The sequence below is a fragment of the Nocardia sp. NPDC058519 genome, from assembly GCF_042719755.1.
In the GTDB taxonomy this organism is placed as follows: domain Bacteria; phylum Actinomycetota; class Actinomycetes; order Mycobacteriales; family Mycobacteriaceae; genus Nocardia.
The window spans coordinates 1-56,105 of the sequence record NZ_JBHXNK010000025.1 but is presented as its reverse complement, the minus strand read 5'-3'; the positions used below and the strand labels follow the sequence as shown (position 1 = coordinate 56,105).

At 67.6% G+C, this 56,105-nt stretch carries 55 protein-coding genes (1 of these 55 running past the window's edge); 16 read left to right on the top strand and 39 right to left on the bottom strand.

What is annotated here, in order from left to right; translation table 11 throughout:
• The 5 genes from tatC to ACFWPK_RS25170 all read right to left on the bottom strand — a co-directional run.
• Positions 1-354, bottom strand: partial view of a twin-arginine translocase subunit TatC gene (gene tatC, locus ACFWPK_RS25190; RefSeq protein WP_378919692.1) — the beginning only. The gene continues 600 nt to the left of window position 1, outside the view; only the first 354 of its 954 coding nucleotides appear in the window; its start codon is at positions 352-354; the stop codon falls past the left edge of the window.
• A gap of 97 nt (positions 355-451) precedes the next feature.
• The gene (gene tatA / locus ACFWPK_RS25185) at positions 452-724 is read right to left on the bottom strand and encodes a Sec-independent protein translocase subunit TatA (protein ID WP_378919690.1); all 273 of its coding nucleotides are present in this window, start codon (positions 722-724) and stop codon (positions 452-454) included.
• 92 nt (positions 725-816) lie between these two features.
• Positions 817-1,845: a 2-dehydropantoate 2-reductase gene (locus ACFWPK_RS25180; RefSeq protein ID WP_378919688.1), complete on the bottom strand. Its 1,029-nt coding sequence runs from the start codon at positions 1,843-1,845 to the stop codon at positions 817-819.
• Positions 1,842-2,825: a helix-turn-helix transcriptional regulator gene (locus ACFWPK_RS25175; protein ID WP_378919686.1), complete on the bottom strand. Its 984-nt coding sequence runs from the start codon at positions 2,823-2,825 to the stop codon at positions 1,842-1,844. Before ACFWPK_RS25175 ends, ACFWPK_RS25180 begins: the two co-directional genes overlap by 4 nt.
• A complete protein-coding gene (locus tag ACFWPK_RS25170) occupies positions 2,822-3,817 on the bottom strand; it encodes a helix-turn-helix transcriptional regulator (RefSeq protein ID WP_378919684.1) in 996 nt (331 codons plus the stop codon). Before ACFWPK_RS25170 ends, ACFWPK_RS25175 begins: the two co-directional genes overlap by 4 nt.
• 97 nt (positions 3,818-3,914) lie before the next feature.
• Here ACFWPK_RS25170 and ACFWPK_RS25165 point away from each other — a divergent pair, with 97 nt between their 5' ends.
• Entirely contained in the window at positions 3,915-4,220 is a 306-nt protein-coding gene (locus ACFWPK_RS25165; protein WP_378919682.1) for an MTH1187 family thiamine-binding protein, read from the top strand.
• 44 nt (positions 4,221-4,264) lie between these two features.
• Here the strand turns inward: ACFWPK_RS25165 and ACFWPK_RS25160 are convergent, their stop codons facing one another.
• Genes ACFWPK_RS25160 through ACFWPK_RS25140 form a run of 5 tightly spaced genes read right to left on the bottom strand, consistent with a single transcriptional unit; the run spans position 4,265 to position 9,310 of the window.
• Entirely contained in the window at positions 4,265-4,720 is a 456-nt protein-coding gene (locus ACFWPK_RS25160) for a MaoC family dehydratase (RefSeq protein WP_378919680.1), read from the bottom strand.
• Positions 4,717-6,219: a long-chain fatty acid--CoA ligase gene (locus ACFWPK_RS25155; RefSeq protein ID WP_378919678.1), complete on the bottom strand. Its 1,503-nt coding sequence runs from the start codon at positions 6,217-6,219 to the stop codon at positions 4,717-4,719. Before ACFWPK_RS25155 ends, ACFWPK_RS25160 begins: the two co-directional genes overlap by 4 nt.
• Positions 6,216-7,373, bottom strand: coding sequence for an acyl-CoA dehydrogenase family protein (locus ACFWPK_RS25150; RefSeq protein ID WP_378919676.1), 1,158 nt, complete (start codon positions 7,371-7,373; stop codon positions 6,216-6,218). The genes ACFWPK_RS25155 and ACFWPK_RS25150 overlap by 4 nt, the downstream gene beginning before the upstream one ends.
• Before the next feature lie 16 nt (positions 7,374-7,389).
• Positions 7,390-8,142: a 3-oxoacyl-ACP reductase FabG gene (gene fabG, locus ACFWPK_RS25145; protein ID WP_378919674.1), complete on the bottom strand. Its 753-nt coding sequence runs from the start codon at positions 8,140-8,142 to the stop codon at positions 7,390-7,392.
• A 16-nt stretch (positions 8,143-8,158) separates the two neighbouring features.
• On the bottom strand, positions 8,159-9,310 hold the full coding sequence (locus ACFWPK_RS25140) for an acyl-CoA dehydrogenase family protein (RefSeq protein ID WP_378919672.1): 1,152 nt from the start codon (positions 9,308-9,310) through the stop codon (positions 8,159-8,161).
• 128 nt (positions 9,311-9,438) lie between these two features.
• Here ACFWPK_RS25140 and ACFWPK_RS25135 point away from each other — a divergent pair, with 128 nt between their 5' ends.
• Positions 9,439-10,074 carry a TetR/AcrR family transcriptional regulator gene (locus ACFWPK_RS25135; protein ID WP_378919670.1) on the top strand — a complete coding sequence of 212 codons (636 nt, stop codon included), beginning with the start codon at positions 9,439-9,441 and terminating at the stop codon, positions 10,072-10,074.
• 93 nt (positions 10,075-10,167) lie between these two features.
• Here the strand turns inward: ACFWPK_RS25135 and pafA are convergent, their stop codons facing one another.
• From pafA to dop, 5 genes are all read right to left on the bottom strand, one after another.
• Positions 10,168-11,526 (bottom strand): Pup--protein ligase, encoded by a 1,359-nt coding sequence (gene pafA / locus ACFWPK_RS25130; protein WP_194824832.1) that lies wholly within the window; start codon positions 11,524-11,526, stop codon positions 10,168-10,170.
• Between the two features lie 165 nt (positions 11,527-11,691).
• Positions 11,692-12,459 (bottom strand): proteasome subunit alpha, encoded by a 768-nt coding sequence (gene prcA / locus ACFWPK_RS25125; protein WP_378919668.1) that lies wholly within the window; start codon positions 12,457-12,459, stop codon positions 11,692-11,694.
• Entirely contained in the window at positions 12,456-13,232 is a 777-nt protein-coding gene (prcB, locus tag ACFWPK_RS25120) for a proteasome subunit beta (protein ID WP_378919666.1), read from the bottom strand. The genes prcA and prcB overlap by 4 nt, the downstream gene beginning before the upstream one ends.
• 65 nt (positions 13,233-13,297) lie before the next feature.
• The gene (locus tag ACFWPK_RS25115; protein WP_019047503.1) at positions 13,298-13,492 is read right to left on the bottom strand and encodes a ubiquitin-like protein Pup; all 195 of its coding nucleotides are present in this window, start codon (positions 13,490-13,492) and stop codon (positions 13,298-13,300) included.
• Between the two features lie 119 nt (positions 13,493-13,611).
• Positions 13,612-15,111, bottom strand: coding sequence for a depupylase/deamidase Dop (dop, locus tag ACFWPK_RS25110; RefSeq protein ID WP_378919664.1), 1,500 nt, complete (start codon positions 15,109-15,111; stop codon positions 13,612-13,614).
• Positions 15,112-15,328: 217 nt separating this feature from the next.
• On the opposite strand from dop, the gene ACFWPK_RS25105 reads away from it, so the two are divergent.
• Entirely contained in the window at positions 15,329-16,510 is a 1,182-nt protein-coding gene (locus ACFWPK_RS25105; protein WP_378919662.1) for a DUF418 domain-containing protein, read from the top strand.
• 1 nt (position 16,511) lies between these two features.
• On the opposite strand, the gene ACFWPK_RS25100 is transcribed toward ACFWPK_RS25105, so the two are convergent.
• Positions 16,512-17,237, bottom strand: a complete 726-nt coding sequence (locus ACFWPK_RS25100; RefSeq protein ID WP_378919660.1) for a TetR/AcrR family transcriptional regulator — start codon at positions 17,235-17,237, stop codon at positions 16,512-16,514.
• Between the two features lie 111 nt (positions 17,238-17,348).
• Between ACFWPK_RS25100 and ACFWPK_RS25095 the strand changes: the two genes are divergently transcribed.
• The 5 genes from ACFWPK_RS25095 (at position 17,349) to ACFWPK_RS25075 (ending at position 21,084) form a co-directional block, all read left to right on the top strand.
• Complete coding sequence (locus ACFWPK_RS25095) at positions 17,349-18,242, top strand: diiron oxygenase (protein ID WP_378919659.1); 894 nt, start codon at positions 17,349-17,351, stop codon at positions 18,240-18,242.
• Positions 18,239-19,180: a DUF4873 domain-containing protein gene (locus ACFWPK_RS25090; protein ID WP_378919657.1), complete on the top strand. Its 942-nt coding sequence runs from the start codon at positions 18,239-18,241 to the stop codon at positions 19,178-19,180. Before ACFWPK_RS25095 ends, ACFWPK_RS25090 begins: the two co-directional genes overlap by 4 nt.
• A gap of 37 nt (positions 19,181-19,217) precedes the next feature.
• On the top strand, positions 19,218-19,517 hold the full coding sequence (locus tag ACFWPK_RS25085; protein ID WP_378919655.1) for a DUF6412 domain-containing protein: 300 nt from the start codon (positions 19,218-19,220) through the stop codon (positions 19,515-19,517).
• A gap of 94 nt (positions 19,518-19,611) precedes the next feature.
• A complete protein-coding gene (gene yidC / locus ACFWPK_RS25080; RefSeq protein ID WP_378919653.1) occupies positions 19,612-20,496 on the top strand; it encodes a membrane protein insertase YidC in 885 nt (294 codons plus the stop codon).
• 36 nt (positions 20,497-20,532) lie between these two features.
• Positions 20,533-21,084, top strand: a complete 552-nt coding sequence (locus ACFWPK_RS25075) for an NUDIX domain-containing protein (protein WP_378919651.1) — start codon at positions 20,533-20,535, stop codon at positions 21,082-21,084.
• A 4-nt stretch (positions 21,085-21,088) separates the two neighbouring features.
• On the opposite strand, the gene ACFWPK_RS25070 is transcribed toward ACFWPK_RS25075, so the two are convergent.
• Complete coding sequence (locus ACFWPK_RS25070; protein ID WP_378919649.1) at positions 21,089-21,457, bottom strand: arsenate reductase family protein; 369 nt, start codon at positions 21,455-21,457, stop codon at positions 21,089-21,091.
• Positions 21,458-21,514: 57 nt separating this feature from the next.
• Between ACFWPK_RS25070 and ACFWPK_RS25065 the strand changes: the two genes are divergently transcribed.
• Positions 21,515-22,018, top strand: a complete 504-nt coding sequence (locus tag ACFWPK_RS25065; RefSeq protein ID WP_378919647.1) for a nitroreductase/quinone reductase family protein — start codon at positions 21,515-21,517, stop codon at positions 22,016-22,018.
• A gap of 53 nt (positions 22,019-22,071) precedes the next feature.
• Here ACFWPK_RS25065 and ACFWPK_RS25060 read toward each other — a convergent pair whose 3' ends face one another.
• The 7 genes from ACFWPK_RS25060 to ACFWPK_RS25030 all read right to left on the bottom strand — a co-directional run bounded on the left by ACFWPK_RS25060 (position 22,072) and on the right by ACFWPK_RS25030 (position 29,216).
• Positions 22,072-23,214: an ABC transporter substrate-binding protein gene (locus tag ACFWPK_RS25060; protein WP_378919646.1), complete on the bottom strand. Its 1,143-nt coding sequence runs from the start codon at positions 23,212-23,214 to the stop codon at positions 22,072-22,074.
• A 13-nt stretch (positions 23,215-23,227) separates the two neighbouring features.
• Positions 23,228-23,992, bottom strand: coding sequence for an ABC transporter permease (locus tag ACFWPK_RS25055; RefSeq protein WP_378919644.1), 765 nt, complete (start codon positions 23,990-23,992; stop codon positions 23,228-23,230).
• Complete coding sequence (locus ACFWPK_RS25050; RefSeq protein ID WP_378919642.1) at positions 23,989-24,792, bottom strand: ABC transporter ATP-binding protein; 804 nt, start codon at positions 24,790-24,792, stop codon at positions 23,989-23,991. The genes ACFWPK_RS25055 and ACFWPK_RS25050 overlap by 4 nt, the downstream gene beginning before the upstream one ends.
• 50 nt (positions 24,793-24,842) lie before the next feature.
• Entirely contained in the window at positions 24,843-25,784 is a 942-nt protein-coding gene (locus ACFWPK_RS25045) for an ABC transporter permease (RefSeq protein ID WP_378919640.1), read from the bottom strand.
• 103 nt (positions 25,785-25,887) lie between these two features.
• Positions 25,888-26,931, bottom strand: a complete 1,044-nt coding sequence (locus tag ACFWPK_RS25040) for a TIGR03842 family LLM class F420-dependent oxidoreductase (protein WP_378919638.1) — start codon at positions 26,929-26,931, stop codon at positions 25,888-25,890.
• Between the two features lie 27 nt (positions 26,932-26,958).
• Positions 26,959-28,377, bottom strand: coding sequence for a dihydropyrimidinase (gene hydA, locus ACFWPK_RS25035; RefSeq protein ID WP_378919636.1), 1,419 nt, complete (start codon positions 28,375-28,377; stop codon positions 26,959-26,961).
• Positions 28,377-29,216 carry a nitrilase-related carbon-nitrogen hydrolase gene (locus ACFWPK_RS25030; protein WP_378919634.1) on the bottom strand — a complete coding sequence of 280 codons (840 nt, stop codon included), beginning with the start codon at positions 29,214-29,216 and terminating at the stop codon, positions 28,377-28,379. The genes hydA and ACFWPK_RS25030 overlap by 1 nt, the downstream gene beginning before the upstream one ends.
• Before the next feature lie 122 nt (positions 29,217-29,338).
• On the opposite strand from ACFWPK_RS25030, the gene ACFWPK_RS25025 reads away from it, so the two are divergent.
• Positions 29,339-30,733, top strand: coding sequence for an aminotransferase class I/II-fold pyridoxal phosphate-dependent enzyme (locus ACFWPK_RS25025; protein WP_378919632.1), 1,395 nt, complete (start codon positions 29,339-29,341; stop codon positions 30,731-30,733).
• 134 nt (positions 30,734-30,867) lie between these two features.
• Here the strand turns inward: ACFWPK_RS25025 and ACFWPK_RS25020 are convergent, their stop codons facing one another.
• Together ACFWPK_RS25020 and ACFWPK_RS25015 are read right to left on the bottom strand one after the other, a co-directional pair.
• Positions 30,868-32,370, bottom strand: a complete 1,503-nt coding sequence (locus ACFWPK_RS25020; RefSeq protein ID WP_378919630.1) for an ArnT family glycosyltransferase — start codon at positions 32,368-32,370, stop codon at positions 30,868-30,870.
• On the bottom strand, positions 32,367-33,005 hold the full coding sequence (locus ACFWPK_RS25015; RefSeq protein ID WP_378919628.1) for a TetR/AcrR family transcriptional regulator: 639 nt from the start codon (positions 33,003-33,005) through the stop codon (positions 32,367-32,369). The genes ACFWPK_RS25020 and ACFWPK_RS25015 overlap by 4 nt, the downstream gene beginning before the upstream one ends.
• A gap of 101 nt (positions 33,006-33,106) precedes the next feature.
• Between ACFWPK_RS25015 and ACFWPK_RS25010 the strand changes: the two genes are divergently transcribed.
• Both ACFWPK_RS25010 and ACFWPK_RS25005 read left to right on the top strand, forming a co-directional pair.
• Positions 33,107-34,228: a methyltransferase gene (locus ACFWPK_RS25010; protein WP_378919626.1), complete on the top strand. Its 1,122-nt coding sequence runs from the start codon at positions 33,107-33,109 to the stop codon at positions 34,226-34,228.
• A 165-nt stretch (positions 34,229-34,393) separates the two neighbouring features.
• The gene (locus ACFWPK_RS25005; RefSeq protein ID WP_378919624.1) at positions 34,394-35,074 is read left to right on the top strand and encodes a peptidylprolyl isomerase; all 681 of its coding nucleotides are present in this window, start codon (positions 34,394-34,396) and stop codon (positions 35,072-35,074) included.
• 300 nt (positions 35,075-35,374) lie between these two features.
• Here the strand turns inward: ACFWPK_RS25005 and arc are convergent, their stop codons facing one another.
• A complete protein-coding gene (gene arc / locus ACFWPK_RS25000) occupies positions 35,375-37,135 on the bottom strand; it encodes a proteasome ATPase (RefSeq protein ID WP_266290003.1) in 1,761 nt (586 codons plus the stop codon).
• Positions 37,136-37,322: 187 nt separating this feature from the next.
• Here arc and ACFWPK_RS24995 point away from each other — a divergent pair, with 187 nt between their 5' ends.
• Positions 37,323-37,853, top strand: a complete 531-nt coding sequence (locus tag ACFWPK_RS24995) for a hypothetical protein (RefSeq protein ID WP_378919622.1) — start codon at positions 37,323-37,325, stop codon at positions 37,851-37,853.
• 312 nt (positions 37,854-38,165) lie between these two features.
• Entirely contained in the window at positions 38,166-39,446 is a 1,281-nt protein-coding gene (locus tag ACFWPK_RS24990) for an acyltransferase (RefSeq protein WP_378919620.1), read from the top strand.
• On the opposite strand, the gene ACFWPK_RS24985 is transcribed toward ACFWPK_RS24990, so the two are convergent.
• Both ACFWPK_RS24985 and ACFWPK_RS24980 read right to left on the bottom strand, forming a co-directional pair.
• Positions 39,447-40,280, bottom strand: coding sequence for a tRNA (adenine-N1)-methyltransferase (locus ACFWPK_RS24985; RefSeq protein ID WP_378919618.1), 834 nt, complete (start codon positions 40,278-40,280; stop codon positions 39,447-39,449). It lies immediately after the preceding gene.
• A gap of 69 nt (positions 40,281-40,349) precedes the next feature.
• Positions 40,350-41,510 carry a hypothetical protein gene (locus ACFWPK_RS24980; RefSeq protein WP_378919616.1) on the bottom strand — a complete coding sequence of 387 codons (1,161 nt, stop codon included), beginning with the start codon at positions 41,508-41,510 and terminating at the stop codon, positions 40,350-40,352.
• 142 nt (positions 41,511-41,652) lie between these two features.
• Here ACFWPK_RS24980 and ACFWPK_RS24975 point away from each other — a divergent pair, with 142 nt between their 5' ends.
• Positions 41,653-42,552 carry a RecB family exonuclease gene (locus ACFWPK_RS24975; RefSeq protein WP_378919614.1) on the top strand — a complete coding sequence of 300 codons (900 nt, stop codon included), beginning with the start codon at positions 41,653-41,655 and terminating at the stop codon, positions 42,550-42,552.
• 21 nt (positions 42,553-42,573) lie between these two features.
• Here the strand turns inward: ACFWPK_RS24975 and ACFWPK_RS24970 are convergent, their stop codons facing one another.
• Positions 42,574-43,701, bottom strand: a complete 1,128-nt coding sequence (locus ACFWPK_RS24970) for a YeiH family protein (RefSeq protein ID WP_378919612.1) — start codon at positions 43,699-43,701, stop codon at positions 42,574-42,576.
• Positions 43,701-43,835: a hypothetical protein gene (locus ACFWPK_RS24965; RefSeq protein ID WP_378919610.1), complete on the bottom strand. Its 135-nt coding sequence runs from the start codon at positions 43,833-43,835 to the stop codon at positions 43,701-43,703. The genes ACFWPK_RS24970 and ACFWPK_RS24965 overlap by 1 nt, the downstream gene beginning before the upstream one ends.
• A 380-nt stretch (positions 43,836-44,215) precedes the next feature.
• Here ACFWPK_RS24965 and ACFWPK_RS24960 point away from each other — a divergent pair, with 380 nt between their 5' ends.
• Positions 44,216-44,419: a hypothetical protein gene (locus ACFWPK_RS24960; RefSeq protein ID WP_378919608.1), complete on the top strand. Its 204-nt coding sequence runs from the start codon at positions 44,216-44,218 to the stop codon at positions 44,417-44,419.
• A 70-nt stretch (positions 44,420-44,489) separates the two neighbouring features.
• Here the strand turns inward: ACFWPK_RS24960 and hisG are convergent, their stop codons facing one another.
• The 8 genes from hisG to metH form a co-directional block, all read right to left on the bottom strand.
• Positions 44,490-45,341 carry an ATP phosphoribosyltransferase gene (gene hisG / locus ACFWPK_RS24955; RefSeq protein ID WP_378919606.1) on the bottom strand — a complete coding sequence of 284 codons (852 nt, stop codon included), beginning with the start codon at positions 45,339-45,341 and terminating at the stop codon, positions 44,490-44,492.
• Between the two features lie 55 nt (positions 45,342-45,396).
• Complete coding sequence (locus ACFWPK_RS24950; RefSeq protein WP_174562637.1) at positions 45,397-45,678, bottom strand: phosphoribosyl-ATP diphosphatase; 282 nt, start codon at positions 45,676-45,678, stop codon at positions 45,397-45,399.
• Between the two features lie 55 nt (positions 45,679-45,733).
• Complete coding sequence (locus ACFWPK_RS24945) at positions 45,734-47,554, bottom strand: choline/carnitine O-acyltransferase (RefSeq protein ID WP_378919604.1); 1,821 nt, start codon at positions 47,552-47,554, stop codon at positions 45,734-45,736.
• Between the two features lie 9 nt (positions 47,555-47,563).
• Positions 47,564-48,379, bottom strand: a complete 816-nt coding sequence (locus ACFWPK_RS24940; RefSeq protein WP_378919602.1) for a class I SAM-dependent methyltransferase — start codon at positions 48,377-48,379, stop codon at positions 47,564-47,566.
• Positions 48,380-48,391: 12 nt separating this feature from the next.
• A complete protein-coding gene (locus ACFWPK_RS24935; protein ID WP_378919600.1) occupies positions 48,392-49,255 on the bottom strand; it encodes an arpA protein in 864 nt (287 codons plus the stop codon).
• A gap of 171 nt (positions 49,256-49,426) precedes the next feature.
• Complete coding sequence (locus tag ACFWPK_RS24930) at positions 49,427-50,107, bottom strand: HAD family hydrolase (protein ID WP_378919598.1); 681 nt, start codon at positions 50,105-50,107, stop codon at positions 49,427-49,429.
• 80 nt (positions 50,108-50,187) lie between these two features.
• The gene (locus tag ACFWPK_RS24925) at positions 50,188-52,059 is read right to left on the bottom strand and encodes a protein kinase (protein ID WP_378919596.1); all 1,872 of its coding nucleotides are present in this window, start codon (positions 52,057-52,059) and stop codon (positions 50,188-50,190) included.
• Positions 52,060-52,290: 231 nt separating this feature from the next.
• Complete coding sequence (metH, locus tag ACFWPK_RS24920) at positions 52,291-55,887, bottom strand: methionine synthase (RefSeq protein ID WP_378919594.1); 3,597 nt, start codon at positions 55,885-55,887, stop codon at positions 52,291-52,293.
• Positions 55,888-56,105: the final 218 nt, after the last annotated feature.

Genomic DNA, 56,105 nt, shown 5'->3' with positions numbered 1-56,105 from the left:
ATACAGCCAGAACGGCGTCGCGATCACGACACCGGCGGTGAACCCGACCTTCAACCGCAGCATGAACTGGTCGAAGGGTCCGGTGGCGAGCAATCGGCAGGCGCCGTCAGGAGTCAGGGTGGCCCGCGCCGATTCGGGCAGCGCGCAGTAGGGGCCGCGCAAGATCTCGCCGAGGCTCTCGAGCCCGAAGAGGGTGTGGGCATACCAGTAGAAGCCGATCAGCGTGGTCACCGCGATCGCGGCCAGCGCCAGCAACAGCCGGGTGCGCAATTCCTGCAGGTGCTCGACCAACGACATGGTGCCGTCGGGATTCGTCCTGCGCTTGGTGCGCCGGGGATCGAACGGGATGCGCATAGTGGGTGGTGGCCTCTAACCCTCGGTTCGGCGGATGCTCGACTACACAGCACTTCGCCCCGGAGCGGTCACTACCGCCCCGGGGTGATGGCCGAGGTCAGAGGGTTTTGTGGCCCTGCTGCGGTTCGACGATCGGGGTCTGCGCCGGTGTCGCGGACGCGGACAACTGCTGCTGCGGCGCAGGGGTGGCCGTGCCGGCCTGCGGTGCGTCGGAAGTCGTCGACTCCGCCTGCATCTGGCCGACCTCGCTCTTGAAGATGCGCAGCGAGCGGCCGAGGCCGCGTGCCGCGTCGGGAAGCCGCTTCGCGCCGAAGAGCAGAACGAACAGCAACGCGATGATCAGCAGGTGCGTCCAGCTGAACGTGCCCATTATCAGATACCTCCAAAGACTGTGGTGATTACCGATGCTACCTGGGTTCGGACCGCGATGAACGCCCAGCCGCAGCGGTGTTCGCCACGCGTTCAATCCGTGACAGCGGCCGCCGCCCCGGTCAGCTCGGCGAACAACCGGCTTCCGGTGAATCGCGTGGCGTCGCCGGACTCGGCGATCCGGATCAGCTCCGTCAGCCGCCGATTGACCGGCGTCGGGTGCCCCACCATCTCGCCAAGACGCACTATTTCCCCACACAACCACGCGATTTCGGTGCGTCGGCCGAGCGCGAGGTCATCGGCCATCGACGAGCGAGCGATCGGATCGATCGCGAGCACCCGGCCGAACACCCGCCGGAAGACAGCGTCGGGAACACGCAGCAAATGCACCATCAACTCGGGCGGAACGGGGGTGAGCTGCGCGGGGCGAATTCGCGCAGTGTTCATCACGGCGAGTGCTTCGGACTGGGTCAGCGCGAGGCAGCGTCGGTAGTCGCGCTCGGCGAGCTCCTCGCGCAGCGGCCTGCCCGACAGTGCGTTGATCGGGTTGTTCAGATTGAGCAGCAGTTTGGCCCATTGCACCGGACGCAGGTCGCGGTGCCGGCGCAGCGGCAGGCCCGCCGCGCGGAAACGGTCGGCGAAGCGGTCGACGACCGGATCGTCCTGGATCGCGACGTCGCCGTCACTGGCACGGTGGAAACACCCCCGGCCGCGATGCACCACGTTGAACATCACCATCCCGGGCAGGGCGATGCTGGTCGGCAGGATCTCTCTGATCACGCTGGCGTTGCCGATGCCGTTCTGCAGGCTCACGACCGGCGTGCCGGGGCGTAATCGGCCCGCGACGGCACGGACCGCGGCGGCGGTGCCTGCGGATTTCACGGTCACCAGGACCAGGTCGGCCAGTTCGGGTTCGTCGGGTTCGAGCGCGAGGCCGAACCGGTCGGGCGGTACCTCGGTCGAGCCGCCGTCCAGATCGGTCAGGCGCAGGCCGTGCTCGGCGATGTCGTCGAGGATGCGCTGACGGCCGACGAAGATCACTTCCATGCCCTCGGCGGCCAGGTGACCGCCGATGAAGACTCCGACGCTGCCCGCGCCGAGCACAAGTACTCGCTGACTCACGCGGGCTCGGTCTCCCCCACCAGTCCGGCGGCCGCGTAGGCGGCCAGGGCGGCGTCGGCGCGCATGCGCACGGCCGCCACCAGTTCCGACGGCCCGAGCACGGTGACGCCGGTGCCGAAGCCGAGCAGCAACCGGGCCATCCAGTCCGGCGAGGCGAAGCGCATGCCTGCCTCGATGCTCCCGTCGGCGCGTGATTCGATCCGGTGCATGGGGTACTGGTCGAGCACCCACGCGTAGTCGGCGCGGATCCGCAGCCGGGCCAGCGGCACGGCCGGGTCGTCCTGGAACAGGTCGAGTGCGGCCGCGTCGTTGGCGGCGTGGCTGGGCGGGTGCGCCGGTTCGTCGAGTTCGGTGGCGTCCTCGATCCGATCGAACCGGAACAGGCGAACACCTTCGGCCTGCCTGCACCAGGCCTGCAGGTAGCTGTTGTTGTCGACCAGCACCACCCGGATCGGGTCGACGATGCGTTCGGACACCTCGTCTCGGCTGGCCGAGTAATAGACCAGGCGCAGGGCCCGCGCGTCGGCGAGCGCGGCACGCACGGTCGCGACCACCGGCTTTTCGACGGGGACCTCGACCGGTTTGCCGGTGACGACCGCATCGGTGCTCGCGATCGCCGATTCGATCTTGGCGATGGCGGCGTGCGCGGCGGTCGGGTCGACCATGCCCGGCATTTCCACGATCGAGCGCAGTGCCACCAGCAGTGCGGTGGCCTCGGTGGAGGTCAGCCGCAGCGGCCGCTCGATGCCGGCCGAGAAGGTGACCTCGATGCTCTCCTCGGAGAACGACAGGTCGATCAGATCGCCGGGACCGTAGCCGGGCAACCCGCACATCCACAGCTGATTGAGGTCGCTCATCAGCTGTTTGGTGGTCACACCCAGTTCGGCGGCGGCCTCGGCCGCGCTGATGCCTGGGTGCGCGAGCAGGTACGGCACCATGTTCAGCAGGCGCGAAAGGCGTAGGGACAGACGCGAACTCACGACGTGACCTCCGTGTGGTCGAGTACCGACCGTAGCCGGTTCATCACGTCGGCGCGCAGTTCCGGTGGTTGGAGAACGAGGACATCGGGGCCGAGGCCGGTGATCAGCCGGGCCACCCAGTCCCTGGACCGGACCGGCACCTCGAGCACCGAGCCGGGGCGACCGCCCAGATCCCGGGTATCGATTTCGGTGCCGATACGGCGCAATTCGCGTCCACGGCCCTTGGCAACCCACACGGTGGCCGACCCGGTGACGGGCGCATCGCCGGTGACCCGGTCGACGATCGCGCGCAGGTCGGTGTGCGCGGGCTTGTGCACCGCGTCGACCGGACCGTACGGCCGCACCTGGCCACCGATCCGCGACAGCCGGAAGGTGCGAACGGCGTCACGTTCGCGGTCGTGCCCGACGAGATACCAGCGCCCGTGCCGGGTCACCACACCCCACGGTTCGACATCGCGGGTCACGAACGGATCGGTGACGGCGCTGTGGTGTCCGAAACGCACCGCCTGACCCGCGTCGATCGCAGCGAGGAGTTCCCGCAGCACCGGTTCCGAGCCGCGGGTGCGGGCCGGCACCGCGGGCACCGAAACCCCGACGTTGTCGGTCTCGACGGTGACCCCGGCCGCGCGCAGCTTCAACAGCGCGCCCTCGGCGGCGCCCGCCAATTCCGGTGAGGCCCACATCTGCACCGCGACGGCGACCGCCGCGGCTTCCTCGCTCGACAGGTCGATATCGGGCAGCTCGTAGGCGTCCCGGTTGATCCGGTACCCCTCGAGTGTCGAGAACCGGCCCACCGGACCGACTTCCAGGGGAATGCCCAGATCGCGCAATTCGTTCTTGTCGCGCTCGAACATCCGGCTGAACGCCTCGTCGGTCGCGGAGTCCTCGTAACCTGCCACGCTGGCGCGAATACGTTCCGCACTCAGGAACTGCCTGGTCGACAGCAGCGCGATGACCAGATTCATCAGCCGCTCGACCTTGGATATCGCCACTCGATAGAGGGTAATGGTCGCGTCCACTCCCCCGCGCGTCGGCGCACAGTTGGGCCCGGGCCCAGCGACCATGAGACCACCCACCGAAAGGACCACTATGCTCGTCGCCTTCTCCGTCGCTCCCAGCGGTTCCGCCCACCACGACGGCTCGGTAGGCGAAGCGGTCGCCGCTGCCGTCCGCGTGGTCCGCGCTTCGGGTCTCCCGCACCGCACCGACGCGATGTTCACCACGATCGAGGGCGAATGGGACGAGGTGATGGCCGTGATCAAGGCAGCCACCGACGCCATCCTCGTCAGCGCGCCCCGCTGCAGCCTCGTTCTCAAGGCCGATATCCGGCCCGGGGTCACCGACGCGCTGCACAGCAAGGTCGAAACCGTCGAACGCTACCTCGCCGACGGTTAGATCCTAGGCCCCGATCACCGAGCAGAACGGGCGCCGTCGTCGGTTCAGAAAAGGCAGCGAGCGATCGAGTCGGCTACGCAGGCCGGGCGGTCGGCGTTTTCCAGTTCGACGATGACATGGCGGTGGATCTGGAAGCCGCCGGGGACTTCGGTGACTTCGGTGAGGGTGAGGTGGGCGCGGATGCGGCTGTCGACGGGGACCGGGGTGAGGAAGCGGACTCGGTCGAGGCCGTAGTTGATGCCTGCCTTCGCGGCGCTGACGGTCATGATCTGCTGGGTCATGGGCACGATCAGCGACAGGGTGAGGAAGCCGTGGGCGATGGTGGTGCCGTAGGGGCCCGCGGCGGCGCGTTCGGCGTCGACGTGGATCCACTGGTGGTCGCCGGTGGCTTCGGCGAACAGGTCGATGCGGCGCTGGTCGACGGTGACCCAGTCGCTGGGGCCGAGTTCGGTTCCGACCGCGGCACGCACGGCGTCGAAATCAGCGAAGTCCGTGGTCATGCCGCTCCTCCGAAATGTTGGCGCAGTTCGCGTTTGAGAACCTTGTGGGTGGGCCCGAGTGGTAGCTCGGTGACGAATTCGACCCGGCGCGGGTACTTGTACTTCGCGACCCGCAGCTTGGCGAATTCGATCACTTCCTGTTCGGTCAGCGCGCCGTCCGGCACCACGACCGCCATGATCTCCTCACCGTAACGCGCATCGGGCACGCCGATCACCGCGACCTGCGCGATCTTCGGGTGGCGCATCAGGGCCGCCTCGACCTCGGTCGGATAGACGTTGAAGCCGCCGCGCAGGATCATCTCCTTGATCCGGTCGACGATGCGCACCCGGCCCGTCTTGTCGCGGGTACCGAGGTCGCCGGTCCGGAACCAACCGTCGACCACGGCCGCGGCGGTCGCCTCCGGCCTGCCGGTGTAGCCGCCGAACACGTTGTGCCCGCGCACCACCACCTCCTCGACATCGCCGACGGGCAGCATTTCGATGCGATCGGTGATGGCGGGATCGGCGATCTCCACGTCGACTCCCCACACCGGATGCCCCACGGTGCCCGCTTCGGTACCGAAGCACGGCTGGTTCACCGCGGCGGTCGGTGAGGTCTCCGACAGGCCGTATCCCTCGAGCACCGGCGCGTGGAAGACCCGTTCGAATTCCTCGAGCACGGCGACCGGCAGTGCGGCGCCACCGCTGATGCACAGCTTCAGCGCAGGCAATTCCGGTGCCGAAGCCGCCGCCTCGATCAACGACAGATACATGGTCGGCACACCGTGGAACAGGTTGACCCGCTCGGCCGCCATCAGCGAAACCGCCGCGGCCGCATCGAATCTCGGCATCAGCACCAGCGTGGCGCCGATCCGCCACTGCGAATTCATCGACACCGTCTGCCCGAACACGTGGAACAGCGGCAGCGCGCCGAGGGCGATGTCGTCGCGGTGGATCTCGTTGGCGTCGAACGTGTTCACCGTCGCGCACATCACCATGTTGAGATGGCTGAGTTCGGCGCCCTTGGGTGTACCGGTGGTGCCGCTGGTGTAGAAAACGACGGCGGTATCGAGGGGACCACGCGAAACGAAGTTCGAGATCGCCTCGCCGACAAGCTCTTCGGGTGCGACGACATCGATGCCCGCATTCCTCGCGGCCTCGGTACCCGTCGCCGCGACCATCGGATGACAGATCAGCAGCGACGCACCGCTGTCGCGCAGCACGTACTCCATCTCCGGCGCGGTGAGCAGCAGGTGCACGGGCACGACCGTCGCGCCCGCGGCCAGGATGGCGAAGTAGGCACGCGGGAAGTCCGCGGTGTTCGGGCACAGCAACCCCACCCGGTCACCGGGTTTCAGGCCACGCGCGATCAGGGCACCCGCTTGTTCGCGGGCCTGGCGCCACAGATCGGCGAAGGTGATGCGGGTGTCGCCTTCGATCAGCGCGAGGTGGTTCGGCCGGCGGCGGGCAGGTTCGGCGAGAATGCTCGCCAGCGAGAGAGTGGCGTTCGTGGTGTTCACAAGCCCATGTCCTTGGCGATGATCATCTTCATGACCTCGCTGGTGCCGCCGTAGATCCGGTTGACCCGGTTGTCGGCGTACAGGCGGGCCACCGGGTACTCGTTGATGTAGCCGTAGCCGCCGTGCAACTGCAGGCAGCGGTCGATCACCCGCGAGGCCACCTCGGAGCAGAACAGTTTGGCCGAGGCCGCGTCGGCGGCGGTGAGCTCGTCGCGGTCGAGTGCCTCCAGGGCCCGGTCGACGACCGCCTCGGCCGCGTCGACCTCGGCCTGACAGGCGGCCAGTTCGAACTTGGTGTTCTGGAACTGCGCGACGGGCTGACCGAAAACGGTACGGCCCCTGGTGTATTCGAGGGTGAACCGGATCGCCGCCTTGGCCTGGGCGTAGGCACCGAGCGCGATCGAGAGCCGTTCCTGTGGCAGATTCTGGCCCAGGTAACCGAAACCCTTGTCGGCCTCGCCCAGCAGGTCCGAGACCGGAACCCGCACGTCGGTGAAGGACAGCTCGGCGGTGTCGGACACCTTCAGACCCAGTTTGTCCAGTTTGCGTCCCACCGCGTATCCGGGCGACTTCGTATCGACGACGAGCAGCGAGATCCCGTGGCGGCGATCGGTGTCCGACGCCGGGGCGGTCCGCGCGCACACGATCACCCGGTCGGCATGCACGCCACCGGTGATGAAGGTCTTGGAACCGTTGAGCACATAGTGCGTGCCATCGTCGGAAAGCTGTGCGGTGGTTCGCATTCCGGCGAGGTCGGAGCCGGTGCCGGGCTCGGTCATCGCGATCGCGAACATGATCTCGCCCGTGACGAAACCCGGCAGCCAGCGCTGCTTCTGCTCGTCGGTCGCGAGATTCTTCAGATACGGCAGACACAGGCCGACGTGCACGCCCGAACCGCCGAAAGACACACCGGCGCGGGTGGTTTCCTCCAGCAGGATCGCCTGGAACTTGAACGATTCGATCCCGGCGCCACCGTATTCCTCCGGCACCTCGATCCCGAACACCCCGAGGTCGGCCAGCCGGCCGTAGAACTCGCGAGGCACGATACCCGCCTCGTACCACTGGTCGAAGACCGGCGAGACCTGCGATTCGATGAACGCGCGCACGGTCTTGCGGAACGCCTCGTGCTCCTCGTTGAAAACTGCTCTCTGCATGATGGTTCTCCGAAATCTAGAGACGGCGTCCGCCGTCGACATACACGGTCTGTCCGGTGACGAACCCGGCATCGTCGGAAGCGAGGAACGCGACCACGTTCGCGATATCGGCAGGCACGCCGACCCGTCGCAGCGGGGTGATCCCGGCGGTCTTGGCCTGCAGCTCCTCAGCGCTCACGCCCATCCGTGCCGCGGTGGCCGCGGTCATCTCGGTGGCGATGAAGCCGGGGGCGACGGCGTTGACGCGAATCCCGAACGGGCCCAGTTCCATGGCCAGAGTGCGGGTCAGACCCTGGATGCCGGCTTTCGCCGCCGCGTAGTTGCCCTGGCCACGGTTGCCGAGCGCCGAGACACTCGAGGTGTTGACGATGGCGCCGCCACCGTTGTCCACCATGTGCTTCTGCGCGGCTTTGCTGCACAGGAACGCACCGCGCAGGTGTACTGCCATGACCGTGTCCCAGTCGTCGACCGACATCTTGAACAGCAGGTTGTCGCGCAGCACCCCCGCGTTGTTCACGAGCACGTCGAGCGAGCCGAGTTCGGCCACGGTGCGCGCCACCGCGTCGTTCACCTGCGCCTCGTCGGCGACGTCGCAGCCGAGGCCGATCGCGGTACCGCCCGCCGCGTTGATCTTCCCGGCGGCCAGTACCGCGGCGTCGGCGTCGAGATCGACGACGGCCAGGGTGAAGCCGTCTCGAGCCAAGCGGGCCGCGGTCGCCGCACCGATACCGCGGGCCGCACCGGTGACGAAGGCAGTTCTGTGGGTCATGGGTCGTACTCCTGTGTCAGACAATGGCGTTCACGCCGGTGAGCGCGCGCCCGATGAGCAGTTTCTGGATCTGGGTGGTGCCCTCGTAGAGGGTCAGCACGCGGGCGTCGCGCAGATACTTGGCGACGGGGAATTCGTCGATGTAGCCGTAGCCGCCGAACACCTGGATCGCGTTGTTGGCAGCGGAGACCGCGGCTTCGGAGGCGAACAGCTTCGCCATCGACGCCGCGGTACCGAAGGGTTCCCCCCGGTCGGCGAGATCGGCGGCGCGCCAAGCGAGTAGGCGTGCGGCGTCGGTCGCGACGGCGATATCGGACAGCAGTTCCTGGACCAGCTGGTAGCCGGCGATCGGCTTGCCGAACTGCGCACGCTCACCGGCGTAGCGCACGGCGGCCTCGAGGCAGGCGCGGGCCACACCGACGCACCCGGACGCGACCCCGATGCGACCCTTGTCGAGCGCCGACATCGCGATCCGGAAGCCTTGGCCCTCCTCGCCGAGTCGCAGCGCGTCGGGCACCCGAACCCCGTCGAGGACGAGTTCGGCGGTGGCCTGGCCGCGCAGGCCGAGCTTGCCCTTGATCTCGGTCCGGCCGAAACCCGGTGCGTCCGTGGGCACTACGAACGCGGTGACCCCCTTGGGCCCCGGTCCGCCGGTCCGCGCGAACACCAGCGCGTGATCGGCCCAGGTGCCGTTGGTGATGAAGATCTTGGTGCCGGAGAGGACCCAGTCCGACCCGTCGCGGGTCGCGCGGGTGTCCAGGTTCGCGGCATCGGAGCCGGTGCCGGGTTCGGTCAGCGCGAAACAGCCGAGCAGCGAACCGGCACAGATCCCGGGCAGGAACCGGTGCTTCTGCTCCTCGGTGCCGTACGCGGCGATCGACTTGCCGAACAATCCGAGCGAGACCGACACGATGCCGCGCACCGCGCTGTCGCCGCGCCCGAGCTCCTCGAGCAGCAGGCAGTAGTCGAAGGTGTCGCCGCCGGAGCCGCCGTATTCCTCGGCGATCCCGATGCCGAGGAAGCCCAGCGCGCCGAGTTTGCCGACGATCGCCGGGTCCACCGATTCGTCGCGATCCCACTGTGCGGCATACGGCACGACTTCCTTGTCCACCCACGTGCGGGCGAGTTCGCGCAGGTCGGACTGCGCGGGGGTGAGCTGGAAATCCACGGAACCACTCCTGAACCAAACGGCGTTAGGTTTACTCGGGCACCGTATCCTAACGCTGTTCGGTTAATCAAGGGTCATTTCGGCATCGGTGATACCGTTCGATTCCCCGACGAGAGATGGAGGGCCGCATGGCGAGGCCGCGCGTACCGCTGTTGAGCCGCGAGCGAATTCGCGACGCCGCGCTGGTGCTCATCGACCGCGACGGGCTCGCCGAGGTCTCCATGCGCAAACTGGGCGCCGAACTCGGCGTGCAGGCCGCCTCGCTCTACGGCCACTACCCGAACAAGGACGATCTCTTCGACGACATCGCCACCGGCATCATGAGCCTCGTCGACACCTCGGCCTTCGACACCGTGAGCTGGGATCGAGCACTCGCGGACTGGGCGCGCAGCTACCGCACAGCACTGGCTACGCACCCGAATTTCGTGCCCTACCTGGCAACGGGTCCCGGCCGCCGAGCCGAGAACCTCCGCGCCGCCGACGCGGTACACGGCGGCCTGGTCGGCGCGGGCTGGCCACCGCGCTACGCCACCATGATCGGTGCGGCCACGCGCTACCTGGTCATGGGTTCGACAGTGGGCTCCTTCGCCGGAGGCTTCGCCGACGATGTGCAGGTCTACCGCGACCGGTACCCGCACCTGAACCAGGCCCATCTGCTGCGCGCGATCGCCGACGAAATCGATGACGACAGTTTCGAATTGGCGCTCACCGCGTTCATCGCCGGCCTGACCGCCACCTACGCGACGGTCGTCACCGCGGACTGAGCGGCCCTACACACGACGAAACCGGTGGCGCCTACGCAATCGCTCCCATGCGCCACCGGTTCCGTCGTCGGTCCCCCCGTCTGAGGGGTTCGCCTACATCGAGGCGATCAGCCGGTCGACGCGCTCGTCGACCGATCGGAACGGATCCTTGCACAGCACCGTGCGCTGCGCCTGATCGTTCAGCTTGAGGTGCACCCAGTCGACGGTGAAATCGCGGCCCGCTTCCTGCGCGGCGGTGATGAAGTCACCGCGCAGCTTGGCCCGGGTGGTCTGCGGCGGGGTGTCCACCGCGGCGTCGACGGCGTCGTCCTCGGTGATCCGCTTGGCCAGACCCTTGCGCTGGAGCAGGTCGAAGACACCGCGACCACGCTTGATGTCGTGGTAGGCCAGATCCAGCTGGGCGATCTTGGGATCCGACATCTCCATGCTGTAGCGGTCCTGGTAGCGCTGGAACAGCTTGCGCTTGATCACCCAGTCGATCTCGGTGTCGACCTTGGCGAAGTCCTGCGCCTCGACCGCGTCGAGGGTGCGACCCCACAGATCCACCACCGCGTCGACCTGCGGATCGCGGTCGCGGTTGCGCAGGTGCTCCACCGCGCGGGCGTAGTACTCGCGCTGGATCTCGAGCGCACTGGCCTGACGTCCACCGGCCAGGCGCACGGGACGACGACCGGTGAGATCGTGGCTGACCTCGCGAATGGCCCGTATCGGGTTGTCGAGGGCGAAATCGCGGAACGACACCCCCGCCTCGATCATCTCCAGCACCAGCGACGCCGTACCCACCTTGAGCATGGTGGTCGGCTCGGCCATATTGGAGTCACCGACGATCACGTGCAGGCGCCGGTACTTCTCGGCGTCGGCATGCGGTTCGTCGCGGGTGTTGATGATCGGGCGCGAGCGGGTGGTCGCCGAGGAGACGCCCTCCCAGATGTGCTCGGCGCGCTGCGACAGGCAGAACGTGGCGGCCTTCGGCGTCTGCAGCACCTTGCCCGCACCACAGATGAGCTGGCGGGTGACCAGGAACGGGAGCAGCACATCGGAGATCCGGGAGAACTCGCCTGCCCGGACCACGAGGAAGTTCTCGTGGCAGCCGTAGGAGTTGCCCGCGGAGTCGGTATTGTTCTTGAACAGGTAGATGTCGCCGCCGATACCTTCTTCGGCGAGGCGCTGTTCGGCGTCTATGAGCAGGTCTTCCAATACCCGCTCGCCCGCCCGGTCGTGGGTGACCAACTGCACCAGGCTGTCGCATTCGGCGGTGGCGTACTCGGGATGCGATCCGACGTCGAGGTACAACCTGGCACCGTTGCGAAGGAAGACATTGGAGCTACGGCCCCAGGACACCACCCGGCGGAACAAGTACCGGGCTACCTCGTCGGGGGACAGCCGACGGTGACCGTGGAAGGTGCATGTCACACCGAACTCGGTCTCGATCCCCATGATTCGTCGCTGCACACTATCGACACTACAGCCATGACCAGTGCCCGCGCGGCGCTCCTGACATCCCATTCGCATACGTGTTCACAACGATTCGGACAGCGAACGACCCCCGCGCACACGACGAGATCGGGCCTGCGAACCGCAGTGATTCGCAGGCCCGATCATGATCGTGACGGTGGGTTATTTCCCCGCGTCGTCCTCGGGCTCGGGCAGCTTCGCCTCTTTGACCGGTTTGGGCTTGGACGCGGCGAGCGCCGACTCCAGGGCGGCGCCCTGCAGCCTGCGGAACGCCCGGCGCGGACGCTGCTGCTCGAGCGTGGCCACCTCGAGCGAGGCCTCACCGAGCGAGCGCTTGTCCTTGTCGGCCTCGGGCTGACCGGCCAGCAGTGCGCCGATCGCCACCTTCAACGCGTCGTCCAGCGACAGACCCGGCTTGTAGGCGGCCTTGAGCTGGGTCAGGATCGGCTCGGTGGTGCCGCCCATGACGACGTACTCGCGTTCGTCGACGATGGACCCGTCGAAGGTGATCCGGTACAGCACCGAGGTCGGCGCCTGTTCCGGATAGCCGACTTCGGCGACACACAGCTCCACCTCGTAGGGCTTGAGCTGATCGGTGAAGATCGAACCCAGACTCTGCGCGTACAGGTTGGCCAGCCCACGCCCGGTGACATCGCGCCGGTCGTACTGGTAACCCTTGAGGTCGGCCTGCAGGATGCCGCCGCGGCGCAGGGCCTCGAACTCGTTGTACTTGCCGACCGCGGCGAACCCGATACGGTCGTAGAGCTCGCTGACCTTGTGCAACGTCGCCGAGGGGTTCTCGGCGACGAACAGCACGCCGTCGGCGTAGACCAGCACCACCACGCTGCGACCGCGACCGATGCCCTTGCGGGCGAGCTCGGTCTTGTCGCGCATGATCTGCTCGGCCGAGGCGTAATACGGCAGCGTCATAGGACGGCGCCCCCTTCTTCCGCGGCTTCCCGGTCGGCGATCACACCGCGGGCGATCTCGGCGAGGAGGTCCTCGCCGATCTCGGCCGCACCATCGGCGTCGATCACCACCGCTGTCGGGTAGATCCCGCGCAGCATGTCGGGACCACCGGTGGCGGTGTCGTCGTCGGCGGCGTCGAACAGCGATTCCACCGCGATCCGCAGAGCCCGGTCCTGATCGATGCCGCGCTGGTAGAGCTTCTTCAGCGACGACTTCGCGAACATCGAACCGGAGCCGACGGCGGTGTAGCCGAATCGCTCCTCGCTGCGCCCGCCGACCACGTCGTAGGACACGATGCGGCCGGATCGGTCGAGGTCGAGGATCTGGTCGTCGAAACCGACCAGCAGCGGGATCGCGGCCAATCCCTGCATGGCGGCAGGCAGATTGTCGCGAACCATCTTCGACAGCTTGTTGGCTTTACCGTCGAAGGTGAGCGGTACGCCTTCGATCTTCTCGTAATACTCCAGCTCCACCGCGAACAGCCGAACCATTTCGATCGCGATGCCCGCGGTGCCCGCGATGCCGGCCGCCGAGAAGGTGTCGGTGATGTACACCTTCTCGGTGTCGCGGCTGGCGAGCAGGTTGCCCATGGTGGCCCTGCGGTCGCCCGCGATCAGCACGCCGCCACGGTAGGTGACCGCGACGATGGTGGTGCCGTGTGGCGCCAGGTCCTTCGTCGCGGTCAGATCCGAGGCCGGGAACTTGTTGGCGGGCAACAGGTCCGGTGCGTGCATGCGGAGATGTTCGGTGAACGAGGAGAGAGCCCGCCCCGCGTGGAGGCGCAAGGGGTCACCTGAGGTCACTGGCCGCCCTTCTGCACATATGCCCGCACGAAGTCCTCGGCGTTCTCTTCGAGCACGTCATCGATCTCATCGAGCAAGTCGTCGGTTTCCTCCGCGAGCTTCTCGCGGCGTTCCTGCCCTGCCGCGTCGACGCCCTCGGGGCCCTCGTCCTCGTCGCCACCCCCGGCGCGCTTGGTCTGCTCTTGTGCCATGGCAGCCGACCTCCTCTTCCTCATCACGATGATCGTGTATGTCCTACAACCCTACCGAGCCGATCCGACAAGGTGGTCGATAGCGATCGGATTGTCGCGCGGTCGTGCCGCTGATCGCGTCAGTGGGTAAGCTGATCGACCAGTTCCGCGGCCGTGCGCGAGGCGTCGAGCAGCTTGCCGACGTGCGCTTTCGTGCCACGGCGCGGTTCCAGCGTGGGGATCCGCACCAGCGAATCACCACCGAGATCGAAGATCACCGAATCCCAACTGGCGGCGGCGATATCGGCGCCGAAACGGCGCAGGCACTCACCGCGGAAGTAGGCGCGGGTGTCGGTGGGCGGATTGGTCATCGCGTCGAGCACCTGCTGTTCGCTGACGAGCCGCTTCATCGACCCGCGCGCGACCAGACGGTTGTAGAGCCCCTTGTCCAGGCGCACATCGGAGTACTGCAGGTCCATCAGGTGCAGCTTCGGCGCGGCCCAGCCGAGGCCCTCACGGGTGCGCATGCCCTCGAGCAGGCGCAGTTTGGCAGGCCAGTCGAGCAGGTGCGCGGCTTCCATCGGGTCGCGCTCGAGCAGGTCGAGGACCATCGCCCAGTTGTCGAGGATGTCGAGCACGCGCGGGTCGTCGTTGCCTTCGCGGTGGACGAACTTGGCCGCCCGCTCGTGGTAGAGCCGTTGCAGCGCAAGGCCGGTCAGCTCGCGGCCGTCGACAAGGGCGACGGTGGCGCGCAGCGTCGGGTCGTGGCTGATCTGGTGCACGGCGGTGACCGGGCGGGCCAGCTGGAACTCCGAGAGGTCCTCGCCGCCCTCGATCATGTCGAGCACCAGCGCGGTGGTGCCGACCTTGAGGTAGGTCGACATCTCGGCGAGATTGGCGTCGCCGATGATCACGTGTAGTCGCCGGTACTTGTCGGCGTCGGCGTGCGGCTCGTCGCGGGTGTTGATGATGCCGCGCTTGAGCGTGGTCTCCAGGCCGACCTCGACCTCGATGTAGTCGGCACGCTGGGACAGCTGGAAACCGGCGTGGTCACCGGACTGGCCGATGCCGACCCGGCCCGCACCGCAGATCACCTGGCGGGAGACGAAGAACGGCGTCAGGCCCGCGATGATGTGACTGAACGGGGTGTCGCGGCTCATCAAGTAGTTCTCGTGGGTGCCGTAGGAAGCGCCCTTGCCGTCGACATTGTTCTTGTACAGCTGCAGCCGGGGCGCCCCTGGCACGCTCGAGGCATGCCGGGCGGCCGCCTCCATCACCCGCTCGCCCGCTTTGTCCCAGATGACCGCGTCGAGCGGGTCGACGACCTCGGGGGCGGAGTACTCCGGGTGAGCGTGGTCGACGTAGAGCCGGGCGCCGTTGGTGAGGATCATGTTCGCCGCGCCGACCTCGTCGGCGTCGATGACCGGCGCTGGCCCGCTCATCCGGCTCAGGTCGAATCCACGCGCGTCACGCAGCGGGGATTCCACCTCGTAGTCCCACCGGGTCCGCTTGGCTCGCGGCACTCCCGCGGCGGCGGCGTAGGCGAGAACGGCCTGCGTGGAGGTGAGAATCGGGTTGGCCGTCGGCTCCGTGGGGGTCGAGATGCCGTATTCGACCTCGATTCCGATGATGCGCTGCATGCTGACGAGCCTAATGGGTGCCGCCGCGCAGCGGTCCTAAGTCGCTCGCGCACGGCCGGAGCGAATGCGGAGGTACGCCTAGGCGACGCGCCGGACCCACACCCGCATCTCGGCCCAGCGGGCTGCCTGGAGGCCAGGAACGTCCCCCAAGAGGGGGACCAGGAGATCGTCCTCGTGAGCGATCCGCTGGGCGGGTTCTCGCGCCGATACTCGGTGCATGACCGACGCCGTCGCCCCCGCCACCGAAGCGCCCGCCACGCCCCGGCCCGCTCGCATGATCGCGCTGGATGTGCTGCGCGGCATCGCGATCCTGGGCACCCTCGGTACCAATATCTGGATCTTCACCAACTCCGCCGGCATGGTCGGCTACCTCGACGAGCTCGGCGCGACCCCCGAGAACGCCTGGATGTGGTCCGAAAGGGTGCTCCAGCAGCTCGCGCAGGGCAAATTCCTCGGCCTGCTGACGGTGATGTTCGGGATCGGGCTGGCCATCCAGCAGGGTTCGGCGCAGCGGGGAGGCCGGCCGTGGCCCGGCAAATACCCCTACCGCGCGGGGCTGCTGCTCCTGGACGGCCTACTGAACTTTCTGCTCGTCGCGGAGTTCGATGTGCTGATGGGTTACGCGCTGACCGGCCTCGTCGTCGCGTACGTACTCGCGACAAGCGAACGAGCACAACGCCGTTGGCTGATCGTCGCCGCCTCGGTCCACGTGACGATGTTGACGTTGATCGCCGCCGCCTGGGCCTTCGCACCACAAGAGGAGAGCGCCGACTCGGCACCGCTGGACCCGAATCCCTACGCGGACGGTTCCTTCTGGGATCTGGTGCTGTTCCGGATCGACAACGCGCTGATCTTCCGGCTGGAGACGGTCTTCGTGTTCCCGATGTCGATCGCGCTGTTCCTGGTCGGCGCGCGACTGTTCCGCGCGGGCGTGTTCCGGCCCGAGGGCGCACGAATTCGCCGGTGGCTCATGGTGATCGGGTTCGCGGTGGCCGCGCCGCTGGATCTGGCGGTCGGCATCGCGGGCGGCGGCGACCTCGTCTTCTTCACGCGGTACGGAACGGCACCGTTCGTCGCCCTCGGAATCTTGGCGGCGGTCGCCGAGTTCTACCTGCGCAGGCCGCACCTCGGGTTCGCGGGCGAACGACTGAGCGAGGTCGGCCGCACAGCCCTCAGCTGCTACATCCTGCAGAACCTGATCGCCGGAATGCTGTGCTACGGCTGGGGTTTCGGCCTGGCGGCGCGGGTATCGGATTCGGCCAGGGTGCCGTTCACCGTGGCGATCTACCTGCTCGTCGCCGTCGCGATCATCACCTTCGCCCACCTGTGGTTACGCAGGTTCGAGCGCGGACCGGTGGAGTGGCTGTGGAATCGAACCTATCGCGCACTGGCAGGCTGAGTCAGCGCAGCCGCTCGGCGGGCGGCGGTGCCGCGTCCGGCGCGATGAGCAGGTCGGAGACCAGCGAATCCCGCTGCAGCGGAACGCCGAGACTGCGGGCGTTGCCCTCGAACAGCGACAGCACCGACTCGGTCAGAATGCCCTGCACCTGCTCGGTGGTGAGCACGGGCTCCGGATCCGCGCGCCAATTCGCCACCACACCGTCGACGAGACCGACCATGCCGAACGCCATCGGCCGCCCGCGCGCCGGGTCGATACCGAACCGGGCCAGGGTGGCCGCGAAGATATCGGCGAGCTGGCCACCCACCGCGCGCCCGGCGCCGCTGAGACTCGGCGCGCCCTGTGGTGCCGCGTCGCCGAGGAAGCGGTGCAGGTTCGGGTGGCGTTCGATCCAGCCGAGGTAGGTGGCGACGGCGCCGCGTACGGCGTCTTTGAGCGTGCCGTCGGACTGCAGAGCGGGCAGCAGCTCCGCGAGCAGCAGTTCCAGGATCCGCTGTCGCGACAGCGCGTCGAGTTCGGCCCTGCCGCCGACATGGCGGTAGACCACCGGCCGCGGCAGTGCCAGGTGTTCGGCAATCAACTGCACCGAGATCTCGAGCCCGTGTTCCTCGATCACCTCGATGGCGGCATCGATCATCTCCGCACGACGGCGCTCTTTATGGCCGTGCCAACGGGTAGCGCGACCGTCGGCTGCGGTCTGGTCGGCGTGCGCGGATGGTGCAGTCACAGTGCTAAGGATACCCGTGCCGATATTGACTGTTACACAGCGTTCCATTAACCTTGGTGATACACGCTGTAACACCTAGCGTGGCATGTTCCGCCCGAGAGTGAGCCCGCGATGCCCAACGCAACCGCCTCCCCGCGCGATTCCTTCGCCCAGCGCCTACTGATCGGCTCGGTGCGAAAATCTTATGACCCGGTGGTCGACATCGACTGGGCAGAACCCCTCGACCCGGCGAAGCTGTTCCTGCCCCCGCGCGTCATCTCGCTCTACGGCACCGACCTGTGGAACGCGATGACACCCGACCAGCAGCGGGAGCTCTCGCGCCAGGAACTGGCCAATGTGCTCTCGGTCGGCATCTGGTTCGAGAACCTGCTCAACCGGCTGCTGCTTCGCGAGCTCCTCCACGGCGACCCCACGTCCGCGACCTCGCACTACACGCTCACCGAGATGGCCGACGAGTGCAGGCACATGATGATGTTCGGCAAGCTCATCGAGCGCGTCGAAGCCCGCCCGTACTGGCCACGTCGGACGGCGCGGCTCGCGATCACGGCATTGCCCGCCGTGCTGCGCGGCCCGATGGTGTGGGTGGCGGCGCTGGTCGGCGAGGAGATCTTCGACGCGCTGCAGCGCCGGATGCTCGACGATCCGCAGTTGCAGCCGATCGTCGCGCGGACCATGCGCATCCACGTCACCGAGGAGGCGCGCCACATCGGCTTCGCCAGGGACGCGCTGGCGCGGCGGGTGCCCGCGATGTCGTCTGGTGAGCGCGCTTATATCCGCTTGTGCGTGGCGGTGGCGGGACCGCTGTTCATCGCGCTGACCACCAACCGGCATATGTACCTTCGCGCCGGACTCGACAGTCGCCAGGCACACCGGGCCGCGATGCGTAATCCGATCGCGCGCGAGTCCAGGGCGGCCGGGGCCGCGGAACTGGTGGCGTTCCTCGACCAGTACGGACTGATCGGATCGGTCGGCCGGAGGCGGTGGCGGGCGGTGGGTCTGCTGTGAGCGTCGCTGTGATCGGCACCGGATCCGGGGCGGTCGTGCGGGCGCTGCGAGCGGCCGGTGTTGTCGATGTGATTGTCTACGAACTGGTTTCAGGCGGTGATCCGCCCGATTCCGCGATCGGCGGACCGCGCCGGACGTCTTCGACGACACGGCGGAGGTGGCGACATCGCGAGGATCAGCCGGTTCCCCGGCGCCTGGTCGAGGTCAGTGAACTCGTTTTCGATGAGGACGAGGACCGGTGGCAGATCCACCTGGCCGGTATCGAGCCCGAGCACGCGCGGGTTGTCATCCTGACTGCCGAACCTGCCGGCGTGCAGCTAGGAGTGACGGGCCGCGAGTCACGGACACTCGACGCAGCATGGTCGCCCACACCGGTCACCTTTCGCGGCATCGCCACCCGCGGCTTCCCGAACCTGTTCTTCGCCTACGGGACCGAACCCGTTGTCCGGGCGGAGTCTTCCGCACACCGGGTCGATCTCATCGCGACCTGGGTCCGCGCCCTCCAGCGGCAATCGGGCACCCGGATCGAAGTGCGGGCCAGCGCCCAGCACGAATATCACCGTCGGCTCGGCATGACACCGGACACCGCTCGCCGCCCCGGTCGCCCGCGACCCCACCACTTCGACATCACGGTCGCCGCCGACCGGCAGCCCGACCACGACTACGCCGGACCCGCCGTCCTGGATCTACCCGGCGCCGAATACCCCGTCCTCGCCACCCTCACCGGCCACACCGACCCGATCGACGGCCGCTACCACTGGTACGGCCGCCTCGATCCCGCCGAGACCACCACCCTCCCCGAACCGACGCGAGCATCCGCCTTCCTGGTTCTGCCGGGCCGCGAACCCGCCGCGGCGCACCTCACCGAACGCGACCCGTGGGGCAACCTCCGCGTGACCGGCGCCGGCACCCCGCCCTTCGCGCCAGAGCCGCAGTAGCGACGCCCGCACCCCCAGCCCCGGTATGCTCGGCGACATGCAGGCACGGGCGTGGGTGATGGCGTACGCGGTTCTCGCGTGCGTGCTGCCCGCCTTCGTGCTCATCTCCACGCCCGGCGGTGAGGCCACGCGCATGCTCGCGTTCGGTGCCGTCGCCGCCGCGATGGTGTGCGCGCTGGTCGCGATCACCAGCCGCAGTCAGCCGCCTGTGCGCCTGGCGTGTGCGGGTCCACCGCGGTCGGCGCAGCGCCGATTGCGCGGTTCCTTTCTGCGACAGAGCAATCCGGATGCCGCCGGTCGTCCACGTCCACGAGCTCCGGGGATCGATCACCACTGACAGGTGCCGCGCCGTCGGCGCCGCCTGTCGGATTTCGTGATCCCACTCCCCCTTTCGTGCGTTCGCGCACGCTTCCAGGACAGGTCGTCCCGTCATGCTCGATTTCGTCTATTTTCCCGTGTCCGCGGTCCTGTGGTGCTGGCACCAGCTGTTCGCGATCCCGCTCGGCCCCGCCAGCGGTCTCGCGTGGCTACTCGCCGTCGTCGCCTTGGTCGTCACCGTCCGCGCACTGCTCGTGCGCACCGCCCTCCGGCAAGCCCGGTCCCAGCAAGTCCTGCGTTCCCTGCAACCGCAGATGGACGCCATTCGCCGCACCCATCGCGACGATCCGCGCGCCCAGGCCGAGAAGATCCGGCTGCTCCATCGCGAGCACAACGTCAGCATGTTCGCCGGATTCGTCCCGCTGATCGCCCAGGGACTCGTCTTCCTCGGCCTGTTCCACGTGCTGCGCTCGTTCGACCGCACCGGCACCTACGCGGTCGGCCCGTTCACGTCGACGGACAGCCCACTGCCGGTCGAGGTCAACAGCGCCACCGCGAACTACCTGTTCGGCGCACCCGAGGTTCGCGCGTTCCTCGATGCCAGGTTGTTCGGCGCACCGCTCTCGGCGACCCTCAGCGGCGCGGGCGAGGTTTTCGTGGCGGTCGCCGTCCTCGCCGTCCCGCTGGTGCTGATCGCCGCCCTCGCCACGCACTTCACGGCCCGGCTCACCCCGCCGGTCGGGGACAACAGCACGGCCACGATCATGCGCAACCTGTCGCTGTGGGTGTTCCCGGCTGGTGCGCTCATCGGCGGTGCCATCCTGCCGGTCGTCGTGCTCACCTACTTCGCCACCAACGCCCTGTGGACCTGCGGCCAGCAGTATCTGATCCGGCGCGTACTCGCCGCCGAGGCGGCCACGGAAAAGGCGCTCATCACCGCGGCTGCCCGAGCCTCCGCGCCTCGGCCGGGGGTGAAGCCACAGCGCCGGAAACGGTGAACAGCGGACCGGGCACCCGGCGGTTACCCTCGGGCGGTGTCAGCGAATCCGGAGGCCGAACTGCTCGCCGTCTACGACGCCGAAGGGCAGGTGATCGGCGAGGCCGATCGAGGCACCGTCTATCGCGAGGGACTGTGGCACGCCAGCGCGGGTGTGCTGGTCCGGTCGGCCGACGGCGATCGGGTGTACGTCCATCGGCGCACCGACAGCAAACTCGTCTTCGCGGGCATGCACGACTGCCTCGCGGGCGGCGTGGTCGACGCGGGCGAGCACCCGTCCGACACCGCGATCCGCGAACTCCGCGAGGAACTCGGCATCGTCGTCCCCTCGGGCACGGTACTTCCGTTGCGCGCCACCGCGTCCTGGGACGGCGACTGGGCGGGCCGCGCGCTGCGCTGTCACCTGTTCGGTTACGAGTACCGCTGCGACGGTCCGATCGTCCACCAGCCGTCCGAGATCGCGGACGGCTGGTGGTGGACCGATGCCGAACTGCGCGCGCACCTGCGTGATCCGGCGTGGCCCTTCGTTCCCGACACACGGGTGGTCCTGGACGGCCTGCTCACCGGAGGAGACGGCTCGCGACGCTGACTCATCAGTCGAGGCTGCGCAGTGTTTCCTCGTCGCGGGCCACCACCGCGCCACCGTCGGCGGTGAGCACGATCGGCCGCTGGATCAGCTTCGGATGCTGGGCCAGCGCGGTCAGCCACTGCTCCCGATCCGCCTCGGTGCGACCCCATCCCGCCATCCCGAGGTCCTTGGCGATCTGCTCGCCGGTGCGGGTGATGTCCCACGGCTCGGCGCCGAGCCGCGTCAGCACCGCCCGCAGTTCCTCGACCGTCGGCGGATCATCGAGGTAGCGGCGCACGGTGTACTCCACCCCGGTCGCGTCGAGGTGCGCGGTGGCATTGCGGCTCTTCGTGCAGCGCGGGTTGTGCCAGATCTCGGTCTGCCCAGATGTCATATCGGCAGCGTAGTCAGGCGCCATGCGGGCACCTCCACACGTGGCGATACTGGAACTATGAGCGACACCGCATCCCCCGAGAATCCCTACGGCACACCGACCACCACCGGGCCGGAACCGATCCGCTCCTATCAGGCCAAGGTCAATACCCTGATCCGCGGCCTGCTGAAGGTGCCGTTCCTGTCGGGCATCGTCGGCAAGCATCTGGCCACCCTGCACGTGGTCGGCCGCAAATCCGGCGTGGTCTATGACGTCCCGGTGGCCTACACCGTGCACGACGGCGCCTTGCTGATCGGCACCGCGCTGCGCCCGTGGGTGAAGAATCTGCAGGGCGGTGCGCAAGTGCGTGTCTCGCGTGGCGGCGCGCCCGAAACCTTCACCGCCACGGTGTACACCGGCGAGCAGGACGTCATCGAGCTGTTCGCGGTGATCGCGCGCGACAACAAGCAGAACGCGAAATTCAACGGCATCGGTTACCTCGCCGACGGCGAACCGTCCAAGGCCGACATCTACCAGACCTGGCAGCAGGGCGGCGTCGTCGTCGGGCTGACTCCGCGCTGAGCACACGGCGACGGCCCATCGGAATCCCGATGGACCGTCGTGTGCGGGAGCTGTTACTTACCGCCCTCGGTCGGGGTGACCTGCGCGGGCTGGTAGCTCGCGCCCGTGACATCCACGCCCGCGGCTTTCAACTGGTCGAGCGCCTTGGTGACGTACTCGGTGGTGTAGGCGTCGGAGTCGGGGTCTTTGGTGAGAACCGTTGCGCCCTCGGCGTTCTTGGTGTTCTTGGCGATCGACACCGTGCGATCCCACGCGGTCTTGTCGATGGTGCCGATGCCCGCGGGTGAGGGCCAGATCAACTTGTTCACCTCGTTGATCTGCCACTGCTGGTGTCCCGCACCAAGGGTGGCGCCGGCGGCGACGGTGATGTCGCGGCACTTGTCGAGGTTGTCACGACAGAAGGCCCAGCCCTTGAGCGAGGCGGTCAGGAACTTGACCGTCTGATCCTGGTACTTGCTGTCCTTCAGCTTCTCGGTGTTGGCCCACAGGGCGTCCTGCAGCATGGCCACACCTTCGTCGTTCCAGTCGATGGTGTTGAAATCGTCTGCGGTGTAGAGCTTTCCGGTGGCCGGGTTCTTGGTTTCGAGCAGCTGGGCGTACTCGTTGTAGGACATGGCCTGGGCTGCGGCGATGTCCTTGGCGAGGAAGGCGTTCATGTCGAACTGCTGCTGGACCAGTTTCACGTCCTTGGCCGGGTCGATACCGGCCTTCGTCATCCCGGCGAAGAGCTCGAATTCGTTGCCGTAGCCCCAGTTTCCGACAGTCTTGCCGCGCAGCGCGGCGGGCCCGGCGATATTGTCGGCCTTGAACGACACCTGCTTGGTGCCCGATTTCTGGAAGATCTGCGCGATCTCGGTGATCCCGGCGCCTGCCTCGCGCGAGGCGAGGGCCTTTGGCACCCACGCGACCGCGTAGTCGGCCTGCCCCTGGGCGAGCACCGTCTGCGGCACGATGTCGGTGCCGCCGTCGAGGATCTCGACCGACAGGCCCTGTTCCTTGTAGAACCCCTGGTCCACGGCGGCCAGGTAGCCCGCGAACTGCCCCTGCTTGAACCATTGCAGCTGCAAGGTCACCTTGGTGAGGCCGTCGGCGGTGGTCTCGGAGCCACTGTCGGTGGTGCTACAGCCGGTCAGCGCGGCGGCGGCCACGGCGGCCAGCGCCACCGCGGTGCGCAGCCGGAGTGCGGTCTTGCTCATGGATGGATCTCCCTCATCGGATCGTGGACAGCAGCGGGGTTCGGGGTCGGCGGGTGAGTTGTTCGAGCAGCAACACGGCGGCCAGGAACACGAGGCCGACACACATCGCGCCGACGACGTAGGCCCAGGCCCGCGGATAGGCGGTATTGGCCGCGGCGGACGTGATCCGGCTGCCGAGCCCGTTCTGCAGGCCGCCGAAGTATTCGGCGATGATGGCCGCGATGACCGCGCCGGGCGCGGCGATCCGCAAACCGGTGAACAGGTGCGGCAGCGCGGCGGGCAGGCGCACAGTGCGGGTGATCTGCCACCCCGACGCGGCGTAGGAGCTCATCAGATCGGCCTGCACCTTGGGCACCTGACGCAGCCCGCGCGCGGTGCTGACGAAGACCGGGAAGAACACGACGATGGTGACGACGAGCCGTCGCGGCGTCTCGGTGGTCGTGGAGTACATCGAGTTCAGCAGCGGTGCCAGGGCCACGATCGGCACCGCGGCGGCGGCCGCGGCCAACGGGGTGAGCAACCCGTCGATCAGCGCGAACCGCACCGCGAGAACGGCGGCGACCAAGCCCAGCACCGTCCCGGCGACGAACCCGATCAGCGCGTTCGTGCCGGTGGCGAGGGACGCGTCGAGGATCCGGCCCGCGTTCTCGACGAACTGGGTGGCGATCGCGCTGGGCGCAGGCAACAGGAACGCGGGCACGCCCCCCACCACGGTGAGCACCTGCCACAGCGCGAGGACGACGACACCGACCAGTAGCGGTGGCAGCCAGGTCCTCATCGCAGATCCCGTCCGGCCACGGCCGTGTCGGTGTGCTCGCCGCGCAGTGCCGCGCGCACCGCGGCGACGGCGGCGAAGAACTCGGTGGAGGCCCGTACGTCGGTGCCCGCCTCACGATCCCAGCCACCGGTCGGCACGATGTCGCTGATCCGGCCTGGTCGCGCGGACAGCACCACCACCCGGTCCGACAGGTACACCGCCTCGGGAATCGAGTGGGTGACGAACACGACGGCGGCGCCGGTCTCCCCCGCGATGCGCAGCAACTCGCCCTGCATGCGTTCTCTGGTCATCTCGTCGAGCGCACCGAACGGTTCGTCCATCAGCAGCAGCGACGGTTTGCGGGCCAGCGCACGGGCGATGGCCACGCGTTGCTGCATGCCGCCGGACAGCTCCGCCGGATATCGGTCGGCGAACTCGCTGAGCCCCGCCATGGCGAGCAGTTCGGCACTGCGTGCCTTGCGCTGCGCCTTGGGTACCTTGTGCAACTCGAGTGGCAGTTCGACATTGGCTGCGACAGTGCGCCATTCGAGCAGGCCGGCCTGCTGGAACGCGATGCCGTAATCCTGGTCGATCCTGGCCTGACGCGCGAGCTTGCCGTGCACGCACACAGTGCCGGTGCTCGGGGTCTCGAGGTCGGCGATGATCCGCAGCAGGGTGGACTTGCCACAGCCCGAAGGTCCGATGAGCGAGACGAATTCGCCCGCCGCGACGGTGAGCGAAACGTCCGACAGCGCTGTCACCGCACCGGCGGCGAAGGTCTTGCCGAGCTGGCTCAGCTCGACCGCGGCGGAGGTGGTCATGGGTACTTCTTCCTGAAACGTTGTCGTGGAGAGTGTTTCGGCGACGCTCATCAGCCCTCGCTCGACGCGCCGGTGCCCGGCGGGTGGCTGTAGCGGCGCAGTACCAGCTCCACCAGCCCGACCAGCGCGGTGAGGACCACGCCGAGCAGCGCGGCGGCCAGGACGGCGGCGTACAGCCGGGCCGAATCGCCGGTGGCCTGCTGGGAGAACACGATGATCTGCCGTCCGATCCCGCCCGCCGTGCCGGTGGAGATCTCGGCGACGACCGCACCGATCACCGCGGCCGCGGCAGCCAGCCGTAGCGCGGGAACGAGTGCGGGAACGGCGGCGGGAAACCGCAAGCGCGTCAGTGTCGCCCACCAACCGGCCGAGCAGCTACGCATCAATTCGACCGAGGCCGCCGACGGTGTCTGCAGGCCGCGCAGCATCCCGATCGCGATGGGGAAGAAGGCGAGGTAGGCCGCGATCACGACGATGCTCATCCACGGCCGCCACGGCTCACCGCCGATGGACAGTTTGCCGCCCCATGCCGCCACCAGTGGTGCGAGCGCGATCAGCGGAACCGTCTGCGAGAGCACCACATACGGCAGCAGTCCGCGTTCGAGCCAGCCGAAGCGCTGCATCGCGACCGCCAGCGCCACGCCGACCACCGCCCCGAGCAACAGCGCCAGCAATGACAGCCCCAGCGTGAACATCCCTGTGCGCAACAGTGTTTCACCGACGGTGCCTTTGCCGTCCGCCTCACCGAGCACGGTGAACACGGCCCATACGTGCGGCAGGGCGCCGTCGCTGGTGCGCGGGAGCACTCGGGTGCCCGCGATGCTCACGCCGTCGGCGGGAACCAGCACCTTCACCAGCTCCCAGATCACCGCCACGAGCACGAAAGCGCTCACCGCGTAGACCGCGCGCAGCAACCGGGTCCGACCAGGCGTGGAGGCTCGGATCTTCTGCGGGACAACAGCTGTCGCCGGATCGATGGTTGCCGTAGTCACCGACGCACTCCCACCCTGCGGTCCACTCGCCGTTGCCCGGCGAGCGTCGCGGCAATACTGTGCGCGCCGGTGTTCGACGCCCATACCAGCGCGAGATCGGTGATCATGACAGACCAGCCGCTTGTATCGCGGTGACCTGCTTGTTCAGCCGCGGCAGAATCTGCTCGCCATAGGCCTCGAGCGTTGCGGTCTTGGCGTCGTGCTGCAGATACACCGCGAATTGGCCGACGCCGAGCTTCTCGAGCTCCCACAACCGGGCTAGCTGCTGGTCGGGGGTCCCGATCAGGCAGAACCGGTCCACGATCTCGTCGGGCACGAAATCGGCATGCGTATTGCCCGCGCGCCCGTGCAGGTTGTAGTCGTAGCCCTGCCTGCCCGCGATGTAGTCGGTCAGCGCCGCCGGAACATCGCCGCCCGCACCGTATTTCGCGACGATGTCGGCGACGTGGTTACCGACCATGCCGCCGAACCAGCGACACTGGTCGCGGGCGTGTTCGAGTCCGGCCTCCGATCCATCGGTGACATAGGCGGGCGCGGCGACACAGATCTTCACCGACAGCGGATCACGACCTGCAGCCTCGGCCGCGGCACGCACCTTGGAAATGGTCCAGGCGGTGATGTCGGGGTCGGCAAGTTGCAAGATGAACCCGTCGGCGACCTGCCCGGTCAATTCGAGCGCCTTCGGCCCGTACCCGGCCACCCACACCTCGAGCCGCGAGTCGGCGGCCCACGGAAAGCGCACCTCGGTGTCGCCGACGCGAGCGCCGCGGCCGTTGCCGAGTTCCCTGATCACCTCGACCGATTCGCGCAGCGTGGCCAATGTCGTCGGCTTGCCGCCGAGGGTGCGGACCGCGGAGTCGCCGCGCCCGATGCCGCAGATCGTGCGGTTGCCGAACATCTCGTTGAGCGTGGCGAAGGTGGACGCGGTCACCGTCCGGTCCCGGGTCGCCGGGTTGGTGACCATGGGGCCGACGATCACCTTGCGGGTGGCGGCCAGGATCTGGCTGTAGATCACGTAGGGCTCCTGCCAGAGCAGGTGCGAATCGAAGGTCCACACATGCGAGAACCCGTGGGTCTCGGCCACTCTGGCCAGTTCGATCACCCGCGACGAGGGTGGTGTGCACTGCAGGACGACTCCGATGTCCATCGGCACTCTCCGTTTCGACAGTTGGTTCTACAGAAGGTTCTGTGACAGACCGCGCCGGATGAATCGACCGTGCCCGGCGCGCCCGTGGTAGGCGCCGTCGTCGACGATCACCCGGCCGCGGGACAGGACGGTGTCGACATGTCCGTCGATCTCGAAGCCCTCCCACGCGGAGTGGTCCATGTTCATGTGGTGGGTCTTGCCGAGGCCGATGCTGGTGTGCCCGTCGGGGTCGTAGATCACGACATCGGCATCAGCACCCGGACTGATCACGCCCTTGCGCGGATACATGCCGAACATCCTGGCCGGGTTGGTGCAGCAGACCTCCACCCACCGTTCGAGGGAGATCCGCCCGTCCTTGACACCCTGGAACAGCAGGTCCATCCGGTGCTCGACACCGCCGATCCCGTTCGGGATCTTGCTGAAATCGCCCACGCCGAGCTCTTTCTGGTCCTTCATGCAGAACGGGCAGTGGTCGGTGCTCACCGCGGTGACATCACCGGTGCGGATGAAGCGCCACAGCTCGTCCTGATGACCCTCGGCGCGTGAGCGCAGCGGCGTCGAGCAGACCCACTTGGCACCCTCGAAACCCGGTGCGCCCAACTGTTCTTCGAGCGAGAGGTACAGATACTGCGGACAGGTTTCGGCGAACACGTTGCGCCCGTTGTCGCGCGCCGTCACGATCTGTTCCATCGCCTGTTTGGCCGATACGTGCACTACGTACAGCGGAGCACCGGTCAGCTGCGCCAACATGATCGCGCGGTGGGTGGCCTCGGCTTCCATCTGCCACGGGCGGCTGGTGCCGTGGAAGTAGGGCGAGGTGTCGCCGCGTGCGAGGGCCTGTTCGACGAGGACGTCGATGGCGATGCCGTTCTCCGCGTGCATCATCATCAGGGCGCCGAGGTCGCCCGCGGACTGCATGGCGCGCAGGATCTGGCCGTCGTCGGAGTAGAAGACGCCGGGATAGGCCATGAACAGCTTGAAGCTGGTGACGCCTTCGCTGACGAGTTCGCTCATCCCCTTGAGGGATTCGTCGTTGACGTCGCCGATGATCTGGTGGAACCCGTAGTCGATCGCGCACAGCCCGGCGGCCTTGGCGTGCCATTCGGCGAGGGTGTCCTGCACCCGCTGGCCCGGTTTCTGCACGGCGAAGTCGACGATCGTGGTGGTGCCGCCCCAGGCCGCGGCCCGTGTTCCGGTTTCGAAGGTGTCGCTGGCCTCGGTGCCGCCGAACGGCAGCTGCATGTGGGTGTGCCCGTCGACGCCGCCGGGGATCACGTACTTGCCGGTCGCGTCGATCACCGTGTCGGCATCGGCGGCGAGATCGGCGCCGAGCGCGGTCGAACCCGGTTGCAGGACAGCGACAATCGTCTCGTTCTCGATCAGGACGTCGAGGAGCTGGGACCCGGTGGCGCTCACCACCGTCCCGCCGTGGATGAAGGTGCGCATCAGGGGTTCACCAACGGTCCGTAGGCATCCGGGCGACGGTCGCGATAGAAGGCCCATCGCTCGCGCACGATTTTGATCAGATCCATATCAAGATCACGAACAACCAATTCCGGCGAGGTATCGGAGGCGACCTCGCCGACGAACTTCCCCTCGGGGTCGACGAAATAGCTCGTACCGTAGAAGTCGTCGTCGCCGTATTCGCTCTCGATACCGACTCGGTTGATCGCGCCGACGTAATACTCGTTGGCCACCGCCGAGGCGGGTTGCTCGAGTTTCCACAGATAACTGGAAAGCCCCCTCGACGTCGCCGACGGATTGAACACGATTTCCGCGCCCGCGAGGCCGAGGGCCCGCCAGCCCTCCGGGAAATGGCGGTCGTAACAGATATAGATGCCTACCTTGCCGACCGCGGTGTCGAATACCGGCCAGCCGAGGTTGCCCGGCCGGAAGTAGAACTTCTCCCAGAATCCGGTCACCTGCGGGATGTGATGTTTGCGGTATTTACCGAGGTAGGAACCGTCGGCGTCGATCACCGCCGCCGTGTTGTAGAGCAGCCCGTCCATCTCGCGCTCGTAGACCGGTAGCACGATCACCAGGTTCAGCTCGGCGGCCAGTGCGGCGAATCGCTCTGTCGTCGGGCCCGGCACCGATTCGGCGTATTCGTAGAACTTGGCGTCCTGTAGCTGGCAGAAATACGGGCCGTAGAACAACTCCTGGAAGCAGATCACCTGCGCACCCTGCGCCGCTGCCTCCCTGGCGTAGTCCTCGTGAACCTTGATCATTGATTCTTTGTCACCGGTCCAGGTGGTCTGGACGAGCGCCGCTCTGACGATTCCCATGCTTTGTTATACTGCACCTACATCTGATTCCGTTGTGTTACAAGAGTGCGGAAACAGTTTCGGTGCCGTAAACCTTGGCGGCGCCCCCGATCGGCCGCGCACGACCGGCGCAGAATGGGCACATGACCGAAGCCTCGCCGACCGCACTGCCCGCGGATTTCGCCGGGGATCTCGACGAACGAACCGCCGCGGGGATCGCCGCCGCCATCGGCCGCCGCATCCGCTCGGGAGCACTCGCGCCGGGCACCCGGCTGCCCACCGTGCGCGAGGTGGCCCGTGAACTCCGGGTCTCCCCCGCCACCGTCAGCCAGGCGTGGCGGGCGCTGGCCGCGACCGGCGCGATCACCGCGCGGGGACGGGCGGGCACCTTCGTCGGGGCGAAGCAGGAGGCGCCGATCGGCCGGTATCAGCGCCTGCACTCGCACTCCGACAACGCTTTTCGCGTCGACCTGTCCCGTGGCACCCCCGATCCGGCGCTCCTGCCCGACCTCGCTGCCGCATTGCACGCGCTCTCGCGCGACACCGCGCCGGGCGATCTGTCGGCCCACTATCTCGGCGAGGCGGTGCTGCCCGCGCTCGCCGAGACGCTGCGCGCGGACTGGCCGTGGCCGTGTGAACGACTGACCGTCCTCGACGGCGCCCTCGACGCGGTGGACCGGCTGCTCGCCGCACACGTGCGCTTCGGTGATCCGGTGATCGTCGAGGACCCGTGCTTCCCACCGTTTCTCGATCTGCTCGCCCGCCTCGGCGCGCGCCCGGTCGCCGTCCGCCTAGACGAATCCGGTTTCCGGCCTGCGGAATTCGCGCGTGCCTTCGACGGACCGGCGCCGCGCGCGGTGATCGTGCAGCCGCGCGCCAACAACCCGACCGGTGCCTCCCTCGGCGCCGCCAGAGTCCGCGAACTGGCCGCTCTGCTCGGCCCGCACCCGGCGCTGATCATCGAGGACGACCACTCCGCCGGCATCGCCACCACCCCGCTGCGCTCGCTCGCCGCGCGCTTCCCCGATCGCGGTGTCTACATCCGCTCCTACTCGAAGTCCCACGGTGCCGATCTGCGTCTGGCCGTCGCGGGTGGGCCCGCGGCACTGCTCGATCCGGTGGTCGAGCGGCGGATGCTCGGGCCCGGGTGGTCCAGCCGACTACTACAGCGCGTGCTGCTGACAATGCTCCACGACCCCGATGCCCGCGCCACCGTCGCGAGCGCGCGCATCGAATACCGCAGGCGCGCTACCGTGCTGCGCCGTGCGCTCGCCCGGCACGATGTCATCGTGGCCGCGGGCGACGGCATCAACCTCTGGCTTCCCGTCTCCGACGAGAACGCCGCCATGATCAGCCTCGCCGCCGCGGGCATCAAGGCCGCGCCGGGCGGCCCGTTCGAGGCGGGCGACAGGCCCGCCGGCGACCATCTGCGTCTCACGCTGGGCGCTATCGGCGACACCGACATCGCTTGGCTCGCCACCGAACTCGCTGCCGCTACCACCGCCACGCCCACCTACCGGCGCATCCGCCGCCCCTGACCTATCATCGCCGCGACTCCGACCCCTCGCGACTCCCACTCAGCCACCACCACGACCCAACCGCCGCCGCCATCCCGGCTCACGGTCGCCACGAACCTGACGTGCCACTGTGCGCGGTAATATCCTCGCGCGCACTACATCTCACGCATTTCGGTCCACATTCGCGACCACGGCCGCACCGGCTGGTCGCATCGCCAGATCGTCACATCGCGGGTGACGCCCGCGTAGCCGAGTCGGGCATCCGCCCGGCCGATCGGCGTCACCGATCCGAAGTGCGCGCGCAACTCCTCCAGCTCCCCACCGACATAGAGCACCGTGGTCGCCGAGTCCGGTGGCGTACCGAGGTAGCCGTACCCACGATTCGGGCTGTACACCGCCGGCCAGTCGTAGGGCTGCCGGTAGGTTTCGAGAGCCCCTGCCTGCCAATAGCTTTCGGCGACGATCACCGCGTGCGCACGCTCGGTGGGCGTCAACGCCTGATACGCGAGGTCGGTCGACGCGGCCAGCTCGGGCCAACCGAACTTGCCGTGCAGCAACAGGTCGATGCCACCGGTACTCGGCGGGATCGAGGACTCCGGCTGCCATGGCAGCGACCCCGCCGCGAGGACGACCGACAGCGCGATCACCGGAACCGCGGCGATCCGCTGCCAGGTGACCCTGGCCTCGACCAGCCCCACCGCACCGGCGGCCATCGCGACCGGATAGACGCCGACGGCGTAGTACGGCCGCCCTCCGGTGGCCACGAACGCGACGACGACGAGCACGACCACCAGCCCGAGGAACCGATAGGGCCGCAACGATTCCGCGCGGAACAACCGGACGGTGCCGTAGACCAGCAGGATCGCGCCGAGGAGCCCGGCCGCGCCGAGGGCAAGCGGCACGAAGATCAGCCGCCCACCGATCGTCTCCTGCTCGGCGCTGACCACCGCTCCCATCTCGAGCTGCGGCCACCCGTTCGCCGCCTGCCACAGCACACTGGGCACCATCGAGACCGCGGTGATCGCGGCCCCGATCCACAGCGCGGGCCTGCGCAACAGCTCGCGCGGCCCGTAGACCAGCACGCCGATCCCGAAACAGATCCAGAAGACCGGGATGAGCCATTTGACCTGCATGTCGATCGCGGTGACGATCCCCGCCCAGACCAGCAGCACATCGGCGCGGGTCCGCACCCAGCGCACGAGCAGCCAGGTGATCAGCACCCACAGCGGCCCGTCGATCGAATTGGTCGCGAGCTGGCCGCCCTGCACGAGCAGAAACGGTGACGTCGCGTAGGCGGCCGCGCTGATCAGCTGCGCGCCGCGCCCACCGCCGAACTCCCGCGCGATCGCCGCGGCGAGGACGATGCCCGCCACCGTGACCAACAGCGCCGGAAGTCGCAGTGCCACCAGCGAACCCGGCGCGATCACATCCATCAACCGCGCGATCAGCGGCACCAGTGGGCCCTGGTCGGCGTAGCTGAACGACAGGTGGCCGCCCGCCGCAAGGAAGTACAACTCGTCGCCGAAGAATCCGTACTGCCCGAGCACGGCGAACAAGGCGATCGCGGCCGGCAGCGCGATCGCACCGACACCGAGCGTGGCGAACGGTGGAATCTCCCGTGCCGCAACAGGTTCTGTGGATGCCGTAATCGTCGTCATCGTTTGTCGTCCTTCCTCGTCACCGCGTCGTACATCTGGATGAGATGCGTGCGGTAGTGGCGCATGTCGAAATCGGGTTGGCGCACCGCCCGGTTCGCGACGCCGTCGATCGAGTCCCGGATCAACCGCGCGAGCACGGTCGGGTCGAAGTCGCCGAACTCGCCGGTGCGTTGCCCCTCGGCCAACGCCGAGACCAGCGGCGCGATCATCTCCCGGTCCCCATCGGGGGTGTCGAACCGCAGCGTGCCATCCGGTCCGCGCAGGTTGAGCACGATGTCGGAGACCGCGGCGACGTAGCTTCTGTTGTTGTCGATGAACTGCAGATTCGACGACAGGTAGGCGTGCAGGATCGCGCGGGCGCCGTCGGCGACCGCCGCCTCGACAAACGGGCCCATGAACTCGGCGCCGGAGACGAACAGCTGGATCACGACCTGCGACATCAGCTCGTCTTTGCCGTCGAAATGATAGGAGATCACCCCCTTGGAGATCCCCGCGCGCTCGGCGATCCGGGCCAGGGACGCGTTGGCGTAGCCGACCTCCGAGATCACCTCGGCGGCGGAGGCGATGATCTGGCGGCGCCGCGCCTCCTCGATGAACGACCGCTGTTGCCCCTCCGGATAATTTTCTGGCCGCATGGTCAGAATTTAGCACGTTCGGACAGAATCTGTGCCTAGATGACGTCAGCCTGGGCCGATCCGGCAGAATGGGCGATCCCTCTCGGAAAGGCGGCAGTGCCGTGTCCACCATCGCCTGGACCGAAGACCACATTCAGCAGACCGCCGTCTGGCATTCGGAGAACGGCGCGCCCGCACCACGCACCGTCACCACCGCCGACGACCGGCTCTCGGCCGATCACGCGTATCGCCGCATCAGGGCGGGTGAGGCGCTGCTGTGGCAGGGCGACTACAACAACGGTCGCCAGCTGTTGCAGGCCCTCGGCCGTCGCGCCGACCGGAAGCCCGTCAAGCAGCCATCCACCGGCGGTCTCGGCGCGCTCTATGAGCACGAGCGAGTCAGAAGGCGCACGCGCGCAAGTATTCTCGGCAGTCTGCTGATCCAGCTCGACGCCGACTTCGACCTCGACCTGCGCCGGGCACCCGACGTCGCGGCCGCCTGCGAGGCGGCCTATGGTCCGGCGACCGCATCGCGCGTGGTCACCTTCACCGAACTGCTCGGCGTCCTGAGCGCCTACCGCTGGCAGCAACAGGGTGTCGAAGTACCGGCGCTCGGCGCCCGCGTCTACCCCGGGTACGGCGTATTCTCGCCCACCCGAAGCGAATACGTGGATCTCGTCGCCGATGCACCGCTCGATCCCGAGATCCGCACCGCTTTCGATCTCGGCACCGGTACCGGCGTACTGGCCGCTCTGCTCGCCAAGCGTGGGGTCCCGGAGATCGTCGCCACCGATATCAATCCACGGGCCCTGCGCTGCGCGAAGGACAACGCCGAACGCCTCGGCTTCGCGAAGGCGATCGCCGTGACCGGACCCGCCCTCTACCCGCCCGGCCGAGCCGATCTCGTGGTGTGCAACCCGCCATGGCTACCGGGTGTCCCCACCTCGGACCTGGAACGCGGTGTCTACGACCAGGATCAGTCGATGCTCACCGAGTTCGCCCGCGATCTGCGCGCGCACCTGACCCCTCACGGCGAGGGCTGGCTGGTGCTGTCCGACCTCGCCGAACTGCTCGGCCTGCGCCCGGCCGACTACATCCCGCGCCTGGTCGACGAGTCGGGCCTGTACGTGCTCGGCAAGCTCACCACCCGTCCGCGCCACCCGCGCGCCACCGATCGCGACGACCCCCTCGCCGCGGCCCGCACCGCCGAGACGACCACACTGTGGCGCCTGCGGGCGCGCTGACGCACTCCATTCGACCCCTCGATCGGCCCGAGAGACCGTGATTCTGTGTCGATCACACGACGAGCGGACCGGATCCGGTGGTCTGTCCCCACGCGGGCCGGTGCGGCTGGCAGGATGCGCGGTACATCGTCCGGTAGCACCCGTTTTCGAGGAGATCCCGCCAAGGTGACCAGCATTTCGCAGGACCGACCGTTCATTCGCGCACTCTTCGGCGTCGGTATCGCCGCGGCCGCCCTCGTGGCGCTGGCCCCCGCCGCGCAGACCGTCCCTCGGCATCAGGCCGTGATCCCCGGCTGCACCCCGGCCGCGGCGGGTCAGCCCAACGGCAAGCAGTGGCCGGCCGAACCCGCGCTCACCATCGACACCGCCGCGAGCCACTCCGCCACCCTCGAAACCACCTGCGGCACGATCACGATCGCGCTCGACGCCGCCGCGGCCCCGCGCACGGTGAACTCGTTCGCCTTCCTCGCCGGTGAGGGCTACTTCGACCACACCCGCTGCCACCGGCTCACCACCCAGGGCATCTTCGTGCTCCAGTGCGGCGACCCCACCGCGACCGGCATGGGCGGCCCCGGCTACAAGTTCAGCGACGAGAATCTCGCGGGCGCGGTCTACCCGGCCGGCACCGTGGCGATGGCCAACGCAGGCCCCGGCACCAACGGTAGCCAGTTCTTCCTGGTCTACCGCGACACCCAACTGCCGCCGAACTACACGCCCTTCGGCACGATCACCGAGGGCCTGAACGCGCTCACCAATGTCGCAGGTGCAGGCGTGGCGGGCGGCGGCGCCGACGGCACGCCCGTGGCCGACGTGGTCTTCAACGCGGTGACCACCGCACAGGGCTGATCAACGGCCGAGGGCCGCGTCTCCCGGAGTTCGGGAGACGCGGCCCTCGTCGTAGAGCTGCTGGATCAGCCGGCGCTGATCGAACTGAACAGGTTCTGGATGGTCTGCAGGATGATCTCGGTCAGCAATTCAGCGGCGGAACCGGCCATGTCAACGCTCCTCGTAAGTCCTCATCAGGTGAAACGAACAAGTGAAGCGTGCCCTATTCACTTCCCGTCGCGCAGCGTTTCGGTGAAAATAATCCGAACAGAACCACGAAGGCCGCGCCCCCGCCGGGACGCGGCCTTTCCTGGATCGTGACTAGAGGTACTGACCGGTGTTCGACTCGGTGTCGATCGCGCGGCTGGCCGAGGCGTTCTTGCCGGTGACGAGCGTACGGATGTAGACGATCCGCTCGCCCTTCTTGCCCGAGATCCGTGCCCAGTCATCGGGATTGGTAGTGTTGGGCAGGTCCTCGTTCTCGGCGAACTCGTCGACGATCGAATCGAACAGGTGCTGGATCCGCAGACCCGGGTTACCCGTGTCGAGCACCGACTTGATCGCGTACTTCTTCGCGCGGTCGACGATGTTCTGGATCATCGCGCCGGAGTTGAAGTCCTTGAAGTACAGGACTTCCTTGTCACCGTTGGCGTAGGTGACCTCCAGGAACCTGTTGTCGTCGCTCTCGGCGTACATCCGCTCGACGACCTTCTCGATCATCGCCTCGACGCATGCCTGCTTGTCGCCGTCGAACTCGCGCAGATCGCTCTCGTGCAGCGGCAGCGTCTCGGTGAGGTACTTCGAGAAGATGTCCTGCGCCGATTCCGCGTCGGGGCGCTCGATCTTGATCTTCACATCGAGACGACCGGGCCGCAGGATCGCGGGGTCGATCATGTCCTCGCGGTTGGACGCACCGATCACGATGACGTTCTCGAGCCCCTCCACACCGTCGATCTCCGAAAGCAGCTGCGGCACAACGGTGGTCTCCACATCGGAGGACACACCGGAGCCACGGGTACGGAAGATCGAGTCCATCTCGTCGAAGAACACGATCACCGGGGTGCCCTCGGAGGCCTTCTCACGCGCCCGCTGGAAGATGATGCGAATGTGTCGCTCGGTCTCACCGACGAACTTGTTGAGCAGCTCGGGGCCCTTGATGTTGAGGAAGAACGACTTGGCTTCCTTGGCATCCTGACCACGCGATTCGGCGATCTTCTTGGCGAGGGAGTTGGCCACCGCCTTGGCGATCAGCGTCTTACCGCATCCGGGCGGACCGTAGAGCAGCACACCCTTGGGCGGGCGAAGCGCGTACTCGCGGAACAGATCCTTGTGCAGGAAGGGCAGTTCCACCGCATCGCGGATCTGCTCGATCTGACGGCCGAGACCACCGATGTCGGTGTAGTCGACGTCGGGAACCTCTTCCAGCACAAGGTCTTCGACCTCAGCCTTGGGAACCCGCTCGAACGCGAAGCCCGCCTTGGTGTCGACCAGCAGCGAATCACCCGGCCGCAGTTTGCGAATCGGCTGATCGGGGTCTGCCATGTCGTCGTATTCGGCGATCTTGGACAACGGACCCGACAGCCACACCACCCGCTCTTCGTCGGCGTGGCCGACCACGAGGGCGCGCCTGCCGTCGTCGAGAATCTCACGCAGCGTGCCGATTTCGCCGATGGCGTCGAAATTGCCTGCCTCGACGACGGTGAGTGCCTCGTTGAGGCGCACGGTCTGGCCGTATTCCAGTGCGTCAGCGTCGATATTGGGCGAGCAGGTGAGGCGCATCTTGCGACCGGAGGTGAAGACGTCGACCGTCTGATCCTCGTACGCGTGGATGACGATGCCGTAGCCGCTCGGCGGCTGGCCGAGGCGATCGACTTCCTCACGCAACGCGATCAGCTGTTGGCGCGCTTCTTTGAGCGTGTCCATCAACTTGCCGTTGCGGATGGTCAGCGAATCGATCCTGGCTTCCAATTCGCGTGCGCGATCCGGCGAATCGGCGAGTTGCCTGCGAAGAGCAGCCGACTCGGCGCGTACCGCCTCGAGCTCTCGCCAGGCCGCCGAATCCGAATTCTCGTTGGGGCTCATGATGCTGCTCCTCCCAGTCCCGGTCTTTCAACGCTACCGGGCGCGGTCCGTTCTCGCTTTCCGACATGGTTTCGTCGTGATCACATCTTGTACGGTCGGTACGACATCAACCACACATTTGCACCTGTTAGGCTCCCCTAACACCCCGTACGGGGCACTCGCCGAACGAGTCGAAAGGTTGCTGAACATGCTCCTTCCTCCCCGCACGATCCGCGTCATCGTCGCCACCGCCGCGGCGGCGCTCGCCGTCACCGTCGGACTGACCGGTTGCGGCGACTCCGACGATTCCTCGACGAATGCCACCACGAGCAGTACCAGTATCGCGGCCGCTCCGTCCAGCCTTTCGGCAACTCCGGCACCTTCGGGTGACAACGCCGCGGCCCCCACCGCCGATTCCCTGAAGGCGACGCTGATCAAGTTCGCCGATCCCGGAGTATCCACCGACGACAAGGCGAAACTGATCGTCAACGGCGATACACACAAGGCCAACATCGATCAGATGAACGGCATGCTGGCCGGCTACACCCTGACCTTCGCCGTCGACAACGTCGTGACCAGCGGTGACACCGCCACCGCCGATGTGACGATCACCTCGCCGCACGGCACCGCGCCCTCGTTCCCGGTCACCTGGCAGCGCGAGGCAGGCACGTGGAAGCTCTCCGACGCCAGCGGCTGCCTGCTGCTCGGCTTCGCACAGGCCCCCTGCACGCCCGCCTGATCGTTCGGCACCGCCCGGATGATCCGCGAGTACCACCGGGTCCGTGCGATCGCTCTGCGAGGCGCGCAGGCACCAAGATCACTCATGCGGACGTGAGACCTCAGCCGTCGCTGCTACCCATCATCGGATCCACCGGCGACCGAGGGCGCTCCGGCAACCGAGGAATGCGCGGTAACCTGCGAATTCCCTTGCATGCCGACGGTTCACCGGTTCGATACGCAAGCCCGCGCCCTCGCTCTCGAGTAGTTCCACGCAGGGGAGCGGGGTGGTTCCGCGCTGTGTTCGTGGCGCGAATTCTGGGATCGTCAGTGCATGAGTGTGTTGCCCAGTGTCGCGGTGGTCACCGCGAACACTCCGGCCGATCGTGATCGGTTCCTGGACCTGCTGCGTATCTCGTCGCTGGTGGTGGTCGTCGCGGGCCACTGCCTGATGCTGACCGTGACGGTGTCGGGCACCGGGGTGCATTTCGGCAACGTGCTCGCCGACCTGCCGATGCTGCAGCCGCTCACCTGGGTTCTGCAGGTACTCCCGCTGTTCTTCTTCGCGGGCGTGGCCGCGGGTGCGCGCGGCCTCGGACCTGGGACATCGTGGGGCGCTTGGCTGTTCCGGCGCACCCAGCGCCTGGTCCGACCGCTCGGGTACTTCGTCGGCGCCTCGGCGGTGCTGCTGGCGGTGGCCGATCTCGTGCTCGCGCCGGGATGGCACCGGCCGCTCGCGGTGACGAGCGTGCAACTGCTGTGGTTTCTCGGGATGTATCTGGCGGTGCTGGCATGCGTGCCGTTGCTCGCGGCGCGGGTCACCAGCGGTCGCCGGATGTTCGCCGTGGTCGCGGTGATCGTGGTCACCACGGCGGTGGTCGACGCGGTGCGGCTCACCGGTGGGCCGATGGAGCTCGGCTATTTGAACTTGATCGTCTGGCTGGTGCCCGCAGTGCTCGGGATCGGATATCTGCGCGGTCTGCTGTCCCGGCGGACCGCGGCGGTGCTCGCCTGTGTCGCCTTGGCGGCCGATGTGCTGCTGGTTCTGGTCGGCCCGTACGAAACGAGCATGGTGACCGTGCCGGGCCAGCGACTGTCGAATCTGGCGCCGCCCTCGCTGCTGCTCGCCGGGCACGCGGTGGTGCTGTGCTGCGCCGCTGTCGCCGTGGCGCCCTGGTTACGCCGTCTCGCCGCGCGCCCTCGGGTCTGGTGGCTGACGGTCATCGGCAACACCGGCGCCATGACGCTCTACCTGTGGCACATGCCCGCCCTGCTCACCGTGCTCGTGCTCAGCCACCTGGCGGGAGTCGACCGCACCGCGCCAACCGAGCCCGGGTTCTGGCTGCTCACGGCGGTGCAGCTCACCGCGACCGCCGCGCTCACCGGCGCCCTGTTCCTCGCCCTGCGCGGCCTGGAGAACACCGCGTTGCCCTGGTGGGACGGTCCGGTTGCCGCGGTGCGCGGTGTCCGCTCGGCCGCCACCGTGCTGGCCGTGATCGCGGCCGGGCTCGCGATCCTGCAGGCGACCCGATGGGGCCTCACCGTGGACGGTTGGACCTGGTTCGCAGGCGCGGCGGCGGCACTGATCGCCGCCCGCCTGCTCACCCGCGGGTGATCAGCCCTTGGACGGACGCCGCTGCGGCTTGGGCGTGACGGTGCCCTCGGCCAGGCGCCGCGCGCTCACCAGGAACGCGGTGTGGCCCTGCATGCGATGCTCCGGGCGCACGGCCAGACCGACCACGTGCCAGCCACGCACCATCGACTCCCACGAGCGCGGTTCGGTCCAGCATTCCTGCTCACGCAGCGCCTCGACCACCTTGGACAGCTGAGTGACGGTGGCGACGTAGACCACCAGCACACCACCGGGAACCAGCGCCTTCGACACCGCGGGCAACGCGTCCCACGGCGCGAGCATGTCGAGCACGACACGGTCGACCTGCGGGCCCTCGTACTGTGCCACGTCGGCGATGGTGATCGACCAGTTCGGCGGGCGTTCGCCGAAGAAGGTCTCCACATTGCGGACGGCGTGTTCGGCATGGTCGTCGCGGATCTCGTAGGAGATCACCTCGCCCTCGGGCCCGACCGCGCGCAACAGCGAGCAGGTCAGCGCACCGGAACCGGCGCCGGCTTCCAGCACCCGCGCACCCGGGAACACATCACCCTCGTGCACGATCTGGGCGGCGTCCTTGGGGTAGATCACCGCCGCGCCGCGCGGCATCGACAGCACATAGTCGGTCAGTAGCGGGCGAAGAGCCAGATACGGGGTGCCGTTGACCGACTTCACGACCGTGCCCTCGTCGTTGCCGATCAGGTCGTCGTGCTTGATGCCGCCGCGATGGGTGTGGAATTCCTTACCCTCCTCCAGCACCACGGTGAAGAGGCGTCCCTTGCCGTCGGTCAGCTGGACGCGGTCCCCGATAGCGAATGGACCGGTTCGTCTGGCCGTCATTGATCTCCCGTTCTTAGAATGGACCTATCAGCCTGCCAGGCGCGGCGATCCGCGCCATCGACGGGTCAGCTATTTCGCCGCTGCCAACGCGCGGTGCTGTTCGCCGGTCAGCGCGTGCGCTTCGCCTTGCGACTTCGCCCAGATCTGCGCGACATGGCGGCCGCTGGATACCAGGCAGGCCCACTGCAGAGCGTCGGCGTCGGTCCAGCAGGCGGCGCCGGGCACGCCGTCCGGGGCGGGCGCGCCCTTCCAGCCTTCGGTGGCGAGGGTCTCCGCGACGGTCGCGGCGGACAGTTTCGCCGCGGCGGCCGCGTCGGCGGTGCGATAGACAGCACTGTCGTCGATGCCGATCCCGACCAGCCCCACCTCGCGGTACAACGTGAGCGCTGCCTGCTGATCGTCGGTGAAGATCAGCGCGCCACGCGGCCCGTAGGCGCCGCTGCTCACATTGCCGTTGCCGACCGCGAGCGCGTTGATCCCGTCCGGGTCGTACGGCAGCTTCGCGAGCTCGGCGACGGGCGTCGCCACGAACGAATCCAGCAGGGGGCGTTGCCGTTCCAGCGCTGTGCGAACAGTCCGTTCGATCTCGGGCAGTCCGCCGAGGCGAGCACTGGTGAACACCACGAACTCCCGGTGCGCGGTGAACGCCATGCCCTCGAGCCGATCGCGATTCTCCATGGTGACGAACCGGGTGTCCGATGCGCCGGGCAGATCGGCGGCAGCCCAGTCACCGGTCTGCAACATCCCGCGCTGTGTCGTCGCCGCGGTGGCGAGGGCGGCTGCCGCCGCTTTCGCCGAAGCGGTGTCAGGGAAGCGCATGATGCCGTGGGTGAGCCAGTCGGTGCCCGCGCTCGTGTCACCACCGTTGGAACGCTGACCGACGAATCCGGTGAGCAGGCCGTTCGCCGCGGCGGCCGAGCTGATCGCGTTGTTGTGGCCGGTCATGATGGTGAGCATCGGTTCAGTGAGCACGCCCGCCTGTCCGTGGCGCACGAAAACGGGATCGATATCGGTGGACAGCGCCAGCACTTCGGCCATCCGGTTGCCCTCGGCGAGGGTCCCCGCCCGTAACCGCTGCTCGTCGGTCTGCGCGGTGGCCGAGGTCGTCGCCGCCGATGTGGTCGAGGCAGCCGTAGCGCCCGGTACCCGGACCACCTTTCCCGGATCCTCGCACGCACTCACCATGATCACCGCGGCCAAAACCGCCCCCGCCCGGAACATCAGTTGCATGCCGCGATCCTGGCAGACCCCGCCCACAACCACCGAATCCCGAGCCGTTCGTCGGTATCCGACGCGTGCGCCGAACTCGCGACCTCCGCATGTGGGCCCGAATCGGGCAATCCTGTCAGTGCCTGCCGTTAACCTGCGAAATATGTCAGTGCCCTTGTCCGTGCCCCTGGCCGACGACACCGCCGACGCGCCGGTCCATCGGTCGCGTCCGGCGTTGTCGCCTTCGCGGGCAAGCGATTTCAAGCAGTGCCCGTTGAAGTACCGGTTGCGGGCGATCGATCGGGTGCCGGAACCGCCGTCGCGAGCCGCGGTGCGCGGGACCGTGGTGCACGCGGTCCTCGAGGATCTGTTCGGGTTACCCGCCGCGGAGCGTCAGCCGGAGCGGGCGGCGGAGCTGGTTCCCGACGCATGGGAGCGGGTGCGCGCGGAGCGCGACGGGGTGGACGAGCTCGTCGCCGAGAATGGGCCGCAGGCACTGTTCGACGAGGTGCGAACACTGGTCGCGAGCTATTACGAGCTCGAGGATCCGCGGCGATTCGAGCCACACGCGCTGGAGGAGCGCGTCGAGGTCGACCTCGACGGCGATATTCCGCTGCGCGGTTTCGTCGACCGGATCGATGTGGCACCCAACGGCCTGCTGCGGGTCGTCGACTACAAAACCGGTCGCTCACCCGGACCGATGCACGAAGCGCGCGCCCTGTTCCAGCTCAAGTTCTACGCGCTGATGATCCTGCGCACCCGCGACATCGTCCCGGCCCAGCTGCGCCTGATCTACCTGGCCGACAAGAACATCCTCACCTACACCCCCGAGCGCGAGGAACTCGATCGCTTCCAGCGCATTCTCACCGCGCTCTGGCAAGCCATCATCGACGCGGGCATGACCGGGAACTTCCCGCCGACGCGCAACTCGATGTGCAAGTTCTGCGATTTCAAACCCCTGTGCCCCGAGTACGGCGGCACGCCACCGCCGTACCCGGGCTGGCCCGTTCAGGCCGCGGTTCCTGCCGATCTGGTGACAGAACGCCTCCCCGAAGACGTGTGACCGCGATCGACGCCGGGCATGTCACACGGCGAAGTCGCGGAACAGCAGCACCGAAAGACCAAGGCCGACAGCCAGATTCACGAGCACTGCCGATCCGAAGACCGCGATCGGCCGCCACCCCGCTTCGCGCAGCCCACGCAGCGAGAATTCCAGGCCGATGGAGACGAACGCCAGGATCAGGAACCAGGTGCGCAGGTCGTTGATGATGGCGATGTGCGCGGCACCGGTCTTCTTGTCGACCGACTGGAGATACAGCGTGCCGATGATCGAGGCGGCGATGAACCCGAGCACGAATTTCGGGAACCTGGACCAGAATTCACCGATGCTCGGACGCGCGGCACCCTCGGTGCGATCCACACGGAACGCGAACCAGGCGGTGAGAGCGATTGCCACGAGACCGATGAGCGCGTTCTGGGTGGTCTTGACGATCGTCGCGATCTGCAACGATTCCTCACCCGCCAGCGCACCCGCGGCGGCCACCGCGGCCGTGGTGTCGATGTTGCCGCCGATCCACGCGCCCGCCACCGCATCGGAGAGCCCGAGAACATCAGCGAGCCAGGGCAGCAGGAAGATCGACGGCAGCGCGAAGATGATCACCAGCGACGCCGCGTAGGCGATCTGCTCGCGCCGGGCCTGCACCGCCCCCGCCGCCGCGATGGCCGCGCTCACCCCGCAGATCGACACCGCCGACGACAGCAGCGCCCGCAGCTTGTCGTCGAGCCCGAGCACCCCACCGAACCACCAGGTGAACCCGAAAACGATGGTGATCAATGCCAGCGCCTGCACGATCGACGGAGCGGCGGCGGTCACCAGGATCTTCAGGTTGATCGACGCACCGAGCAGCACCACACCGGTCTTGATGAAGAACTCGGTCCGGAACCCGGCCGAAAGCCGTTCCCGCAGACCGATCTTGCCCAGTACAACATTGCCGATCAACCCGATCGCGATCGCGTACACCGGATACTCGACCGTCTTCGCGACCCGCTTCAAGGGCGTATCCGCCGCCCATTGCGGAACATGGGTGTCGAAGAACCTGGTCAACGCGCCCAGTACGAGCACCAGCAGAATCCCCGCCACGATGTCGCGCGCCGTAGGCCGCGAATTCGCTTGCAACGCCGCGGTTTCCGACGTCGTCCGCGTCTCCCCCATCACGGCACCAGCCAACCCGGGATGGCCCCGACCAGCACAAGGCCGATCAGGACGAGCCCGACGACGGTAGCCAACCAGTCTTCGTTCCAGGTGAATGCGCTGCCCGGCCGTGGCTCGGGCGGTGTCTGCGACACGGTGACTCCTCGCGTTCCTCTTCAGAGAAACGCAAGGTAGCAACGAGATCCGGGGAGTACACCGATTGAACTCACCCTGAATCGATCGTTGCGGTCGCGAGCAACTCCCGCGCGGAAACTACCGCAGGCGGCGTTCCTCTTCTTCTTCCAGGCGGCGCCGCTCTTCTTCGCGCTCGACCTGCTCCTTCTCGATCTTTTCTTCCTGCTCGTTCTTGTTCGACATTTTCGCCCCGATCACTGATTGTCCGGACAAATCCGCGATTCCAGCCTACCCGCGGCGGAATACCTGTCGGCGGTAACGACCGGGCGCACCGAAGACGACTACCTTCGGACTGCTCTGCCGTCCCCTGGGGTGGTTTCCACCGAGTTGAGGAGAAGAAATGAACCGCACTCTGTTCAGGGCCGTGGCTCTTGCCGCTATCACGCTGGCGATGGGAACCTATCCGACCGTCGCCTCGGCTAGCTCGGCAGCGGCGCCGGTCGTGGCCGAACCCATCATCGGCGGCGCACCGACAGCGCCGTTCGACCCGATTTGCCCGTTGTGTTTCGTGCGTGAGGCGCTCGAGAGTCTCTCGGCGAAGTAGGTTCAGGCGCCGAAAGACCGAGGCCCCTCACCTGGGCGAACACAGGTGAGGGGCCTCGGACGGAAACGACTCAGAAGGCTCGGCAGGAGCGGATGTCGGTGGCGAGGATGGCCTTGGCGCCGAGGTCGGCGAGGCGGTCCATGAGTTCGTTGCCCTGTTTGCGGGGAACGAGGGCGCGCACCGCGACCCAGTCGGGGTCGGTCAGCGGGGACACGGTGGGTGATTCGAGACCGGGGGTGATGGCGACTGCCTGGTCGAAGAGGGACTTGGGGCAGTCGTAGTCGAGCATCAGGTACTGCTGGGCGAAGACGACGCCCTGGATGCGGTTGATGAGCTGGTTGCGGGCGCGGTCGTCACGGTCGGAACCGGTGCGTTCGATGAGGACGCCTTCGGAGTCGCACAGGGATTCGCCGAACGCGATCAGGTTGTGCTGACGCAGGGTGCGACCGGACCCGACCACGTCGGCGATGGCGTCGGCGACACCGAGCTGGATCGAGATCTCGACCGCGCCGTCGAGGCGGATCACCTCGGCCTCGATCCCGAAGCGGGCGAGGTCGGCGCGGACCAGGTTCGGGTAGGAGGTGGCGATGCGCTTGCCCGCCAGATCCTCGACCTTCCAGTCCTCACCGGCGGGGGCCGCGTAGCGGAAGCTGGAGCGGCCGAAACCGAGCGACAGTCGCTCGCTGACCGGGGAGCCGGAGTCCAGGGCCAGGTCGCGGCCGGTGATGCCGAGGTCGAGCTCACCGGAGCCGACGTAGATGGCGATGTCCTTGGGACGCAGGAAGAAGAACTCGACCTGATTGGCGGGATCGAGCACGGTCAGATCGCGGGAGTCGGTCCGCTTGCGATATCCGGCCTCGCTCAGGATCGAGGTGGCGGATTCGGAGAGCGAGCCTTTGTTGGGGACGGCGACGCGCAACATGGGAGGGGGTCCTTTCGGGGGAAGTGGAGGAGGTGTCATCCGGACGGATCAGCCGTCACAGATGTCGGTACACGTCCTCGAGCTTCAGCCCACGACCCAGCATCATCACCTGGACCCAGTACAGCAGCTGGGAGATCTCCTCGGCGAGCGCTTCATCGCTCTCGTGCTCAGCGGCCAGCCAGATCTCACCGGCTTCTTCCAGGACCTTCTTACCCTGGAAATGAACGCCTGCGTCCAGCGCGGCCACGGTGCCAGACCCCTCGGGACGGGTCTGGGCACGCTCGGTCAGCTCGGCGAACAGGGATTCGAAGTTCTTCACGAGTAGAGATTGTTTCATACCCGACCCAGCGGTTTTCCCGGCGCACCGCGAGCTGCGGCACGCCGGGAAACGATCACGCCGGTTCGGACAGCAGTTCGCGCAGGTCGGCTACGGACGTGCGGAGGTGGTCGGCGAAGGCGTACATCTGGTCGGACACCGACTTCGGCGTGGCCAGGTAGATGTTCCACCGATCCGGCAGCAGCACGTAGGCGATGCCGATGCAGCGCGGGCTGGTCGAGCCGAAACCGAAGTAGCGGATGTACTTCGACGGGGCCGAACTGGTCGACAGGTAGTCGTCGCGCATCACCGTCCAGCCGGGGCTGTCGAACAGCGCGATCCGCTCGTCGGCGACGCCGAGCTGTTCGCCGCGACGGCGCTGGATCCACTCCAGTTCCCACAGGTGCTGCTCGGGCGCCTGCCCGGCTTGGCATTCCTTCGCCCGCGCGACGTGGGCGGACGCGGCGGTGCGCGCCGCGGCCAGCTTGGTCTCGGTGTCGGTGTCCGGGGACACCATCGCGTCGACGAACGCCACCATCTCCGGGGTCACCACACGCATGGCCTCGGTGCGACCGTTGCGGAACTGCCGGGTGGCGATGGATTCGTAGGTCGCGCCGGTGAGCCCCTTGCTGCGCCGGTGGGCGAGCTGGTAGCTGAGCTGAGCGAAGGCATCGGGTGAGATGCCCAGCTTCTTGGCCTCGCCGGTCCCGAAGTCGTCGAAGGACACCAGCGAGGTGGCCGTATCGGCGGCGAAGCGGGCGAAGTCGGCCCCCGCCGCGGCGATGTCGGCGCGCGCGGCCGAGTCGAGCACGAACTCGATCGGCTCCACCGAGGGCAGTCCCTGCGATTGCGCTCCGCTGGTGGCCGCGTGGTCCTGGGAACTCCGTTCGAGCAGCGCGTCGACGAACGACAGCACGGTGGTGCCGTCGAGCCCGCAGTGCTCGATATTGATGCCGGCCTGACCGTCGGCGAAGACGATGAACGAGACCGACTTGTCGAAGTAGCGGTTGCCGCTGTCACCGTGGAGCAGCTGGTCGCAGGCGTGCAGTTCGTCGCGGGGCGCGAAGTCCTCCAGGCACACCGAGAACAGCGCCGTCTCCACCGCGTCGAACGCCTCGACGTTAGCGGGCTCGGTGCGCAGCGCTTCCCGGCTGCGCGCCCATGCCGCACGGGCTTTCGTGGTGAGATGCCCGACCGAGGTGTCGGTCGCGGCGGGCTTGGTGCCACCCTTGATCACCGCGCGCAACCCGTCGACCACGTCGTCGAACGCGTACGGCGCGCCGTCGCCGCCGATGACGTCCATCCGGAAGATGTTGCCGCGGTAGAAGACCGCGATGTGACGCGCATCCGAGGGCCCTGGCCATTCCGGGCTGTAGGGCTTGCGAACACTGTCCTGGATCTCGCCCGGAATCCGGGTCTCGGAGAACAGGTACTTGTTCTGCCACATCGACAGCGCCTGCCCGCGCTGGGTCACCGGCGCGATCGTCTCCGCGTCCAGCGCCAGCTTGTAGTCGACTGCCGCCCCGATGATCGCGGCGGCCCGCTCGGTCTGCCCGGCGACGGTCGACGCCGCGAGGGGGGTGTCGTCACGGAACAGGAAAACGAAGTTGGCGTTCAACGCGATCCGGTCTCGACGGCCCAGATACCGTGACGGCCAGAATTCGTCGAGCCAGCTGCCGACGCCGGGGGTGGCGTCGTATTCGGCCAGCGCGGCATGCAGAGCGCGCCCCGCCCCACCGGGGCGCAGCAGCTCGGCTACCGCGCCCTCGGTGGTGGCGTATTCCTCGGCGCCGAGCAGGGGCTGACACCACTGCAGGAACCGCGCGCAACTGTCGTCCAGTGTCGGCAGCGGTACCCGGGGCAGCGTGTCTTCGGCGGCGAACGTGGGTTGGTTCAATCCAAGTCCTCAGGTCTCGATGGGATGCGGTCGGGACAGGAACAGGTTGGCGTAGAGCCAGCCTTCGGCTTCGTGGTCGGTGGTGTCGATTCCCTTGGCCGCCAACGCATCCAGCACCTGTTCGCGTTCCTGCGCCGAGGCGAACCTCCGCTGCTGGAACATACCGGGACGCTGCTCGCTGCGATAGCCGAGCGCGGCCAGTTCCTCGGCGATGGGACCGAAATCGAACATCCGCAACACGAAATGCGCCATCCACGGTCGCTTGCGCGGATCGGCTTGGGCGACCCTGGACAGGGTTTTCTCGGTGATGTAGCCGACGCATCCGGTGGAGATCACCAGATCGGCGGAGGCGAGCACACGTCGCTGCGCCTCGGTGGGCTCGGTGGCCTCGAGGTCGGCGTGCACGTAGTCGTGCAGGAGTCCGGCGGCGTGGGCGTAAGTCAGCGCCGGGCGTGCGGCGTCCATCCCGATGAAGCGTACGTCGGGCATCAGATCGCCGCGCAACCGCTCCCGGTCCGCCGCGATCAGCCCGATCTTGTCGGTATCGGCGTGATCGCGGTAGTGCCCGGCCAATTCATCGACGGTGGTGTCGCTGCGCAGCAGCGCCGCGTTCACCCCGTAGGAGCACCCGAGGTCGAGGACGGTCGGGATCCGGTCCGGCCGAGCGGCCCGCAGCTGGCGCAGCTGTTCGGCGAACAGCGGCTTCGCCAGTTCCGGGATCCGGTAGTCCAGCTCGTTCATGCGCGCGAAATACGCGCGTGGATCGGGACTTTCGTAGATGTCGTCGAAGGATGCTTTGCCGGTGGTGTGCAACGGAACGGACATGGGCGGTTCCTCTCAGTCGAGCAGTCGGTCACCTCGGACGGCGTCGGCCGCGGCGGCCACATGGTCGGGCAGGACACGGCCGAACAACTGTCTGGTGCGTTCGACCGTGCCGATCACCCCTGGTCGGTCCGTGTAGGCGAAAATCGCCGAATGTCGTTGGCCCGCACCGGCTACTTCGGTGACGCGATGCAAGGAGAAGCGGCCCTTGAACAGCTGCAGATCGCCGGGGCGCAGTTCCAGCGCGCGGATGAGCCGGGCGCCGTCACCGGTGAGCACGTCGCGCACATCGTCGAGGTGCTCGGCGTGCGGGTCGCGGATATTGGGGCAGTATTCGAACACGCCGCCGGCTTCGGGCTTGCGGGTGAGCATGCTCACGGTGAATTCGTTGGTGTCGAAATGCCACGGATGCGACATCCCCGGCTCGACCACGTTCAGGCACAAACCCGCGAGGGGGTCGGCGAATTCGTGCAGATCGTCGAGTTCGAAGCAATCGGCGACGAACCGCTGGAACACCGGATCGGTGTAGAGACGCTGGATCAGCGCTTCGGCGGGGATGCGATCGCGGGCCACGAAGGCATTGCCGCGGTCGAGCACGATCCGCGCCGGATGGTCGGCGGGCAGGTCGGCGTCGAGGGGAATGTTGTAGGCATTGACCCGCTCCACTTTGTAATGGGCGTGCGGTGCGATCGCCTCTCCCTCGGCGCGCAGCGTATCGAGCAGCTGCGGCCGGATGAACTCACGCAGGACCGTACAGCCGTCCTCGGCCAGCTCGGCGCGGGCGGCCTCGATGGCCGCCTGCCTGCCCGAACCACCGAGATCGGTGAGTGGATACCGTGCGATGTCGACGATTTCGTCAAGCCCCCGCGTGCCCGTCATGTACCCAGTTTGCGGGAATATTCGGGCGCGCGCTCGCGGTTTCGACAAATCGGGCGTATCCCGGGAAGATCACAACCGTGCGAAATCAACTGTGCGGCAACCGTTTTCGCGGATTCCACCCAGGTTTCGGCCTTATCACGGTAGGCTATTTCGCCCTATCTCGGTGAGCCCTCACAATTTTCGGACGCGGGCGTCGAGGGCGGCGCGCAGATCCGTAACCGACAAACCGACCAGCGACTCCCGGAATACCCGCCCCGGCGCCTCTGGAACCGGGATCTCGCACGGGATCACAATCAGACCGCAGCCCGCGCCCTGCGCGGCGAGCGATCCGGTCGGCGAATCCTCGATCGCGACACAGTCACGCGGGTCGACCTCGAGCAGTTCCGCGGCGCGGCGGTAGATGGCCGGATCGGGCTTGCCGTGCGCCACCTCGTCACCGCAGACGGATGTGTCGAAGAAATCGCGGCCGAGGGTATCGAGGCCGTATTCGGTGAGCGAGCGCTTGGTATTGGTCACCAGCGCGCACTTCATACCCGCCTCGCGCACCATCGCCAGCGCGTCCTTGGCGCCGGGACGCCACGGGATCGGGCCGAGCATCAACTCGGTGACCCGGTGCTCGAGGAACTCCCCCGCCTCGGCGATCGTCGCCGGCGTCGGGTCAAGGCCGATGCCGTCGAAGAGCATGCGCAGCGCGTTCGGGCCGGAGGCGCCGATCAGGGCGTGGCGGACCTCGTCGGTCAGCTCGCGGCCGTGCTCACGGGCCAGTTCACGAACCGCTATGTCCCACAACTTCTCCGAATCGAGCAGCGTGCCGTCCATGTCCCACAACACCGCGGCCGGTCGCGCGCTCACCTGTTTCTCGCCTCGTTCTCGTCACACATCACCTCTGGTGACCGGCAGTCGCCGGACCCGTTCAGGGTAACGGGTCGGCCTCAGACGCCCGATCCGGCGATCTGGAGGTTGCCCGCGTCGCCGGAGACCTGGATCCAGCGGTTCTCCGAGGTCACGGTGCCATTGGTCAGGTGGTAGGTGAGGGTGACGACCGCGCGGTTCTGCCCGTTGGGAGTGATCGAGCCGACAGTCACCGACCGCACCGACGACCAGAACGACGAGTACTGGCCGAACCCACCGGTCTGCGACTGGTAGCCCGGAGCGAGCTGCGCCCATGCCCCGCCGATATTGCCGGGGAGCATGCCGTAGTACCCGGCGATGAACTGGTTGATCCGATCCGGGGTGGGCGGGCCGAAGGGGGTGGTGGTGATGGTCGTGCTGGTCGGATTCGGGGTGGTGGGGGTGGGCTTGGCCGAGGTGCTGGTCGGGGTCGCACCGCTCGGCACGGCCGCGGGTGGGGCGGACACGGTGATCGTCTCCTGCTCCGGCACGATGACGACGGTGCTCACCTTGCCGTCGACCATGGTCGTGACGGTGACCGGCGATGCCGGGATCTGCGCCTGCTGATCGGGCTCGCCGCCCCGGTCGCGGGTGACGACCAGCACGACGAGCATGACCGTGAAGGCAGCGACGGCGGCGGCAAGCAACAGGACGGCGCGGCTGTTGTTCGCACGGTCGGTGCGCGACGACGGAGCGGGGAACGCGGGATGGAGGCCAGGGGTCGAGGCCTGCGTCGGCCCAGCTGCGGCTCGGGCGCGTGTATCCGCCTCAGCGCCCGCACGTTCGACACCGCTCGAGTTCGGCGGCGTGGCGTCGCGCGGCCGCACCGAGCCAGGATCGCCTGCGGCCGCCTGACCGACCGCGCCGGCCGCCGACCCGACCCCGCCCGACGCCGGTGTGCCCGTGGCCTCCGCCGTCGAGTTCCGTCCCGAGAAGGCCGAGCGGGCCGCCATCCTCATGGCCAGGCCGCTGCCGAACAGTGCGGCCGCACCGGATTTCGCCACCGAACCCGCATTCGCGGGCTGCGGGGTCGGCGTCGTCGCCGCCTCGCTCACCGGCAGTATCTTCGTCGCGGAGGCGGGCAGTGCCGGAACCCGGCCCGCCGCAACGTCTTCCAGCGCTGTGCGGGCCTGCGCCATCGTGGGCCGGTCATCGGCGGACGCGGTCAGCAGCCACATCAGGACCGGCGCGAGGGGGCCCGCGTTCTTCGGCTCCGGCACGACACCGCGCGCGACGGCGTGCAGCACCGCCAGGGGGTTGTCGCCCTCCCCGAACGGCGGCGCGCCTTCGGAGGCGGCGTACAGCGTCGAGCCCAGGGCGAACACGTCGGCGGCGGGCTTGGGGTTGTCGCCGCGCGCGATCTCGGGCGCCAGGTACGCGGGGGTGCCCGCCAGGAACCCGGTGGCGGTGACGGTGACGTCCCCGGTCGCGTGCGAGATGCCGAAGTCGGTGAGTTTGACCGTGCCGTCGTCGCCGACGAGCAGGTTGGCCGGTTTCACATCGCGGTGCATGATCCCGGCATCGTGCGCGGCCGACAGCGCCGCGGCGGCCTGGGCGCCGATCCCCGCCACCGCGATCGGCGGCAGGGTCACCCCGCCTGCCAGCTTCACCGCGAGGCTCGGCGCGTTCATGTATTCCATGACCAGCCACGGCTGGCCGTCCTCTTCGGCGACATCGAAGACGGTGATGGCGTTGGGGTGGTGCAGGCGGGCCGCGATCCGGCCCTCCCGCATCGCGCGCAGTTTCCCTTCCAGCGCTTGCGATCCGGTGAGACCGGGCGCGAGCAGCACCTGCTTCACCGCGACGGTGCGCCGCAGCCGGACGTCGGTGGCGCGCCACACGACCCCCATCGCGCCCGTGCCGATCGGGTCGGTGAGTCGATAGCGTCCCGCGATCAACCGATCCGATGTCATATTCTGTGCCCCTCCTGCTTACCGCTGAGTCGTCTCGCCCTCCGCGCCACAGCGGGATGAAACTTTGGAAAATCCTACGTGCTGAACTGCTTCGATCCTGTTGCGGGACAGCCCGGTCCATGGACCCAGCGCCGCATCGTGACCAGACTCACAAGCGCCGCAACGACAATCGGACCGGCCCGCGGGGCCGATCCGATCTGCCGACGCCTGTTCACCTGTTCCTGAAGTGTCTCAGGCGTTGAAGTATTTCGCCTCCGGATGCAGCAGCACGAACGCGTCCGTCGACTGCTCGGGGTGCAGCTGCAGTTCTTCCGACAGCGTCACCCCGACCCGGCCCGCGTCGAGCAGGTCGACCAGCTTGGCGCGATCTTCCAGGTCAGGGCAGGCGCCGTAGCCGAAGGAGTACCGCGCACCCCGGTAACCGAGCTTGAAGTATTCCTGAACGTCGGCGGGATCGTCGGCCGCGATGGACTTGCCGTCGACGGTCAGTTCCTCGCGCACCCGGCGATGCCAGTACTCGGCCAGCGCCTCGGTGAGCTGCACGCCGATTCCGTGCACCTCGAGGTAGTCGCGGTAGTTGTCGGCGGCGAACAGCGCGTTGGCGAAGTCGGCGATCGGCTGACCCATTGTGACCAGCTGGAACGGCAACACATCGACCTGCCCGGTCTCCCGTGCCCGCTCACGCGAACGGATGAAGTCGGAGATGCACAGGAACCGATCACGCTGCTGACGCGGGAAGGTGAACCGATACCGCTCCGGCGCATCAGGATTCGGCTCGGTCAGCACGATGACCTCGTCGCCCTCCGAGACGGCGGGGAAGTACCCGTACACCAGGGCGGCATGTTGCAGCACACCCTCGGTGGCGAGCCGGTCGAGCCAGGCGCGCAACCGCGGCCGGCCCTCGGTCTCCACCAGATCCTCGTAGGTCGGGCCTTCGCCTGCCCGCTGACCACGCAGACCCCACTGACCGAGGAACAGCGCCCGCTCGTCCAGCAGACCCGAGTACTCCGCCAGCGGCAGACCCTTGATCACCCGGGTGCCCCAGAACGGCGGCGTCGGCACGGGCAGATCCGTGGCCACATCGGAGCGTTCGGGCACCACGATCGGCGTCTCGGCGGCCTTGCGTTCGGCCGCGATCCGCTTGGACCGCTCGTGACGCGCCTTGCGCTCGGCGGCCTTCTCCTTGGCCGCGATCGCCGCCGGGCTGTCCGGGTCGAGCCCGCCGCCGCGCTTGACGGTCATGATCTCGTCCATCAACCGCAGACCCTCGAAGGCGTCACGGGCGTAGTACACGTCGCCGTCGTAGACCGCGGTCAGGTCGTTCTCCACGTAGGAACGGGTCAGCGCGGCGCCACCGAGCAGCACCGGGAACTGTTCGGCGACACCCTTGGAGTTGAGTTCACCGAGGTTCTCCTTCATCACCACGGTCGACTTCACCAGCAGCCCGGACATGCCGATCACGTCGGCCTTCTTGTCCTGCGCGGCGTCGAGGATGGTCGCGATGGGCTGCTTGATGCCGAGGTTGACCACCTCGTAGCCATTGTTGGACAAGATGATGTCGACCAGGTTCTTGCCGATGTCGTGGACATCGCCCTTCACCGTGGCCAGCACGATCCGGCCCTTACCCGCGTCGTCGGTGGCTTCCATGTGCGGTTCCAGGTGCGCGACAGCGGTTTTCATCACCTCGGCCGACTGCAACACGAACGGCAGCTGCATCTGGCCCGAACCGAACAGCTCACCGACGGTCTTCATGCCCGAGAGCAGGGTCTCGTTGATGATCTGCAGCGGCGGCACGGTCTGCATCGCCTCGTCGAGATCGTCACCGAGACCGTTGCGTTCACCGTCGACGATGCGCCGCTCGAGACGCTCGAACAAGGGCAGCAGAGCCATTTCCTCGGCGCGCGAGGCCTTCGACGATGCCGTCGAGACGCCCTCGAACAGCGCCATCAGCTTCTGCAGCGGGTCGTAGTCCTCCGTGCGACGGTCATAGATCAGATCGAGGGCGACCTGCTGGTGCTCCTCGGGAATCCGGCTCATCGGCAGGATCTTCGACGCGTGCACGATCGCCGAATCCAGACCCGCTTGCACACATTCGTGCATGAACACCGAGTTCAGCACCTGCCGGGCGGCCGGATTCAGGCCGAAGGAGATGTTCGACAGACCCAGGGTGGTCTGCACCTGCGGGCGGCGGCGCTTGAGCTCGCGGATGGCCTTGATCGTCTCCTCACCATCCTTGCGCGACTCCTCCTGCCCGGTGCCCAGGGTGAAGGTCAGCGTGTCGACGATGATGTCGGACTCAGCCAGGCCCCAGTTGGCGGTGATGTCATCGATGAGACGCTCGGCGATCGCGACCTTGTGATCGGCGGTGCGGGCCTGGCCCTCTTCGTCGATGGTCAGCGCGACGACAGCGGCACCGTGCTCGGAGACCAGGCGCATGATCTGCTGGAACCGCGAATCCGGGCCTGCGCCGTCCTCGTAGTTCACCGAGTTCACCGCGCACCGACCACCCAGATGCTGCAGGCCTGCCTGCAATACCGGCACTTCGGTGGAGTCGAGCATGATCGGCAACGTCGAGGCGGTCGCCAGCCGCGAGGCCAGCTCGTTCATGTCGTCGGCACCGTCGCGGCCCACGTAGTCGACACACAGGTCGAGCATGTGCGCGCCGTCGCGGGTCTGGTCCTTGGCGATCTCGAGGCACCGCTGCCAGTCGGCAGCCAGCATCGCGTCACGGAAAGCCTTGGAGCCGTTGGCATTCGTGCGCTCACCGATCATCATGATCGACGCGTCCTGCTCGAACGGGACGGCGGTGTACATGCTCGACACGGCGGGCTCGTGCTCGGGCTGACGACGATCGGTGATCGGCGGCAACGTCTTCTCGACCTCGCGCACCGCCTCGGCGACCTGGCGGATGTGCTCCGGGGTGGTGCCACAGCAACCACCGACCAGCGAAAGACCGAACTCGGACACGAACCCGCTCATCGCGACGGCGAGCTCTTCGGGGGTGAGCGGGTACTCCGCGCCGTTGGCACCGAGTACCGGCAGACCCGCGTTCGGCATCACCGACACGGGGATGTTCGCGTGCCGCGACAGGTGCCGCAGGTGTTCGCTCATCTCCGCCGGTCCGGTGGCGCAGTTCAGACCGATCATGTCGATGCCGAGCGGTTCCAGCGCGGTCAGCGCCGCGCCGATCTCACTGCCGACCAGCATGGTGCCGGTGGTCTCCACGGTGACGTGGGTGATGATCGGGATCCGGCGGCCCGCCGCGATCATGGCCCGGCGGCTGCCGGTGATCGCGGCCTTCACCTGGAGCAGGTCCTGGCAGGTCTCGATGAGGATGGCGTCGGCGCCGCCGTCGAGCATGCCGAGCGCCGCTTCGGTGTAGGCATCGCGCAGCGACACGTACGGTGCGTGGCCCAGGGTCGGCAGCTTGGTGCCCGGCCCCATCGAGCCCAGCACGTAGCGCGGGGTGCCGTCGGCGGACGGGCCCATCTCGTCGGCGACATCGCGGGCGATCCGGGTGCCGCGCTCGGACAGATCACGGATCCGGTCCTGGATGTCATAATCGGCGAGGTTGGGCAGGTTGCAGCCGAAAGTGTTGGTCTCCACCGCATCCGCGCCCGCGGCGAAGTAGGCGCGGTGGATGTCGGCGAGCACATCGGGGCGGGTGTCGTTGAGGATCTCGTTGCAACCCTCGAGGCCACGGAAGTCGTCGAGCGACAGATCCGCGGCCTGCAACATCGTGCCCATCGCGCCGTCGCCGATGACGACACGCCGCCGCAGCGTGTCGAGGAGCGTGGTATCGAACCCGGTGGGCAAGGACGCAGACATGATTCAAGACTAGAGGGCGCCCCCGACGAACAAGACCACTGTGGGTGAATCGAGTGGCCTGCGCCACTGTCCGCGGCGGAAACACGCAACAGCGTCGGTCACCGCAAAACAATTCGCACAAGACACTAGTGTCCTGCACCTGAAATCCGTTGAAGATATTTAGCGAGTGATTCCAGGATCTCCTCCGCGGTTTTGCGCCAGACGAAGGGTTTCGGGTC

Excerpts from the sequence above, each read along its gene's own strand:
- ACFWPK_RS25150 (WP_378919676.1), bottom strand. The coding sequence starts at position 7,373 with ATGCAGAGAGCAGTTTTCAACGAGGAGCACGAGGCGTTCCGCAAGACC.
- ACFWPK_RS24975 (WP_378919614.1), top strand. The coding sequence starts at position 41,653 with ATGTCAGTGCCCTTGTCCGTGCCCCTGGCCGACGACACCGCCGACGCG.
- ACFWPK_RS24970 (WP_378919612.1), bottom strand. The coding sequence starts at position 43,701 with ATGGGGGAGACGCGGACGACGTCGGAAACCGCGGCGTTGCAAGCGAAT.
- hydA (WP_378919636.1), bottom strand. The coding sequence starts at position 28,377 with ATGCGCACCTTCATCCACGGCGGGACGGTGGTGAGCGCCACCGGGTCC.
- yidC (WP_378919653.1), top strand. The coding sequence starts at position 19,612 with ATGCTCGATTTCGTCTATTTTCCCGTGTCCGCGGTCCTGTGGTGCTGG.
- ACFWPK_RS25040 (WP_378919638.1), bottom strand. The coding sequence starts at position 26,931 with ATGGACATCGGAGTCGTCCTGCAGTGCACACCACCCTCGTCGCGGGTG.
- ACFWPK_RS25020 (WP_378919630.1), bottom strand. The coding sequence starts at position 32,370 with ATGACGACGATTACGGCATCCACAGAACCTGTTGCGGCACGGGAGATT.
- ACFWPK_RS25085 (WP_378919655.1), top strand. The coding sequence starts at position 19,218 with ATGCAGGCACGGGCGTGGGTGATGGCGTACGCGGTTCTCGCGTGCGTG.
- ACFWPK_RS24990 (WP_378919620.1), top strand. The coding sequence starts at position 38,166 with ATGAGTGTGTTGCCCAGTGTCGCGGTGGTCACCGCGAACACTCCGGCC.
- ACFWPK_RS25105 (WP_378919662.1), top strand. The coding sequence starts at position 15,329 with ATGACCGACGCCGTCGCCCCCGCCACCGAAGCGCCCGCCACGCCCCGG.
- prcB (WP_378919666.1), bottom strand. The coding sequence starts at position 13,232 with ATGCACGCACCGGACCTGTTGCCCGCCAACAAGTTCCCGGCCTCGGAT.
- ACFWPK_RS25065 (WP_378919647.1), top strand. The coding sequence starts at position 21,515 with ATGAGCGACACCGCATCCCCCGAGAATCCCTACGGCACACCGACCACC.
- ACFWPK_RS24940 (WP_378919602.1), bottom strand. The coding sequence starts at position 48,379 with ATGTCCGTTCCGTTGCACACCACCGGCAAAGCATCCTTCGACGACATC.
- ACFWPK_RS25055 (WP_378919644.1), bottom strand. The coding sequence starts at position 23,992 with ATGAGGACCTGGCTGCCACCGCTACTGGTCGGTGTCGTCGTCCTCGCG.
- ACFWPK_RS25015 (WP_378919628.1), bottom strand. The coding sequence starts at position 33,005 with ATGCGGCCAGAAAATTATCCGGAGGGGCAACAGCGGTCGTTCATCGAG.
- hisG (WP_378919606.1), bottom strand. The coding sequence starts at position 45,341 with ATGTTGCGCGTCGCCGTCCCCAACAAAGGCTCGCTCTCCGAATCCGCC.
- tatA (WP_378919690.1), bottom strand. The coding sequence starts at position 724 with ATGGGCACGTTCAGCTGGACGCACCTGCTGATCATCGCGTTGCTGTTC.
- ACFWPK_RS24935 (WP_378919600.1), bottom strand. The coding sequence starts at position 49,255 with ATGACGGGCACGCGGGGGCTTGACGAAATCGTCGACATCGCACGGTAT.
- ACFWPK_RS25050 (WP_378919642.1), bottom strand. The coding sequence starts at position 24,792 with ATGACCACCTCCGCCGCGGTCGAGCTGAGCCAGCTCGGCAAGACCTTC.
- ACFWPK_RS24995 (WP_378919622.1), top strand. The coding sequence starts at position 37,323 with ATGCTCCTTCCTCCCCGCACGATCCGCGTCATCGTCGCCACCGCCGCG.
- dop (WP_378919664.1), bottom strand. The coding sequence starts at position 15,111 with ATGCAGCGCATCATCGGAATCGAGGTCGAATACGGCATCTCGACCCCC.
- ACFWPK_RS24960 (WP_378919608.1), top strand. The coding sequence starts at position 44,216 with ATGAACCGCACTCTGTTCAGGGCCGTGGCTCTTGCCGCTATCACGCTG.
- metH (WP_378919594.1), bottom strand. The coding sequence starts at position 55,887 with ATGTCTGCGTCCTTGCCCACCGGGTTCGATACCACGCTCCTCGACACG.
- ACFWPK_RS25135 (WP_378919670.1), top strand. The coding sequence starts at position 9,439 with ATGGCGAGGCCGCGCGTACCGCTGTTGAGCCGCGAGCGAATTCGCGAC.
- ACFWPK_RS25160 (WP_378919680.1), bottom strand. The coding sequence starts at position 4,720 with ATGACCACGGACTTCGCTGATTTCGACGCCGTGCGTGCCGCGGTCGGA.
- ACFWPK_RS25115 (WP_019047503.1), bottom strand. The coding sequence starts at position 13,492 with ATGGCACAAGAGCAGACCAAGCGCGCCGGGGGTGGCGACGAGGACGAG.
- fabG (WP_378919674.1), bottom strand. The coding sequence starts at position 8,142 with ATGACCCACAGAACTGCCTTCGTCACCGGTGCGGCCCGCGGTATCGGT.
- ACFWPK_RS25070 (WP_378919649.1), bottom strand. The coding sequence starts at position 21,457 with ATGACATCTGGGCAGACCGAGATCTGGCACAACCCGCGCTGCACGAAG.
- ACFWPK_RS24950 (WP_174562637.1), bottom strand. The coding sequence starts at position 45,678 with ATGAAACAATCTCTACTCGTGAAGAACTTCGAATCCCTGTTCGCCGAG.
- ACFWPK_RS24985 (WP_378919618.1), bottom strand. The coding sequence starts at position 40,280 with ATGACGGCCAGACGAACCGGTCCATTCGCTATCGGGGACCGCGTCCAG.
- prcA (WP_378919668.1), bottom strand. The coding sequence starts at position 12,459 with ATGACGCTGCCGTATTACGCCTCGGCCGAGCAGATCATGCGCGACAAG.
- ACFWPK_RS25165 (WP_378919682.1), top strand. The coding sequence starts at position 3,915 with ATGCTCGTCGCCTTCTCCGTCGCTCCCAGCGGTTCCGCCCACCACGAC.
- ACFWPK_RS25095 (WP_378919659.1), top strand. The coding sequence starts at position 17,349 with ATGCCCAACGCAACCGCCTCCCCGCGCGATTCCTTCGCCCAGCGCCTA.
- ACFWPK_RS25025 (WP_378919632.1), top strand. The coding sequence starts at position 29,339 with ATGACCGAAGCCTCGCCGACCGCACTGCCCGCGGATTTCGCCGGGGAT.
- ACFWPK_RS25030 (WP_378919634.1), bottom strand. The coding sequence starts at position 29,216 with ATGGGAATCGTCAGAGCGGCGCTCGTCCAGACCACCTGGACCGGTGAC.
- arc (WP_266290003.1), bottom strand. The coding sequence starts at position 37,135 with ATGAGCCCCAACGAGAATTCGGATTCGGCGGCCTGGCGAGAGCTCGAG.
- ACFWPK_RS24980 (WP_378919616.1), bottom strand. The coding sequence starts at position 41,510 with ATGCAACTGATGTTCCGGGCGGGGGCGGTTTTGGCCGCGGTGATCATG.
- ACFWPK_RS25060 (WP_378919646.1), bottom strand. The coding sequence starts at position 23,214 with ATGAGCAAGACCGCACTCCGGCTGCGCACCGCGGTGGCGCTGGCCGCC.
- ACFWPK_RS24925 (WP_378919596.1), bottom strand. The coding sequence starts at position 52,059 with ATGACATCGGATCGGTTGATCGCGGGACGCTATCGACTCACCGACCCG.